The 57671-nt window shown below is 43.4% G+C and carries 44 protein-coding genes and 1 pseudogene (2 of these 45 only partly in view); 40 read left to right on the top strand and 5 right to left on the bottom strand.

Translation table 11 applies throughout. The features are described from left to right. From QFZ80_RS21565 to cobA, 16 genes are all read left to right on the top strand, one after another. Window positions 1-349: the final stretch of a response regulator transcription factor gene (locus tag QFZ80_RS21565; RefSeq protein WP_307554303.1), read on the top strand. The gene continues 776 nt to the left of window position 1, outside the view; 349 of the gene's 1125 nt are visible here — the last part of the coding sequence; the start codon falls outside the window, past its left edge; its stop codon occupies window positions 347-349. A gap of 160 nt (window positions 350-509) precedes the next feature. Next, complete coding sequence (locus QFZ80_RS21560) at window positions 510-2216, top strand: extracellular solute-binding protein (RefSeq protein WP_307554305.1); 1707 nt, start codon at window positions 510-512, stop codon at window positions 2214-2216. Window positions 2217-2290: 74 nt separating this feature from the next. Then, window positions 2291-3181, top strand: coding sequence for an ABC transporter permease (locus tag QFZ80_RS21555; RefSeq protein WP_307560916.1), 891 nt, complete (start codon window positions 2291-2293; stop codon window positions 3179-3181). A 17-nt stretch (window positions 3182-3198) separates the two neighbouring features. Next, window positions 3199-4083, top strand: coding sequence for a carbohydrate ABC transporter permease (locus QFZ80_RS21550; protein WP_307554309.1), 885 nt, complete (start codon window positions 3199-3201; stop codon window positions 4081-4083). 428 nt (window positions 4084-4511) lie between these two features. After that, window positions 4512-5069 carry an Hcp family type VI secretion system effector gene (locus QFZ80_RS21545; protein ID WP_307554311.1) on the top strand — a complete coding sequence of 186 codons (558 nt, stop codon included), beginning with the start codon at window positions 4512-4514 and terminating at the stop codon, window positions 5067-5069. A 91-nt stretch (window positions 5070-5160) separates the two neighbouring features. Further along, entirely contained in the window at window positions 5161-5817 is a 657-nt protein-coding gene (locus QFZ80_RS21540; RefSeq protein WP_307554313.1) for a YheC/YheD family protein, read from the top strand. Between the two features lie 183 nt (window positions 5818-6000). After that, window positions 6001-9165 carry an alpha-mannosidase gene (locus tag QFZ80_RS21535; RefSeq protein WP_307560914.1) on the top strand — a complete coding sequence of 1055 codons (3165 nt, stop codon included), beginning with the start codon at window positions 6001-6003 and terminating at the stop codon, window positions 9163-9165. 193 nt (window positions 9166-9358) lie between these two features. Continuing rightward, window positions 9359-10252, top strand: coding sequence for a carbohydrate ABC transporter permease (locus tag QFZ80_RS21530; RefSeq protein ID WP_307556060.1), 894 nt, complete (start codon window positions 9359-9361; stop codon window positions 10250-10252). A 21-nt stretch (window positions 10253-10273) separates the two neighbouring features. Continuing rightward, the gene (locus QFZ80_RS21525; protein WP_373460425.1) at window positions 10274-11137 is read left to right on the top strand and encodes a carbohydrate ABC transporter permease; all 864 of its coding nucleotides are present in this window, start codon (window positions 10274-10276) and stop codon (window positions 11135-11137) included. Between the two features lie 155 nt (window positions 11138-11292). Next, window positions 11293-12696 carry an ABC transporter substrate-binding protein gene (locus tag QFZ80_RS21520; protein ID WP_307554318.1) on the top strand — a complete coding sequence of 468 codons (1404 nt, stop codon included), beginning with the start codon at window positions 11293-11295 and terminating at the stop codon, window positions 12694-12696. Window positions 12697-12762: 66 nt separating this feature from the next. Continuing rightward, window positions 12763-14538 (top strand): sensor histidine kinase, encoded by a 1776-nt coding sequence (locus QFZ80_RS21515; RefSeq protein ID WP_307554320.1) that lies wholly within the window; start codon window positions 12763-12765, stop codon window positions 14536-14538. Then, entirely contained in the window at window positions 14522-16147 is a 1626-nt protein-coding gene (locus QFZ80_RS21510; RefSeq protein WP_307554321.1) for a response regulator, read from the top strand. The genes QFZ80_RS21515 and QFZ80_RS21510 overlap by 17 nt, the downstream gene beginning before the upstream one ends. Before the next feature lie 226 nt (window positions 16148-16373). Beyond that, window positions 16374-17975 carry a spore germination protein gene (locus QFZ80_RS21505; protein WP_483874728.1) on the top strand — a complete coding sequence of 534 codons (1602 nt, stop codon included), beginning with the start codon at window positions 16374-16376 and terminating at the stop codon, window positions 17973-17975. Between the two features lie 75 nt (window positions 17976-18050). Continuing rightward, entirely contained in the window at window positions 18051-19241 is a 1191-nt protein-coding gene (locus tag QFZ80_RS21500) for a Ger(x)C family spore germination protein (RefSeq protein ID WP_307554324.1), read from the top strand. A 15-nt stretch (window positions 19242-19256) separates the two neighbouring features. Beyond that, window positions 19257-20351 carry a GerAB/ArcD/ProY family transporter gene (locus QFZ80_RS21495; RefSeq protein WP_307554326.1) on the top strand — a complete coding sequence of 365 codons (1095 nt, stop codon included), beginning with the start codon at window positions 19257-19259 and terminating at the stop codon, window positions 20349-20351. Window positions 20352-20834: 483 nt separating this feature from the next. Next, the gene (gene cobA, locus QFZ80_RS21490; RefSeq protein WP_307560912.1) at window positions 20835-21602 is read left to right on the top strand and encodes a uroporphyrinogen-III C-methyltransferase; all 768 of its coding nucleotides are present in this window, start codon (window positions 20835-20837) and stop codon (window positions 21600-21602) included. Between the two features lie 532 nt (window positions 21603-22134). On the opposite strand, the gene QFZ80_RS21485 is transcribed toward cobA, so the two are convergent. The 3 genes and pseudogenes from QFZ80_RS21485 to QFZ80_RS21475 form a co-directional block, all read right to left on the bottom strand. Further along, window positions 22135-22974 (bottom strand): aldo/keto reductase, encoded by an 840-nt coding sequence (locus tag QFZ80_RS21485; protein ID WP_307554330.1) that lies wholly within the window; start codon window positions 22972-22974, stop codon window positions 22135-22137. 73 nt (window positions 22975-23047) lie between these two features. Next, window positions 23048-24005 (bottom strand): annotated as a pseudogene (locus QFZ80_RS21480) (TIGR03571 family LLM class oxidoreductase). A gap of 8 nt (window positions 24006-24013) precedes the next feature. Beyond that, window positions 24014-25225, bottom strand: coding sequence for an MFS transporter (locus QFZ80_RS21475; protein WP_307554332.1), 1212 nt, complete (start codon window positions 25223-25225; stop codon window positions 24014-24016). A gap of 844 nt (window positions 25226-26069) precedes the next feature. Here QFZ80_RS21475 and QFZ80_RS21470 point away from each other — a divergent pair. The 15 genes from QFZ80_RS21470 to QFZ80_RS21400 all read left to right on the top strand — a co-directional run bounded on the left by QFZ80_RS21470 (window position 26070) and on the right by QFZ80_RS21400 (window position 46033). Next, the gene (locus QFZ80_RS21470; protein ID WP_307560910.1) at window positions 26070-29936 is read left to right on the top strand and encodes a galactose-binding domain-containing protein; all 3867 of its coding nucleotides are present in this window, start codon (window positions 26070-26072) and stop codon (window positions 29934-29936) included. Between the two features lie 17 nt (window positions 29937-29953). Then, on the top strand, window positions 29954-31240 hold the full coding sequence (locus tag QFZ80_RS21465; protein WP_307560908.1) for an ABC transporter substrate-binding protein: 1287 nt from the start codon (window positions 29954-29956) through the stop codon (window positions 31238-31240). A gap of 13 nt (window positions 31241-31253) precedes the next feature. Further along, entirely contained in the window at window positions 31254-33062 is a 1809-nt protein-coding gene (locus QFZ80_RS21460) for a sensor histidine kinase (RefSeq protein WP_307554339.1), read from the top strand. Continuing rightward, the gene (locus tag QFZ80_RS21455; protein ID WP_307554341.1) at window positions 33059-33505 is read left to right on the top strand and encodes a response regulator; all 447 of its coding nucleotides are present in this window, start codon (window positions 33059-33061) and stop codon (window positions 33503-33505) included. Before QFZ80_RS21460 ends, QFZ80_RS21455 begins: the two co-directional genes overlap by 4 nt. Window positions 33506-33510: 5 nt before the next feature. Beyond that, window positions 33511-34407 carry a GGDEF domain-containing protein gene (locus tag QFZ80_RS21450; protein WP_307554343.1) on the top strand — a complete coding sequence of 299 codons (897 nt, stop codon included), beginning with the start codon at window positions 33511-33513 and terminating at the stop codon, window positions 34405-34407. A gap of 521 nt (window positions 34408-34928) precedes the next feature. Beyond that, window positions 34929-36893, top strand: a complete 1965-nt coding sequence (locus tag QFZ80_RS21445; RefSeq protein ID WP_307554345.1) for an ABC transporter substrate-binding protein — start codon at window positions 34929-34931, stop codon at window positions 36891-36893. An 88-nt stretch (window positions 36894-36981) separates the two neighbouring features. Beyond that, window positions 36982-37980: an ABC transporter permease gene (locus tag QFZ80_RS21440; RefSeq protein ID WP_307554347.1), complete on the top strand. Its 999-nt coding sequence runs from the start codon at window positions 36982-36984 to the stop codon at window positions 37978-37980. Between the two features lie 3 nt (window positions 37981-37983). Further along, the gene (locus tag QFZ80_RS21435; protein WP_307554349.1) at window positions 37984-39129 is read left to right on the top strand and encodes an ABC transporter permease; all 1146 of its coding nucleotides are present in this window, start codon (window positions 37984-37986) and stop codon (window positions 39127-39129) included. 29 nt (window positions 39130-39158) lie between these two features. Beyond that, the gene (locus QFZ80_RS21430) at window positions 39159-40202 is read left to right on the top strand and encodes an ABC transporter ATP-binding protein (protein ID WP_307554350.1); all 1044 of its coding nucleotides are present in this window, start codon (window positions 39159-39161) and stop codon (window positions 40200-40202) included. Between the two features lie 2 nt (window positions 40203-40204). Continuing rightward, window positions 40205-41221 (top strand): ABC transporter ATP-binding protein, encoded by a 1017-nt coding sequence (locus tag QFZ80_RS21425; RefSeq protein WP_307554352.1) that lies wholly within the window; start codon window positions 40205-40207, stop codon window positions 41219-41221. Continuing rightward, window positions 41214-41768: an HAD family hydrolase gene (locus tag QFZ80_RS21420; protein ID WP_307560906.1), complete on the top strand. Its 555-nt coding sequence runs from the start codon at window positions 41214-41216 to the stop codon at window positions 41766-41768. The genes QFZ80_RS21425 and QFZ80_RS21420 overlap by 8 nt, the downstream gene beginning before the upstream one ends. Before the next feature lie 34 nt (window positions 41769-41802). After that, a complete protein-coding gene (locus tag QFZ80_RS21415; protein WP_307554356.1) occupies window positions 41803-42831 on the top strand; it encodes a LacI family DNA-binding transcriptional regulator in 1029 nt (342 codons plus the stop codon). A 34-nt stretch (window positions 42832-42865) separates the two neighbouring features. Further along, a complete protein-coding gene (locus QFZ80_RS21410; protein ID WP_307554360.1) occupies window positions 42866-43924 on the top strand; it encodes a Gfo/Idh/MocA family protein in 1059 nt (352 codons plus the stop codon). A 34-nt stretch (window positions 43925-43958) separates the two neighbouring features. Continuing rightward, window positions 43959-44678, top strand: coding sequence for a ThuA domain-containing protein (locus QFZ80_RS21405; protein ID WP_307560904.1), 720 nt, complete (start codon window positions 43959-43961; stop codon window positions 44676-44678). A gap of 149 nt (window positions 44679-44827) precedes the next feature. Further along, a complete protein-coding gene (locus tag QFZ80_RS21400) occupies window positions 44828-46033 on the top strand; it encodes an ATP-binding protein (RefSeq protein ID WP_307554364.1) in 1206 nt (401 codons plus the stop codon). 155 nt (window positions 46034-46188) lie between these two features. Here the strand turns inward: QFZ80_RS21400 and QFZ80_RS21395 are convergent, their stop codons facing one another. Further along, the gene (locus tag QFZ80_RS21395) at window positions 46189-47199 is read right to left on the bottom strand and encodes a BadF/BadG/BcrA/BcrD ATPase family protein (protein WP_307560902.1); all 1011 of its coding nucleotides are present in this window, start codon (window positions 47197-47199) and stop codon (window positions 46189-46191) included. 2 nt (window positions 47200-47201) lie between these two features. Beyond that, the gene (locus QFZ80_RS21390; protein ID WP_307560900.1) at window positions 47202-48497 is read right to left on the bottom strand and encodes a 6-phospho-beta-glucosidase; all 1296 of its coding nucleotides are present in this window, start codon (window positions 48495-48497) and stop codon (window positions 47202-47204) included. Window positions 48498-48741: 244 nt separating this feature from the next. Here QFZ80_RS21390 and QFZ80_RS21385 point away from each other — a divergent pair, with 244 nt between their 5' ends. The 9 genes from QFZ80_RS21385 to QFZ80_RS21345 form a co-directional block, all read left to right on the top strand. Then, entirely contained in the window at window positions 48742-49608 is an 867-nt protein-coding gene (locus QFZ80_RS21385; protein WP_307554369.1) for a MurR/RpiR family transcriptional regulator, read from the top strand. A 179-nt stretch (window positions 49609-49787) separates the two neighbouring features. Continuing rightward, complete coding sequence (gene murQ, locus QFZ80_RS21380) at window positions 49788-50702, top strand: N-acetylmuramic acid 6-phosphate etherase (protein ID WP_307554371.1); 915 nt, start codon at window positions 49788-49790, stop codon at window positions 50700-50702. Between the two features lie 68 nt (window positions 50703-50770). Beyond that, complete coding sequence (locus QFZ80_RS21375; protein WP_307554373.1) at window positions 50771-52213, top strand: ABC transporter substrate-binding protein; 1443 nt, start codon at window positions 50771-50773, stop codon at window positions 52211-52213. Between the two features lie 100 nt (window positions 52214-52313). Continuing rightward, window positions 52314-53219, top strand: coding sequence for a carbohydrate ABC transporter permease (locus QFZ80_RS21370; protein ID WP_307554375.1), 906 nt, complete (start codon window positions 52314-52316; stop codon window positions 53217-53219). A 16-nt stretch (window positions 53220-53235) separates the two neighbouring features. Then, window positions 53236-54096 (top strand): carbohydrate ABC transporter permease, encoded by an 861-nt coding sequence (locus QFZ80_RS21365; protein ID WP_307554377.1) that lies wholly within the window; start codon window positions 53236-53238, stop codon window positions 54094-54096. A gap of 34 nt (window positions 54097-54130) precedes the next feature. Then, complete coding sequence (locus QFZ80_RS21360) at window positions 54131-55099, top strand: GNAT family N-acetyltransferase (RefSeq protein WP_307560898.1); 969 nt, start codon at window positions 54131-54133, stop codon at window positions 55097-55099. After that, a complete protein-coding gene (locus QFZ80_RS21355) occupies window positions 55100-55807 on the top strand; it encodes a PIG-L deacetylase family protein (RefSeq protein WP_307560896.1) in 708 nt (235 codons plus the stop codon). Between the two features lie 177 nt (window positions 55808-55984). Then, a complete protein-coding gene (locus QFZ80_RS21350; protein WP_307560894.1) occupies window positions 55985-57124 on the top strand; it encodes an exo-beta-N-acetylmuramidase NamZ family protein in 1140 nt (379 codons plus the stop codon). Between the two features lie 75 nt (window positions 57125-57199). Beyond that, window positions 57200-57671, top strand: partial view of a helix-turn-helix domain-containing protein gene (locus QFZ80_RS21345; protein WP_373460132.1) — the start only. The gene runs 1709 nt beyond the window's last position; only the first 472 of its 2181 coding nucleotides appear in the window; the start codon lies at window positions 57200-57202; its stop codon lies off the right edge, out of view.

Here is a 57671-nt window from a genome sequence, read left to right as displayed (position 1 = left end):
AGAGGTTGTAGACTGTGTGATGAAAGCTGTTTACATTGCAAATGAAGAGATGAAAGAGCAAATTACAGCCTCGAGTATTGCGAAGCGGGTTAATATGAGTAGAAGCTACTTCAGTCAGTGCTTTAAAGAAATTGTAGGCATTAATTTTAGTGAGCATTTACGTCACAAACGCATAGAGAAAGCAAAGGAGTATCTGCTTTATACGAACAAAACGATTCTCTGGATTGCAGAGAACGTTGGATATATGGATGAAAAGTATTTTAGCCGTACCTTTCGGGAGCAAACAGGCCAGTTGCCAAGCGAGTATCGGCTGAAGAGTGTAACGGGTAGAGAAATGTCCGAAAACTAGAGGGTCAAATGCCGCAAATTCATAAGAAAAAGGGGATGATCTGCGAATTCTCGGTCATTTACCCCTCTATATGTGTAACCGTTTTCCATCCTTGTAGCGAGATGTTTCGTGATACTTTTAGGATGTAGATAAATTCTAAAAGCGAAAGAAGGGGCTTTATATGAGAAGATCTAAAAAAAGCATGCTGCTGTTACTTGCTGGGATGCTAGTCGTATTGTCCGCATGCTCAGAGACGGCAAAGCAATCACCTACAGCTTCCACGGAACCTGCGAAGACGGGAGCAACTCAAACAGCAGCTGAGGCGGGTCCATTCACCAAATCGGCCAAACCGATTACGATTAAAATTGGTAAAGATGTAGACGCATCCGATAAGAGCTTACCAGCAGGAGACTCTCCGGAAAGCAACCAATATACCCGTTATATCAAAGAAAACTTGAATATCGATACCAAAATTGTTTGGCAAGCTGCCAGCGGTAAGGATTACGACCAAAAAGTAAATTTATCTATAGCCAGTAACGATTTGCCGGATGCGTTAGTTGTGAAGGATACGCAGTTCAGACAAATGGTTAAAAGCGGTCAACTCGCTGATTTGACTGAAGTTTATAATAAATATGCCTCACCTGCGATCAAACATATCATTGAAACAACGCAAGGGCTTGCGCTTAAGTCGGTTACCGTCGATGGGAAGATGTATGCCCTTCCTAACGTCACGACAGAATCAGATATGGTTCACATGATGTGGATTCGCAAGGATTGGTTGGATAAATTAGGCCTTCAACCACCTAAAACGATCGACGATCTGGAGAAAGTGGCAAAAGCTTTTGTCGAACAAGACCCTGACGGGAATGGAAAAGCCGATACCATTGGGATATCAGGACCGCAATTAGGCGGTTTACTCAATGCAGATTTTATTAATCCCAATAATAATAACTATGGTTTCGACCCTGTCTTTTCTTCTTATCATTCCTACCCAGGATTTTGGTTAAAAGGTGCTGATGGTAAAACAACCTATGGCTCCCTTCAGCCAGAGACGAAGCAAGCTCTTTCGAAGCTGCGTGATCTCTATGCCAAAGGCTTGATTGATAAGGAAATGACCATTCGGAAGGATGCGCAGGAGCTGATCAAGAATGGAACTTCAGGCATTTATTTTGGTCTATGGTGGGCTGGCGGTTATGGTCCATTAGCGGATGCGATCAAGAATAATCCGAAGGCAAACTGGCAAGCTTATACGGCACCTCTGGATGTGAATGGTGAATTTACACCGCATATGGGGAATCCGTCCAATCAATATCTGGTTGTTCGGAAAGGTTACGAACATCCAGAAGCCGCCATTCAAATGGAAAATCTTTTGCTGCGTGATGAATCCAAATTCGATGTCAAAGTGGCAATTGGAAACTATCCGCTACGTGTTGTATTTGCCCCAATGGATGAGATGGATGTCACGTATAAGATGATGAAAGAGGTTCTTGCAGGCACCAAAAAGCCGGAAGATCTAGATATGCCAGGATATAAATTACTAAAAGCCGATGCTGAAAAAGTAAAAAAAGTGAAACTCGAGCCTTATGATAAGTATGATATTCAATACTGGGATCCTAACGCGGATTTAGGGGCATGGAAACGTATGTATTCCACACTTGTAGGGATATCACCGCTGCAGAAGCCGTTTAAGAAAACGTATAGTGTTACCTACTCACAGACTAAAACCATGGAAAGCAGATGGGCTTCACTCGATAAATTAGAAAAGGAAACATTCCTCAAAATTATCATGGGAGCTGCGCCGCTGGATACCTTTGATAAGTTCGTAACAGACTGGAAAAAGCAAGGCGGAGATCAAATTCTGGCTGAAATCGATGAGAGTATCAAATAGTAAGAAAGCATGGAGGCGTCAGAGAATTCTGGCGCCTTTCCCTTACAATAGAGAGAATGGAAGTGATCGGTAGGATGGTTACGAAGGGGTTTGCCAAACATTACTATCTCATGCTTCTTCCAGGATTTATATGGTTGACGCTGTTTAGTATCGTTCCTATGTTCGGGATAGTCATTGCTTTTCAAGATTTCAATCCAGGTCTAGGCATGTTCCGTTCCGAATGGATCGGCTTGGAAAATTTCAAATATATGTTCACGCTTAACGATAGTAAAACGGTATTTTTCAATACGTTATTTATTGCCGTCATGAAGATTATCGCGAATATGATTGTACCTCTTATCTTCGCATTATTGCTGAATGAATTACGCATTGCGTTTTTGAAAAGATGGGTACAGACGATTGTTTATTTACCGCATTTTTTATCATGGGTCATTCTTTCGGGTATCTTGTTGGATGTGTTGTCCTATAAAGGACCTGTTAACGGGATCTTGGGTATATTCGGTATAAGTCCTACTTTGTTCTTTGCCAGGGCGGATTTGTTTCCTTTTATCATTGTAGGTAGTGACGTCTGGAAGGAATTTGGATTTAACACGATTATTTTTTTGGCGGCTTTAACGGGAATCAATCCTTCTTTATACGAAGCGGCTGCGATTGACGGCGCCACTCGCTGGCAGCGATTAATTCATGTCACACTTCCTGGAATTATGACAACGGTTATTTTGCTTTCAGTGCTCAGCCTAGGCAATGTCTTAAATGCTGGATTTGACCAAATTTTCAACCTCTATAATCCACTTGTCTATTCAAGCGGAGATATTATTGACACATGGGTCTATCGGACAGGTTTATTGAATCTCCAGTATGGATTGGCGACGGCAATGGGACTTTTAAAATCGGTCATCAGTTTTCTTCTCATTACAACTTCCTATTTCCTAGCTGCTAAGTTTGCAAATTATCGTATTTTTTAATATAAAGGAGCATGAAAATGGTCAAAGAAACAACAATCGGCTCCAGAGCATTTGATCTTTTCCTAATCGTGCTGCTGGTTGGCATAGCGCTATTATGTGTTCTTCCTTTATGGTATACCCTTGCTGTCTCATTAAGTGATAATGCAGCAGCATCCTCGGGGCAAGTTGGCTTATGGCCGGTGGGGTTTAATTTGAACTCTTATCATGAAATTATGGGTGACAGTAAGTTTTTCAATTCGTTTTGGATTTCGATACAGCGAGTCGTGTTGGGATCGAGTCTTAACTTCGTGATTATTATTCTGATGGGTTACCCCTTATCCAAAAATGCGAAGGACTTACCGTTTAGAAATGTACTGATGTGGATTTTGGTGTTTACGATGTTATTCAACGGAGGATTAATCCCTTGGTATCAAACGGTTAAATCTTTAGGCTTGATCAATAATATTTGGGCGCTTGTCCTAGGGAACAGTGTGCCGATTTTCAGTGTGATTCTGGTCATTAACTATTTCCGTAATTTGCCTAAGGAATTGGAGGAGGCTGCTCTTGTAGATGGGGCGGGGCCTTGGTATATGCTTGTGAAAATTTTCATTCCACTGGCAGTTCCCGTGTTGGCAACCGTAACCTTGTTCAGCATCGTCTATCACTGGAATGAGTTCTTTAACGGTCTCGTGTTGATGTCGAATGCGGATCATTACCCGCTGCAAACCTACATTCAGCAACTGGTCGTTATTGTGGATGCTAATACCATGACCGCGGAACAAATACAGAAGATGAGTGAACTTTCTAATCAAACCTTGAACGCGGCTAAAATCTTTATTGCTATGATTCCTGTTCTCATTATTTATCCGTTTCTGCAGAGATTTTTTATCCATGGGATTACGTTAGGGTCTGTTAAAGAATAAGGGAACGAAACATAGTCCATAAGAATGCACCCGTATACAAAACAACGAGGACAGTTGGGCAGGTATAATCTTGCAGCCCAGCTGTCTTTTAATTTTAGGTGAAAGAAGGCTGTCCTCAAGTAGAATTATCTACACTTGGGACAGCCTTCTTGTTTTCTACCCTCACCGATCAGGATCTGCCTTGGACTGCTTTTGTTTTGGATGGAATTACTTGGCATTAATATCGATAATGTGAGTGTTGCCAAGCTGATTACTGCGCATACGATGGCCATACCGTGCAGCCGATGTGTGGTGATTTCATGGCTAAAGATGGCTCCAAGTAAACTGGAGGAAAGGCTGACTAAAGCCTCATTTACAAAAGGAAAATTATCGGATATATTTAGGTGAATTGATACATATTGTATCGGACGAGATGAGGAGTGATATGCTTGAGAAGGTTAAGAAATTCAATAGTCTTCTTCACCATGTGCTTGTTTGTTCTTGCTTTCGGTGTTGTCCCCGCGGCTGCGGAAAGTAGTGATTTCGATGTTTATCTGAAATTAGACGGAATTTCGGGTGAATCTGTTACGAAAGGATATGAAAAGTGGATCCAGCTTCAATATGTTTCATTGGAATTCGAAAATAGTTCTACATTAAACAGCAGTTCAACTACCGGATCTGGTGCAGGAAAAGCGGTTCGGGAAGCGATTGCTATTAATAAAACTTTTGACCTTTCATCTATTCCGATGTTTATGGATATGGTCATGGGAAAAACCATTGAGAAAGGCCAAATTGTATTCGTTAAGACGGGCGAACAAAGGTTACCGATCGTAACCATCGATTTAGAAAAGATTAGCGTTAGTACATATAACTTAAATCATTTAGATGAATACATTGAGTTGAATTATGGAGCGATTAACTTTAAATACACAGCCGTAGGACCAGATGGGAAGACTACGAATACCAATACGGGCGGCTGGGATTTTATGAAAAATGTGAAAAAATAAGTTGTTCACTTAATTGATTGTCCCTATCCCTTCTGACGGAAGAGGAATACTCTAGCATAGAGGAAGCCTTGTACGGAAGGAGGAATCTCTGATGCGTTTGGTTGCTAATAAATGGTCGAAGTTCTCCGTTTTGTTGGGGCATGCCGGCGTTGCCAAGCATATTCCGAACATGCGCCGCTTCAGCGCTTTGAACCTGCAGGCCATGCTGAGACAATATGTTTTTGTTGTGGCAAAGCCGATCATTGGAACCGGGGGAAGCAGTGTAGTCAAAATAACAAAAACGGGTAAAGGGTATTTGCTGCACCACTGCGGGACGAAAAGAACATTTCGCACTTGGACTGAGTTATTTTCAGCGTTAAACCAAATTCGTAATAACCGCCCGTTCATGCTGCAGCAGGGCATTGACTTAGCTACAATTGATGGAAGGCCTCTAGATTATCGCGTCAAACTGAAAAAAGCAGGCCGGTCTTGGGTCATCCGAGCTGTTGTCGGCCGATTGGCTCGCCCAGGGCTGTTCGTCACAAACATCTGCCGTGGCGGCACTTTACTTAAAGGTGCTCATGCGCTGCGGCGGACTTTCCCTGCTTCGCTAGTCAAATCCAAAATTGACACGATGTGCGGAGTGGCCCGAACATGCACGATGCTGCTTGAATCCCGCTATCCAGGCATTGGTATGCTCGGTTACGATTTTGGCATCGACAAGCATGGAAACGTATGGATTTTAGAAGTGAATACAAAACCTCATTAGAGCTTAAAAACAAAAGGGCTGCCTGATGGCAGTCTTTTGTTTTTCCCTATTTCGTCTATCGTGGGTCCAATAAGAATATATGTAATGATTTTACCCCCTCAGTATCATCAGATTACCTATCACATAAGGAGTTTTGCATCCATTACAATAGACATACTAGTAAGAATAAGGAGGAGAAATTCGATGTTTTGGACCGTGGAGAAATTACAAGCACGTTTAAATGAGTTGGAGTCGTACCGCTATCGTGATGAACGGCGCATAGATAAGTTTCGAATCAAACGGGATGAGGATGGCGCAATTGGAGCGTATCCGTCGGAAGAAGGCGAGTGGACGGATATACGTATAGGTGACCGATGGAATGGCCGCGATGTATACTACTGGCTGGCTGCAGATGTGATGATTCCCGCTGAGTGGGAAGGAAGAAAAGTACTTGGCCGGTTCTGCCTCGGACAAACTGGAGGTGGAACGAACAGCGGATTCGAATCGCTGCTATTTCTGAACGGAGAGCCGTATCAAGGAGTAGACTCGAATCATGAGGAAGTTTTTATGCCTGAAGCTGTGATCGGTCAAACCGCTCAGCTACGCTTCCGCTTGTGGTCAGGGCTAGGGGGATATGAGAGCCACCGCGTGATGGAAAGCAGAATGGAGTTAGCTTCTGTGTGCTGGCTGGATGAAGCATGCGACGATATGTATTATACAGCCAAAGCACTGCTGGAAACGGTCCGTATACTAGACGAAAATCGTCCGGAGCGGCATCAACTGCTTTCTATGCTGGATCAGGCTTTCTTAATACTCGACTGGTCGAGGCCTGGGAGTGAAGGCTTTTACAACTCCGTTGAAAAGGCACGTGAACAACTCCGGCAGACATTGTCGTCGATGTCCAAGCTTCACTCGGTTGTGGTACAGTGTATCGGACATACGCATATAGATGTGGCTTGGTTGTGGCAGCTGAAGCATACGAGGGAAAAGGCAGCGAGATCGTTTTCAACCGTACTGCGTTTGATGGAGCAGTATCCGGAGTATATCTTTTTGCAAACGCAGCCGCAGCTTTATGAATATATCAAGTCTGATTATCCGCAAATTTACGAGCGTATCAAGGAACGCATCAAGGAAGGTCGCTGGGAAGCCGGTGGAGCGATGTGGCTGGAGGCGGATTGCAATTTGGCCTCTGGGGAATCTCTGGTGCGGCAGCTGTTGTATGGAACCCGATTTTTTCGTGAGGAATTCGGTGTGGAATGCAAGTATTTATGGCTGCCTGATGTGTTTGGCTACAGCTGGGCGCTGCCGCAAATTTTACGCAAATCTGGCATCGAATCGTTTATGACAACCAAAATCAGCTGGAACCAATATAACCGGATGCCTCATGACACTTTTAAATGGCGGGGCATTGACGGGACGGAAGTACTGACCCATTTTATTACGACGCCGGATCCCGGATCGAGCGAAGGGGCCTTTTATTATACGTACAACGGGAAAGTGACGCCCTCATCGGTACAGGGGATTTGGGAAAGCTACCGCGATAAGACACTCAATACGAATTTGCTGCTTGCATATGGGTTCGGCGACGGCGGCGGAGGTGTCAATCGTGAAATGCTAGAGATGCGACGCAGGCTGGATGATATTCCAGGCATTCCTCATGTGAAGACGGGGCGTGCTGACGAGTATTTTAACGAATTGCAGATGAGCGTCAGCAACACCAATTCATATGTGCACACGTGGGACGGTGAATTGTATTTGGAGCTTCACCGCGGTACTTATACGAGTCAGGCTTACAACAAGCGGATGAATCGCAAGCTGGAGCTGCTGTATCGAGAAACCGAATGGGTGCAGGCCATGAGTTGTATATTGAATGCTACTGGTCATGCGGCGGTGGCCGAAACTTCCCTAGCCCTGCACGAAGGCTGGAAAATTATTTTGCGCAACCAATTCCACGACATTATCCCTGGATCGTCGATTCGCGAGGTGTATGAGGACAGCAAAGCCGAATACGAAGAGGCGTTAACTATAGGTCAAAAGGTGTGGGATCAGTCAGCTTTGCTTTTGACAGCGGGTAGGGAAAAGGGAAGCGAAGTGACGGTGTTTAACGGTTCTCCGTGGGAGAGAACAGATCTTGTTTGCATGGCCGAAGAACAAACGGAGGAAGCCGGAGTAGGGTGGTTTGATGCTTCGGATCGGCCACTGGAGGCTCAGCTTGTAGGTGGAAACTGGTGGGTAAACGTAGAGAAAATCTCTCCGATGGGATTCGCTGTCATCCATCGTAAGGAGCGGGTCGATCAGCATGTACAGGCTATAGCAGAGAATAAATTCATAAAGTTGGATCATGGATTTATAACGCCTTTTTATGAAATAGAATGGAATGACTTGGGTCAGATTGTCCGTCTTTACGATCGAATTGAGCGCCGGGAAATACTCGCCGCAGGCGAAACAGGGAATCGTTTCGAAGTGTTCGAAGATAAGCCGAAAGGCCGGCACGAAGCGTGGGACATTGACATCTTTTACACGGAGAAAAAGCAGGAAGTTGATATTCTGACCCGGGTCGAAGTGACGGACAGTGGTCCTTTGGCTGTGGTAGTCCGTTTCGAGTGGTCCTATATGGATTCAACCGTGGTGCAGGATATGGTGCTCTATGCGTACAGTCGCAGAATCGATTTCCAGACCCACGTTAATTGGAATGAACAGCGCAAACTGCTGAAAGTAGCCTTTCCGCTGCGAATCCGGGCAACGGAGGCGACTTACGATATTCAATTTGGCAACGTGAAGCGTCCGACCCATTGGAATACAAGCTGGGACTATGCCAGGTTTGAGACGGTTGGCCATCAGTGGGCTGATTTGTCCGAACGCGGATATGGCGTCAGTCTCTTGAACGATTGTAAATACGGTTATGATGTAAAAGACCATGTGATGCGTCTTACCCTGATCAAGTCCGCTATGGTTCCAGACCCGACGGCCGATCAAGGAGAGCATGAATTTACGTATTCGCTCTTCCCGCATGCTAGCGACTGGTATGACGGAGGAACGGTGCAGTCCGCTTGGTCGCTGAACAATCCACTATCATTTGTGCCCGGCAAGCCTGCCGAAGACTCATTCAGCTTGTTCCGTCTATCCAGCAAGCATGTTATGATTGATGCGGTAAAAAAAGCGGAGGATCATGACACGATTATTTTACGCATTCACGAGTTTGCCGGCATTAGCGGCCAAACGCAAATTTCGAGTGATGCGCGGGTCAAGTCCTGGCAGGAATGCGACCTGCTCGAAAGGCCTCTTGGTGATAGGCAGTACGAATCGTTGATTGATGTTCAGCTGAATCCATACGAAATCAGAACGTTTATCATTCAGCTGTTGAAATAGTTTGATATTCTTGGAAACAAGCCGCAGAGATAGCTTTGCGGCTTGTTCCCGTTTGCAGGAGATCATGGATACCCATATTGCATGATTTAAAAACAGTTGATTTGTCCTATGGATACAGTTGAATTGCCGCTCTCGTACCTTAACGAGGTTGTACTATGCTTGGAGTACAATAACCTAAAGGAGCAGATGTATGATGCGAAAAAGGCTTTCTCTTTTCAATTCCTATGTATTCATTTTTCCTAGTCTATTTTTGACTTTGGCGCTAGGGATCTATCCGATTGTATGGGCGCTTCGCTATATGTTTTATGATTATCAGGGGTTCGGCCAAAAAAAATTTATTGGACTCGATAATTTTTCGAGATTACTGCGCGATCAGGAATTTTGGCACTCTGTGTATAACACGTTCATTTATGCGAGCGGAAAAATTATCATTGTCCTGCCGATTTCACTTTTACTTGCCGTCATTTTAAATCGGGGGCTGAAAGGCAAAGTGTTTCTGCGTGCTATCTATTTTATGCCGACCATTATTAGTACATCGGTAATGTCGATCGTGTTTTTCACCATTTTTAATTCGTATAATGGATTGCTCAATCAATTTTTGATCAAGTACGGGGTGATCTCCAAAGCGGTTGATTGGCTGGGACCGAATTACGCTATGCTGACGGTGATTATTACGGCTATCTGGGGTGCGATCGGCAACTATATGCTGCTTTTTATCGCTGGGCTGCAAGGTATTCCCGATGATCTGTATGAGAGCGCATCGATCGATGGAGCGAATGCGGCGCAAAAATTTTGGAGCATTACGATTCCAATGCTGGGTCCTGTTCTGCAAATGATCGTCATGTTGGCCATTATCACTGCGCTGAAAGGTTATGAAAGCATTATGGTCCTGACCGAGGGTGGACCGTTCGGCAAAACAGATGTCATGTACCTTTACGTGTATAAATTGTTTTTCCCGGTATCCGCTTCTACTGCGACTGTCCAACAAATCGGCTACGGCAGCGCAGCGGGGTTTGTAACGGCTTTGATTGTCGGGCTGATTACGATTGTTTATTTCTATATGTCCAAACGGCTTAATCGGGATTAATAAAGGGGGACTGACTACATGATGCATACAAGTACGAAATCAGGCGTTATCCGAAGCGGACATTTCACCGGAAAAACCTTGAAATGGATATTTTTGCTGGCCATAGCCTTCTTTACGCTATTTCCAATCGTTATGGCGATTTTGGGTTCATTTAAAACGAATGCAGAGTTGACAACGGGAGCAACCTTGTTGCCCTCTGTCTGGAAGTTCTCCAATTATGCAACGGCTTGGAAGCAGGCGAATTTTGCCCGGTTTACGTGGAACAGTCTCTTTATCAGCACAATTGTGACGATCGGTACGCTGCTCATCGCCTCTATGTCCGCTTATGCTGTCGATCGGACGAGATTTCCTGGCAAACGATTGTACGTAATCCTGCAAGCCAGTACGATGTTCATTTCTATTGGTGCAGTAGTATTGAGGCCGCAGTTCGATCTCATGGTCAAACTTGGCCTGAATAAATCGCTCTGGGGTGTCATCATCATCTTGATTAGCGCGCATGCCACGGTTTACTTTATGCTGATCGGCTTTTTTAAGGCGATTCCCAAAGATCTGGACGAGGCCGCATACATCGATGGATGCAATTTCTATACGGTTTACTGGCGAATTATTCTTCCGCTGCTGAGTCCCGCTCTTGGTGTTACTGCCTTGTTCACGTTCCGTGGCGCTTGGAACGAATACATCTTGCCCTTGGTGTTCACTATGACGAATCCGAAACTGCAAACGCTGACGGTGGGTCTGGCCAATTTACGTTACGGGATCGGCGCAGCTGCGGAGTCGCACCTTATGATGGCGGGTGCGTGTCTTTCCTTCCTACCGATCCTTGTTGTGTACGTTTTGGCGAATAAGTCATTCATACAGGTGACGGCAGGAAGTGTAAAAGGATAACGGGAAAAAGCGGAAACCAGGAAAGTGTTTTTTTCCCCCATCAAAAGTTGATTTGTCCTTCACGGTTCCAAGTGTTGAGGAATTATGATGAAAGCAGTTACATTTTTGTTATAAAGCAAGTCTTAAGGTAAACTAAATTAGGAGGGTTTTACTACATGAAGAAAAAAATGGTGCTAAGCACACTGATTGGCGTTACGATGGTCGCTTCACTTGCGGCTTGCGGTGGACAAACGGATCAGCCGAAGAGTACAGCTACGGCTACTTCCACTTCCGCTGCAACAGGAGGAGCGAAGACGAAGCTGTCTTACTGGACTGTTGACCGTCATGATGCCGATTACATGAAAGATGTAATCAAAAAATTTAACGAAACGAATAAGGATAACATTGAAGTAGAAATGACGGTACTTGCCGATAATTATAATCAGTCGGTCGATATCGCCTTTGCGAGCAACCAAGCGCCCGATATCTTACGGACAAACGATTTTCTTGGCTTTGTGAAGAAAGGTTATTTGCAACCGATTAACGACATGATGACCGACGAGATGAAGAAGCGGTATGATAAATTGCTAGTGGAAGAACTGAATACGGTGGATGGTAACATTTATTCGCTGCCGCATACAGGGCAATATTGGAGATTGATTTATAACGTCGATCTCTTCCAAAAAGCCGGAATCAAAGAACCTCCAAAAACGGTAAAAGAATTAGTAGAGGATGCCAAGAAAATTACAGAAGCCGGCAAAGATATCGGAGCATTTGGCTTCGCTGAAAACTTTAAAAATCCCGGCTCCGCCTTTGGCAGGATTGCCAATCCGATCGGATCGCTCAGTGGAACTTCCGTGGTGGATGGCTACAATTATAAAACAGGCCAGTTCGATTTCTCGGTGTATAAGCCTATCACCGAGGCGCTTCGCCAGATGAAGCAGGACGGCAGCATGCTGCCGGGCGTTGAATCTCTTGACATCGATCCACTGCGTGCGCAGTTCGCCGCTGGGAAAATCGGCATGTATTTTAACCACTCCGGCGAGCCGGGTGTGTACCAAAATCAATTCCCGACTAAGGTTAACTGGAGCGCGGCATTGCCCCCTACCATTGATGGCAGTCAACAGGGAACTGTATCCGTCATTGCCGGCAACTACATTGGCATCAGCAAAAACACGAAAAATAAAGATAAAGCTTGGAAGTTCTTGGAGTATATCTATAATCTGAATTTCCAGAAGGAATACCATGAGAAAGGGTTTGGAATCTCGATTGTGCCAGATGTTAACGCCGCCGCGAAAAAACCATCCATTCCGGGGATCGAAGGCTTCTTGCCAAGCAAATTCGACGCGCTGTACGCTCCAACTCCTGTTTCCGTAACGGAGGCAAAGGTGGAAGGAAATAAGTTGGGTAACGCTGTCCTCAAATATATGATGGAAGGCGGAGATGTAGACAAAATGCTGAATGACTTGACAGCACGCTACAACTCGGGCCTGGAGAAAGCAAGAGCTGCTGGCGATACGAAGACGAAAGCGAATCCGAACTTCGATCCAAATAAACTGCAAGGCAGTCTTGCAAAGTAAGTTCAAATACGGAAGGCGCGCAGCCAAAGCAGCGCGTCTCTTCTCTTTAGAAAGGGTGGGGGCAGCTTGAAAAAATGGTATTACCGGCTTTCGCTCCGCCGCCGGTTGTGGATTTCGTTTCTGATTCTGACTGTTTTATCCATAGCGCTAACGGGTATGATGTCCTATTGGATTGCCTTTCGATCGACGGAGCAGGAGGCGTTTATTTCCAGTCAGAATACGCTGAACAAATCCGCGCGCGTGCTGGATGAAAAGCTTCGGCACATCATTGTGACAACCTCAACCATGATGCTCAGTGATTCGTTCAAGTTGGCTATGGATGACGTGTACTCGAATCGTTCGGGATCCTATTATACAAGGCTGTCTTCCATGCAAACGCCTCTTGGGCAAATGAAACTGATCGAGCCTTCTATCCAATCCGTCTTGATCTATACACCTGTAGGTGAACTGTATGCTACAACCGATCTTCGTAATAGCCAGACACGATTCAAGGAGACGATTTTTTCGCGATATCTGGATAGCCCCGAGCGTGTTATATGGGTGGAAGATCACGTGGATCAGCTTTTTTCAGGAAATCAGAGAGTCATTTCCTTGATTATGAAGCCGATCACAGAAGTTAATGTGCAAGATGTTTATGTTGTAGTCAATGTTAAGGAAGATGCGATTCACAAAGTCGTCACCGACGACTTATTCGATCGTGCCGATAACTATTTTCTTATATCGAGGAGCGGTGAAGCCGTGCTGCCGCTTAGTATCCAGACATCTTCATTTCAAAGAGACCCAGCTTTCATGAAGCTGCTGCAGGGACAAGACCGAGGATTTTTTAAATACAACATGGGGGGGGACCCTTATTTAGTTAATTATTCAAGGCTAACCATGGTGGACAATTGGACGATGGTCAGCACTCAGACACAGTCGGATTTGCTTCGTCAGGTGAACCGCATCAAAACGACCACATTATGGATCATGTTGTGCTGCGTTATATTGGCGTTCGTCTTGTCCAATGTCATTTCGAGCTTATTACTGAAGCCTTTGCACAAACTGCAGGGGCTGATGAAGAGGGTTGAGCAAAATAACCTTGATGTACGGTTTACCAGCAAATACGAGGATGAGGTTACACAGGTCGGATTAAAGTTTAACCGTATGCTGGAAGAAATCTCTTCGCTCATTGAGGACGTCAAGGAAGCAGAGTATGAGAAACGTAAAATGGAGGTCAAAGCGCTGCAGGCGCAGATCGATCCGCATTTTTTGTATAACACATTAAATACGATCATATGGAAGTCGGAAGCGTCTCAAAACCAAGATGTCACGGAGATGATCACCTCGCTGTCGCTACTGTTCCAGCTAGGTCTTAACGGTGGAAACGAGATGACGACACTGGCCAAGGAAATTGATCATGTTAGGCAGTATTTAAATCTTCAGCAAAAATGCTATGAAGGTCTGTTTGATTACACGATTGAGCTTGAGGATGATTCGCTGCTGGAGAAACCGATATTGAAAATTATCTTGCAGCCCTTGGTGGAAAACTCCATTCTGCACGGCTTTCAAGAAATGGAGGGAATGGGAATAATCCGAATTTCCATTACATGTCTGAACGATAGTCTGCGGTTACGTGTTGAGGATAATGGTGCTGGCATGGACGTTCAAACCGTCAAGGCTGACATGCGGATTGAACAATCCTTCAAAAAAAGCTATGCCCTCCGTAACGTTTATGGACGATTGCGGCTGCATTACGGTAATGAAGCGGATATCGACTTGAACAGCGAACCGAATATATCTACCTCGGTCACACTAACAATACCACTAGCAGGTGAGGGATATAACGATGACGACAGAACTTAGGATGTGCGTAATTGATGATATCAAGACCGTTGTGCAAGGGATCTCGAACCAAATAAATTGGGAGACTCATGGCATTCGCATTGTAGGAACAGCTAGCAACGGTGAGAAAGGGATTGAACTCATCCGCGAAACGGAGCCCCACATCGTACTGACCGATATTCGGATGCCGAAAATAAACGGTTTGGAGATGACCAAGCAGGTATTGGAAATGTTTCCACGTACGAAAATTGTTTTTTTAAGCGGCTATACCGAATTTGAGTATGCGCAGCAGGCTGTTCAGCTTGGTGCATTCGATTATATTGTCAAACCGTATACGCCGCAAAAAATTATAGAAGTAGTCTTAAAAGCAAAAAAGTCGATTGAAGAGGAAATGGGGGAAACGCAGCGCTATCATGAGATGGAAAGAAAGCTGCGGGAAAGCTTGCCGTATTTAAGGCAGGAATATTTTCAACTACTGCTGCAATTCCGAACGACCCCCGAACAAGCGGCCAGACGGTGGGATTTCTTGAACATCGGATTGGAACGGGAGCGCTTTGTTGTAATGCTTACGGAAATCGATCAATTCGCTGAACAAACCGCGACTCTGCCTGTGCAAGAGGTAGAGCTGATACGGTTTACCGTGCAAAACATTTTGGAAGAAAGTTTAAGGCGATTCACCAAAGGATTTGTGTTCCGTGACAACACGAATCGGTTTGTAATCATATTCAATCCGCCGGATACCCTTAGCGTGGAAGCCATTTCGGAGCAGTGCCGTGAAAATGTTGAAAAGTATTCCAGATATACCATATCCCTAGGTCTTGGGGAAGAAGTAAAGGCGATACATCAAATTTCGTACTCTTACTCGCAGGCGCTTGCTGCCCTTTCTTATAGTTTTTATACGGGCGGCAACACGGTGTACAGTTATCGAAATGTGAGTCCGGTCCACCAGACAGCACCGCGCTACTCTCCAGAAAAAGAAAAAGAACTTTTTTATTGCCTGCGGTCTGGAAACTTGCATAAAGCAAATGCCATTGTGGATGAGCTATTCGAGGAAACAATTACTGTATCCGTGCCTCCAGCTCCCGAGGCGGTTAAGGGGTTCTGTGATGAGCTGGCTTTTCTGATCAATCGAGTTTTCTCGGAGAAACTGACTCTTGAAGAAATGAAACAGATCGAACGTCATTTTTTGTACATCAAAAATCTTTCATCCTATAAGTTGAAGGAGCTCCAAGGAAACATCAAGGAACTGTGCAGGTTGGGTTGTGAGTTGATTCAGAAACGTCATGTGGAAGATACGAACCAGGTCGTGGAACAAGTTATTGAGCACATTCGTCAAAATGTAGCCTCTAATATGACGGTTAATGATTATGCCAAGCTGGTTTATTTGAGCGGCAGTTATTTTGCCAATTTGTTCAAGAAGGTAACGGGTATGACCGTTGTACAGTTTGTGACAACAGAGCGGATGGAGCAGGCCAAGATTATGCTGGTTGAAGGAAAACAAGTTCAAGAAATCGCCCAAGCACTCGGATACGAAGACAGGCCGCATTTCAGTGAACTGTTTAAAAAACATACAGGCATGACACCATCTGAATTCAAACAGCTGTACAGCGCTAAAGGAGCGGGATCATAACGATCTGTGAGAATTAGATATGGGAGAATAATTTTAGTGTATGGACAAAAATGAATAACATACGTAGCGGGAGATTCTAAGGCACCTGGGTATATTCACTCGTAAACCTAATTAGTTCAGCAGCGGCTGAAATGATTAGGTTTGTTTGCGTTTAAGAAGCATTCAAGAGTATAACTCTTGAAAGGCAAGGCGAAAATGAAAGTTATTACATGTTAGAACTAGGTGGATGCTATCGATGAACAAATTTCTGCAGCGTTTTGCCCGGAAATATAATGAGGGCGCGCAACAAGACTCTCAAGCAAACATCAAACAAACCGATACACTTTCAAATAGCCTTCAGCAAAATATCAAGAAAATTTCTGAGTTAACTGGTAACAGTTCAGATATTTCCATTCGTACGTTTCAAGGGGCCAATAGTTTACCTATGGCTATTGTTTATATTAATGGTTTAACAGATACCACGATCATTAACGATAATATCATGAATCCGATCATGACCGATGCAGAAGTTAACATAGCTGGGCAAAGGACAGTATCCGATTCTTTGACGGTGATTAAAGATCAGATTCTTACTGTTAGTTCTACAAATACAGTGAGTAACATTGATGACTTCATGTCGGCTTTATACAGTGGAGATACCATTATTCTCGCAGAGGGCTGGAATCAAGGCATTACTGCAAGTTCTGCCAAATGGATGCAAAGAGGCGTAGAGGAGCCCTCGTCTCAATCTGTTATTCGCGGACCCAAAGATGGATTCACCGAGAATATAAGCACGAATATTGCGTTGCTCCGGCGTAGAATCAAAAGTCCGAATCTATGGAAGATCGATCGAAAAATAGGACGGGTGACACAAACGGACGTTAGTGTTATGTATCTTAAAGGGACGGCCAATGATTTAGTTGTGAACGAAGTGCTTCAAAGGCTGGATCGTATTGATATAGACAGCATATTGGAAAGTGGCTATTTGGAAGAATTTATTCAAGACCAAACCTTTACTCCATTTCCCACCCTCATAAACACGGAACGTCCTGACACAGTTGCGGCCTCCATCTTGGAGGGACAGGTTGCCGTTTTGATGGATGGAACACCATTTGCTCTTGTGCTGCCTATTACCTTTCTCAAGTTCTTTATTGCCAGCGAGGACTATTACCAGAGATTCGATATCTCTTCGTTTTTGCGTCTTTTGCGCTTCTTTGCGTTTACCATTTCGATGATTCTGCCTTCCTTATATATTGCAATTACGACTTTTCATCAAGAAATGATACCCACGACCCTTTTGATCAGTCTTGCTGCACAAAGGGAAGGAATTCCTTTTCCAGCATTCTTCGAAGCATTATTGATGGAAATCACATTTGAGGTGTTAAGGGAAGCGGGGGTTCGAATGCCTAGAGCCATCGGTTCCGCAATTTCCATCGTTGGAGCTCTTGTTCTGGGACAGGCCGCAGTTGAAGCAGGTCTTGTATCGGCAGCTATGGTGATCGTGGTAGCCTTTACGGCGATCTCCAGCTTCGTCGTACCGGCGTTTAACATCTCGATTGCTGCTCGATTGATTCGGTTCATATTAATGATTCTTGCCGCGGCACTAGGTTTGTTCGGGATTATGTCGGGGCTCTTTTTTCTCTTGATCCACATGTTGTCTCTACGCTCTTTCGGAGTTCCTTACATGACACCAATAGCACCTTTTGTGCCAAGTAACTTAAAAGATACTGTTGTAAGAGTGCCTTGGTGGATGATGGTCACCAGACCGCGTCTTTTCGCTAAGAATAATTATGTGCGCCAAAACGTAAACGCACATCCTAAACCTTCCGACAAGGAAAAGGAAAAGTAATCGTCTAGCATTCATACAACAGGAAAATGGACATCAAAAGGGGATTAGGACATGAAACGAGGGATAAACCTACTGTTGATCATCAATATGTTATTAGTTAATAGTGGTTGTTCGAACCATATCGAACTAAACAAATTGGGGATCATCAGCGCAATCGCCTTTGATTTAGATGAAAGCAATCAATGGGTATTGACCTTTCAAATCATCATACCGAAGTCAACCCAGAGTAAATCCGGTGGTGGCGGTTCCCAAGCTCCGGTTATCGTCTTTTCATCGAAAGGAAAGACCCTACTGGAGGCGATTCAAAAGAGTGATTTAGAGACACCTCGCCAGCTCTTTTTTTCTCATACTCGTGTTATTATTATTAGTCAACGTGTTGCTAAATATGGAGTCAACCAAATATTGGACGCTTACTTGAGAAGTTACGAATCAAGGGAAACTACGGATGTTCTCATTACAAACGGAGACGCGAAGAAAGTGTTAGAAATCCTTACGCCATTAGAAAACATTCCCGGAAACGCGATTTCCAATTTGATCAGTGGAGAGGGAAACAAACAAACCAACTTAGTTCAGTCCAAGTTAATTAATTTAATTTCCACAATGACCAATCCTTCCGCTAGCGCTACATTACCGGAAATCAAAATCATGGGTGAGCAAGAGGCACAAACCTCTTTAGAAGCACTGAAAGAAACTCGTAAATCCGCCGTATTAAAATTGGATAGAGTCGGGGTATTTAAGCAGGATAAATTAGCAGGCTGGTTAAGTCGGAAAGAAAGTCTCGGCATTCCCTGGATAACGAATCAATTACAAAGAACAACCATCGTATTTTCTTGTGAAGGGGAGAGCCGAAGCGAACAGCTATCCTCCTTTTTAGTAGAAAAATCCCACGCAAAATTAAAACCAAACATTTCGAATGGTAATTTGTTCATGTCTGTAGAAATTGAAGCCAAGGGAAACTTGATTGAAACGGCATGTAATCTGGATCTGAAACAGTCGAAAACCTTGAGAAAACTGGAAAAACATATCCAGGAGCAAATAATAATTGATGCAGAAAATTCCTTTCAAGCTCTGAAAAAAATGAAAACAGACACATTGGGCTTCGGGGACGCATTCCACAAATCTTACCCACAGGACTGGAAAAAGCTAAGCAAGAACTGGGAGAATGAGTTCGCAGAAATCAGAATGGACGTTAAAGTTCATGTAACGATCCGACGAACTGGAATGATTGATGATTCTTTTTCCAAAATATCCGGTAAAAAAGAATGAGAAAAGGGGCTTCGTATGGAGCGGATCAGCAAATATCAATTGGGTGCGATGATTATCCTATTTCAAATAGGAAGTACACCTTTATTTGAATTAGGAATCAAAGCTGGTCAAGACGCCTGGTTGGTGGTCATTACTAGCATGCTGCTAGGATTCATGCTGCTTTTTCTTTTTTTGATAATCCAACGAAGGGAACCTGAAAAAAATTTGAGTCAGCTTTTGATTCAATATTTCGGTTCATTTGTGGGGAAGTTTGTCTTATTACTTTATGTCCTGATGTTTTCTTACGAAGCCATGCGAAATGTGCGAGACTTTGGGGATCTTACCCTCTTGACCATTCTTCCGCGAGGTCCAATTTCCCTTATCATGCTGATTATGATAACTTTGTCGATCTATGCAATATACAAGGGAATAGAGGTCTTCTTTCGGTTGGCTGAATTTATCGTAGTTGGGGTGCTGACTTTTTATTTAATTTTGCTTATCATGCAACTTGTATCGGGTGTTGTTCATTTTGATTATCTTCTTCCGATTTTGGAAAATGGCATTCAACCAGTTTTAAAAGAAAGTATATCTAGCACTGTCTGGTTTCCATTTGGCCAAATGATGATTTTTCTCATGTTCTGGCGTTATTTAAACGAGAAGAAAGAGTTGGCTAAAACGTCGGTTCGATCTTTTTTTGTATCCGGGCTGGTTATCCTTTTCTCGAACATAATGAATCTGATCGTTCTGGGTCCGCAACTACTTAACATTAGTACTGTACCTTTATTACAAGCTGTTCAGTTGATTCAGATCGCCGAAGTATTCGAGCGTTTTGACGCACTTGTTATCTTGCTTTTTTATGCGGGGATATTTATCAAAGCGACATTATGGTTTTTGGCTGCCGTACTTGGGCTATCTCAGCTGTTTCAAACAGACTATCGAAGGTTTGCGCTTCCTGTTGGAGTCATTATTTATATAACTTCCCTTCTCCCGTCAAGCTGGCAGTTGCATCTGGAGATTGGGAAAATCGTCGGGGAGCAGTTTATGTTAAATAAGATATTCATTGGAGTCATACCGGCCATTCTTTTTCTTGTTATGTTGATTAAAGGACAGGGGAAACAAATTAAAGGATAGGATAGAATGGAATATGGCTCAATAATGCAATAAAGAGGTTGTTCCCATTAGTCTTCAGAGACTGAGGGGACAACCTCTTTGTTTTGGGAGATGTATCGTTAAATGTATGTAATTAAATATAACGTGATTATTCGGATGATTACATGAAACGTCCATAAAATTGGAATATAACCCGAACGATCGGACGGAAAAACAAATAAATAGTTCGATTAATATACGTATTCTTGTGTTAAACCTAAGGGGATTACAAATTATTGTTGATAAATACGAAGTCTTGATGTACATTAGTAATTAATATTCGTATGTAAGATAATATGACGTGTATTATTCAGGAAGGCCGAATAATTGATTATTCTAACAATTACATAACATTAAATGTAATGTGAGAGTGAATCACGATGAAGAAAAAATTGTTTTAGTAGGAAATGGAATGGCTGGAGTCAGCTGCATTGGAATAACTTTTGTTATTGAGGTGACAAATAAATGGAAAATAATAAAGGCAAAGTATTTTTTGTTGGAGCTGGGCCGGGAGATCCCGATTTAATTACTGTCAAAGGTTTAAAATGTATTCAATCTTCTGATGTGATCGTGTATGATCGCCTTGCCAATCCGGAACTATTAAATCATGCCCGTAAAGATGCGGAGTTCATTTATTGTGGAAAGCAGCCGAACCATCACCCGATTCAGCAAGAGCAAATCAATGAAATCATTGTCTTAAAAGCTCTTGAAGGAAAGATAGTTACTCGTCTAAAAGGTGGAGATCCTTGTGTTTTCGGACGTGTCGGAGAAGAAGCGGAGAAATTAGTTGAGCACGGAATAGCATTTGAAATCATACCTGGGATTACTGCGGGAATCGCTGCGCCCGCTTATGCAGGCATACCTGTTACACATCGTAAAGTGGCTTCAACGTTTGCCATGGTAACCGGGCATTTGTGTCAAGACGACACCATATCACCTGAAAAGTGGAAGGCGCTTGCTACCGGCATTGATACTATTGCATTTTATATGGGAATGGGAAATATCACTTATTTGTGTAACCAGCTTATTCACTATGGAAGGAACCCTGAGACGCCGGTTGCAGTTGTATCTTGGGGGACAACTGAGGATCAAAGGACAATAATAAGTTCGTTAAATAATTTGGAGAAAACGCTACAGGAACAAGATATGCCCAACCCGGCTATCTTACTGGTTGGTGACGTCGTTCATTTAAGAGAAAGGCTGTCTTGGTTCGCCGAAAATAGTAGAGATTGAATAAGCATAAAGGCATGCTAATCGTATTATCCCCTTACAGTATACAGTGAGAAAAGAGTTCATTATTTCATGATTTCATGGACTAAACACTGTTTACCGGAGGGGGTTTTTTATGCTTTTTTGTATAAATATTTTTATGAATAATTATCAAATATCTAATTGGATTTATAGAACATCTAAATACAATAGGGCTTGTAACAAAAACAGCGAAATAACGCATCGTCGTTCCTCTTGATCATGAATTCGGGTGTTTTTCGTCCAAATAACGCATCGACGTTCCCTCGGGCAAATTCTGGTTATTTTCGTGCATTAAAAGGTATTGTGGCTGTCCCCAAAGCCATATTTGGGAAATTCAGCTCCCAATTTGTGAATTTCGCAGTCTGATTGTTAATTTCATTGGAATAATCCAATGGAAATACGAATTTCGTTCTGAATACCGATTTTCGAATGTGCCAGAAGGTCAATAGGCCTTAAGAGGCTGTCCCTAAGTATGACTTTTGGGACAGCCTCGTTTGTTAAATCTAATCTTAACTTAAAAATCAAAATTATCAGGATCTGGACCCACACGGCGATGCTGATCAAGTGCAGAAATAGCGGCCATATCGGTATCATTTAAGGAGAAATCAAAGATTTCTGCATTGGACTGAATGCGTTTAGCTTGAATAGATTTCGGAATCGTTGCCCAGCCGCTTTGCAGCTGCCAACGCAGTACGATTTGGGCAACTGATTTTCCCGCGCGATCTGCGATGGCTTGGATGACGGGTTCATGCAGGATCTCTCCCTGCATCAGAGGTGCCCAAGCGACGGCTTGTATCCCATTTTTATCTAAAAAAGATTTAAGTTCATTCTGAACAAGTCGCGGATGACGCTCTACTTGATTAATAGCCGGTTTCACAGTTGCATCTTTAAGCAGGTTTTCAAGGTGGTGGATGTTAAAGTTGCTTACGCCGATAGCTCCAACACGCCCTTCCTGATACAGAAACTCGAGCGCTCTCCAGCTTTCTAGATATTTATTTTCAACAGGCCAGTGTATCAGGTATAAATCAAGGGATTCTAAACCTAGGTTTTTTAAGCTTTTCTCATAAGCTGCTATAGCGCTATCGTAACCTTGGTCTGCATTCCATAATTTCGAGGTGATAAACAAGTCTTGACGTTGAAGGCCGGTGCGATTCAAGCCACGCCTGATACCTTCTCCAACCCCTTCTTCGTTCTGATAAATAGCTGCCGTATCAATATGACGGTAACCAACGACAATGGCTTCTTCAACCGCTGCAATGACGGTATCGCCATCCTCTACCTGAAAGACGCCTAGACCTAGCCAAGGAAAAGCTTTATCATGGTTTAATTGAATTGTATCTTGTAAGTGTTTCATTTGATTATCCTCCTAATATGGGGTGAAAAACAATGCCCACCCGGTTTCTGTTTATTTGATTAGACTTATGATTTCAAAGACTGTTTGGATGCGGTGGGAAGTGCGAAGCACGTATTCTCCAAGCTCATGTATGACCTCGCCAGCTGGTCGATCGCTGTCAAAGAGAGCGAAGAAGAGATGATTAACACCAATCGTTTTGTAAACTTCAATTAATTCGATTAGTTTATTCCTACCTATTCGAAAACCAAGCCGAATGGGTGTTGCTTCTTCATCTGGATCTTCCGCTAAATCGAGATGCATAGGCATAGAGAATGGACGAAACTCCGTATGGTTTTGGCGAGCAGCAGACTCACGCCACACCGTTATGGCTTCTAGCTGCCGCATAGGCCCTTGTGGATAGTACATCCATCCATCGCCGTTCTGTCCAAGCCAATCGAGCACTTGCTGTGCAAAGCCAGTTATCATGGTGGGAATTCTATTCTTCAGTTTTGGCACGAGTGTCGCTTGCTCAATATGACCATAACTGGAGTCAATTCTAGGATAGTGTTCATAAAGTGCCTTTTCTAGTAGGCTTCACGGAACTGGCTGCCGCGGCTAGCATGATCTACGACAAGCCCTTTGAAATCTGCTCGTCTATCTCCGGATGAAATTCCCATGATGAGCCTTTCGGGAAAGAGGGCTTCGATGGTAGCAACCTCTTTCGCCATCCTGAGTGGATGGCGAAGCGGAAGTACCAGCGCAGATGTTCCGACCGCAATTTGTTTTGTCTGACTAAGCAGGTGTGTACCGAAAATTAGACTATCATAAATTTGACCGACAGCCGGATCCCCAAACTAGGGATCTTCCAAAATAACGTCTCGGAGCCAGAGAGTTGTAAATCCATATCCTTCAGCAGCTTGAGCAAGCTCGACCTAATTAGCCATCGTAGGTGTTTTCGATTGAAAGTTTTCTAATGGAATATGGAGACCAAGCGTTAACCCGCCTTCTTTGTACATCCTTTGATAAGTTCGATGATGCTCAAACATATAAATGCCTCCTATTATGATTTCCGTTCCAGCTTAGCAGAAATACCAGTGAGCAGGATGGCAACGAGAACCATTAAAGCACCAATCCATGGGGTATGAACAAGTCCCATGGAGTCAATAACAACCCCACCGACGATTGAGCCAATAGCAATACCGACGTTGAACGCTGCAATATTGATCGCGGATGCAACATCGACCGCTGATGGCACATACTTTTCAGCCAGCTGGACGACATATAGTTGAAGACCAGGCACATTCATGAAAGCAAGCAAGCCCATTAAGATAACACCAATCACGCCAGCCACTTTAAATGGAGCAAGGAATGTTAAAAGGATTAGAACAGCTGCTTGAATAATAAACATCCAAAATAGTGCGCGTAAAGGATTCTTATTGGCTAATTTGCCACCAGCTGAGTTACCGAATGCAACAGCCACACCATAAATGATCAAGATAATATTAATCATGCCAGGACTTATGCCAGTCACATCGTGTAGGAGTGGAGTTAAATAAGTGAAAGCAACAAACGTCCCGCCATAACCGAATGCCGTGATCAGAAAGCCCAGGACCAAACGGCCATTGGTGAGCAAACGGAACATATCTGAAAATTTAGCTGGTGGAGATTGCTTAAGATTTTTAGGAATGAGTGCGGCACTGGAAATGATCGCAATGACACCCAACAAGGCAACGCCCCAGAAAGTCGCTCTCCAGCCGAAAGCTTGCCCGATAAATGTCCCCAAAGGAACACCGGTAACAATGGCGATGGTAAGACCAGTGAACATGAGTGCAATGGCACTGCCCTTTTTCTCTGGAGATACTAGCTGAACAGCAATGGTCGCTCCAATGGAGAAAAAGACACCATGAGAAAATGCGGTGATGAAACGTGCAATAAGCAATATTTCAAAAGACGGTGAAAGTGCAGCGATAACGTTACCGATGATGAAAACAACCATCAGCGTCATAAGCAAGGACTTCCGGCTCATCCGATTGGTAAGCGCGGTAAGGATCGGGGCTCCGACCGCGACACCAATCGCATAACCAGAAATTAGAAGGCCAGCAAGCGTAATGCCAATGTTTAAGTCATTCGCGATGGACGCGAGCAGGCCTACTGGAACAAACTCGGTTGTTCCGATTCCAAATGCGCTAATGGCAAGGGCAAGAAGCGCCCATGTTCCTGTTTTTTGCCTCACTTTATGTTGTGCTGCAGATTGTGATAATGAGTGGTTCATGTTTTGCCTCCTAATGACATGTATTTTGAACAGCTGTAAGCTTTACTTTCGCTTCACAAGTGCTATTATAAAACCATTAAGTTGTTTTTGGTAAGTACGTACTTTTAAGTACTATAGGGACTATTTAGGTATATAGGTACTAAAAAGTACCCTTAAATAAAAGGAGAGTTAGTAGCACTTATTTTGTCCTTATTCATCTTCTTAAGTAAACAGCCTTATCAATTTAAGTATTTCGTATCTGCGAACTAGACGGATTTTTTGTGTTCAGGAAAACAAATATGATTTTCAAAAAAGCATTTACTGACACAAACAGTATCGTTTTTCTAACAACCATTAAAATGGATTTTACTTAGTAAAAGTGGACATATTAAATTCATTACTGGTGGTAAAGAGTGCAAAGCACAAAAATGCCAACCAGTAATTACTGGCTGACTTCATAATACAAACGGATAGAATTTTAGTTGTTTTATGTTTTCTCCCCCCATCTTGCCGGTACTTCCACTAGAACCTTAACCTCCCAAGATGGCTATTGGAACAAATCGATAACGTGCTGAAATGCATTGAAGAAGGAATAGCCAGGCTTAAATGATAACTTAACAAAGGACTGTCCTTCTGTCATTAATGACCGATGGGACAGCCCTTTTTGTTCTTGTGCTGATTGCTAGAGGCTATCATTTAATTCAATCAAGAGTTCAAGGTCTGACGATCTCTAAAAATTTGACACGTGTAGAATATATGCGAAATTTGTAGTTTTATATTATTAATTCCTTCGTTTATGGTAAAATATTCTTAGGTAATTAGACCTAAATTCATAGGTCAAACCATATTGGAGGGAAATGATATCGTGTTTATTCAGAAAAATAGCGTTAGTCTTGTTATTTTGAGTTTCTTTTTGGTGTTGAGTTTGTTTCCATGGATGCTGCCGCAAATTGCGCATGCTTCAGATGGAACGCCATTTTCTACGATTCAAGTACCTGGAACGTTTGAGGCGGAGGATTTTAACACAGGTACGATGAATGATGTTTATTTCGCGCACCCGTCCTCACAAATGACTCGCGATACCACGTATCGGGATGTGCAAAATATCGATATTTTTAAAGAAGTGATTAATTCGGCAACTTATCGCTACGTGGTAAGTTCCAATGATCAGGTCAGCGGCTCGTCAACAGCGGGATATGTAAGTGAATATCTGAAATATACCGTGAATGTCAGCAGCGCGAATGCTGGCTGGCATGATATCAAATTCCGAGCAAAAATGGGTAGTTCCACAACGAAATCGTCGATAACCACTCTTGTAGACGGCATTCAGCTCGGTGCAACGGCTGCTATAACAGGCACAACTTTCCAGGACTATACGGTGCCAATGCCTGTTCATTTAAGCACAGGGACACATGTGCTGACGATTGAATTTGGCGGTCCGGATCCAGCGGCTTATTTGGACAGCATCACGTTTACAAAGCGAGGGGCTACACCAGCGTATCCTGCTCCAACGATCAAAACCGGCTTACTTACCTCGGAGGAGGTGGTTGTAGCCAATGTAACGGTGAGCGCGGATACAACGGGGACGAATGATGCGACAGCAACCATCCAGGCGGCTCTTGATCAAGCGCGGGAAATGGGCGGCGGTGTCGTATTTCTACCTGCGGGGACTTATCGATTGAACGGAGGCTTGACGATTCCTACCAATGTAACACTGCGCGGGGATTGGAAAAGTCCACTGGACGGCATACCGGCTGCGGGTACGATATTGGCTGCTTACAGTACGACTGCATCAGTGATTTCTTTGAACGCGCCGAATACGACCGTACGCAATCTCAGTATTTGGTATCCGAATCAAGGCAGCTACGCGGGGGGCGTGTTTACGCCTACCACATACCCGTACACGATTGATTCGAATTCTTTTGCGGCGAATGTAGCCAATGTAACGTTCTACAATTCGTTTAAAGGCATCCATTTTTCATCCGCTAGCGGCACCAATATAAGTAATGTTTACGGTACCTTTTTGTTTCAGGGCATTACGATGGATGGCAATTATGAATATTCCTACGTAACGAATGTGTTTATGGATACGGGAATATGGAAAAATGCGCCTTCGGCGATCACCAATAAACCGGACAGCACGCAGGCTGGTTACATTAAAAATTACACAAACTCATTTTTATATGGGATGAAACTATGGAAAAACGACGGGTTAACGATGTACGATATTAGCGTCAACGATGCGAAAATGGGAATTTTGATGGAACAAGGTCCGGCCACCTCTAACGGTTCCTATGGAGCTATGTCGAGAATTAACGCTTCCGTTCAGCAGGATTATTTGCGACCGGAGGTTGGTGAATTTCTCAATCTTGATCAGGTGTGGCAAGCACGCGGACAACATTATACGTTTGCTCCTGCGAAGAAGCCTTCAAGTGATACGAATTTTTATAATGTAAAAAATACGCCATACAATGCGACAGGGAAAGGGATCACTGATGACCGCACCGCGATTCAGACCGCGTTAACGGATGCAGGCAACGCCGGAGGCGGAACTGTTTTTCTGCCTCCAGGCTCATATAAGATTTCTACAACATTGAATGTTCCAAGCGGTGTTGAACTGCGAGGCAGCTACGATTACTTGCATGCGCATGAAAATCTAGATACAACGGTTTTGCTTGCCTATGATGGCAAGGATACTGCTTCACCGGATACGGCGACGGCCTTCATCACGTTGAATGCGAACTCGGGTGTCCGCGGGTTGACCGTCTTTCATCCTGAGCAAGGCTTTGTGAATGGCAGCGACGCTTCTATTCCATCCGATTTAAGAACGCTGTATCCGATTCATACGTATCCGTATGTCGTACGTAGTGCAGGCTCAGGTACCTGGATGAAATACGTCGAGCTTGAAAATAGCTACAATGGCGCTGATTTTGCCACGAATGCATCGAATGATTTTGTCGTTTGTGGCAATTGGATCAATGCGGCCAAAAAGGCAGTTTATGTGGGCGGCGGAACGCAGCGCGGCTGGGTGGAGCAAACGGTCGTCACCTTTGGTACACACTTTCAATCCAAACATAACAATAGTCCTCATACGTATGGCTTTACTCATGCCGTAAACTATACACTGGCTAATACGGATGCCCTGACTGTCGGCAATGGTAATGATCTGAAAACATTCGCTGTTGATTCCTTCGGTGTGAAATCAGGTATTCGTACGATTAAAGAAGGTGCGGGCGCTGGACCGCAAAATGCAACATTTTATTTGCCTTCCGTCGATACCTCTTCCGGTCCAAACGTATCCGTTGAAGGCGGCGGAACGATCCAGATGATTGGACTTCAAGCGGGAAGCAGCACAACGCAAAACTTTGCGCGAACGACTTCATCTTTTAGCGGTACCTTAAACATCTATGATTCTTTACTTTGGGGGAATATTGTCAAAAGCGTCAGTATCGGCGGAGGCAGCGTGAATGTCTACGACAAGGATCTGAGCACTTATTCCCTTCCAATTTCGCAGAATAAAACGGCAACAAGCAACAGCGCTTCGGGTGGGGATACAGCTAATCACGCCGTAGATGGCATGGGCACCTCCAAATGGGTTTCAACTGCGGCAGCACCTAATTGGCTGAAGGTCGATTTGGGGGCTTCTTATGATATTAGCCGCTGGGTTGTCAAACACGCAGGTTATAACGGCGAATCTACCGCTTTTAATACAAAAGACTATAAGTTGCAAATCAGCAGTGACGGCACGAACTTTAACGACGTTGATGCTGTAACGGGGAATACCGCCAATCTCACAGATCGGAATGTATCCGCAAACGGCAGATATGTCCGTCTCTATGTAACGGCAGGTCAGCAGGATGGAGCTAGCACTACTCGAATTGTCGATTTCGAAGTCCATGGTTTGACGAACATTGCCTTGAATCGAACAGCCACAGCAAATGCTAATAATTTGCCGAGTGAAGCGCCGCAGTATGCAGTCGATGGTTCAACAAGTACCAAATGGGTATCCGTCGCGGCATCACCCAACTGGCTGAAAATCGATTTAGGTAAGTCTTATCATTTGAAGCGTTGGGTCGTTAAACACGCGGGAGCGGGCGGAGAATCAGCGATATATAATACACGGGATTTTAAGCTGCAGGTGAGCAACGACGGCATCAATTTCACGGATGTCGACACGGTAACAGGAAATTCGACAAATATGACAGATCGAAACATCAATACCAATGCCAGATATGTTAGACTATATATAACGCAAGGCACACAAATCGGTTATGACGGTTATGCAAGAATTGATGAATTCGAAGTATATGGTACAGCAAGCGGAAATACAGCGTTTAACAAGACAGCGACGGCAAATGCCTATAATTTGCCTAGTGAAGCGCCGCAATATGCTGTTGACGGTTCGACGGGTACGAAATGGGCATCCATCGCGCAATCCCCGAATTGGTTGAAGATAGACCTTGGCTATATGACGAACATTAGCCGTTGGGTCGTGAAGCACGCGGCTGTAAATGGAGAATCTGCCAATTTCAATACCAAGGATTACAAATTGCAAGTGAGTAATGATGGTACTAATTTCACCGATGCCGATACGGTGACGGGAAACACAGCCAATTCTACGGATCGCAATGTGAACGCAACAGGAAGATACGTCAGATTGTACATTACACAAGGGACACAGACGGGATTTGACGGTTACGCCAGAATTTATGAGCTCGAAGTTTATAACTAATCAGGAGGAATGAACGGATGCGCAAATGGATCATTGGTCTGACGGCATTGTCCTTTATAATCACTACGGCAGGGTGCAGCAAAGCGGCAAAGCAACCAGTTCCATCGAATGGAAAAGCTCAGATACAGGAAGAACAAACCGATGAGGCATTTACGCTTCGTGTATCCTATTGGGCTCAAGATAAAAACGGATACTTTGATTCGGTTGAGAAGAAGTTTAAAGCGAAATATCCGAACGCTACGATCCGGTGGGACAAATTGGATGAGAAAAATTTTGCCGAGGTCACGGAAAACCAGTTAAAATCAGGCCAAGCCGCCGATATCCTATTTAATCAGAAGATCAAAGAATACGCCAAAGCGGGTTACTTGTTGGATTTATCGGATCAGTCATGGACCCAGCGAATGATAGATTCCGCGAAGCAAACGGTCGCTTACAAAGGGAAAACCTTTGGAGCGGCTCTTGATGTGAGCACCTTTGGCGTGTACTATAATAAAACTATTTTTGATCGTCTGCAGTTGGAGCCGCCCAAATCGTGGGATGAATTTATGGCTTTAAACGCCAAAATCAAGCAAGCTGGGTTATCGCCGATCATAGGCGGATTTCAAGATGTATGGACGATTCAGGGCGTTTATTTGCCCATAGCCGCAACGTCAGAGTTTCTCCAAAACCCTAATTTTGAGTTGGATTTATATGCGGGCAAAGTGAAAATTGACGGTCCTGAGGTCAACAACGCGATGAAGAAATTTGCCGATCTCGCCCACAAAGGTTTCTTTAATCCGGATGCTTTACAAATAGGCTATGAGGAGTCGACTCAGCAATTTATTGACGGAAAAGGCGCTATGCAGTTGATGGGCAGTTGGACGCCTGGGGTTGTAGATAGTAAGACGGCTGATTTCAAAATGGGTTTTTTCGCCCTGCCGGATCAGAATGGAAAAACAGTTATGGCAGCAGCGCCGGACAAGCAGGTTTCGATTAATGCAAAGACATTACACCCCGTAAAAGCTAAATATTTATTGTCACTTCTGCTCGATAAAGAGATGCTGGCGATTTATAGCAAAAACGTTGCATTATCTGCATTTAAAGATGTGATTGCCGAGTACACCAATCCGGCAATGAAAGATGTTCAGAAAGCACTGCAGCTTCATCCAACATCGATTAACCCGGGGCATTTGTTTACCAATTCAGCGAATGATGCCATAAATGCAGCGTTAAATCATATTTTGTCAGGGAAAGAGCTTCAAAATGAATTGAAAGAAGCCGATGTGAATTATATAAAGGATAAGGCGACCCTTATTCTGGATTGATGGTGAAGAACCAATGAACCTCTTATTGCGATTGCTTCGATTTCAAAGCTTAAAAGCACGATTGCGGTTTTTGGGAATTTCCTTAGTGCTTATGGTTGGACTGCTTACAATTTCATCTTATTCCTTTTTACAGTATCGCCAAACGGAAAACAATCAGATTAATTCGATGCGAAAAGATAGTGCGATTCAGCAAACAGGCATAGATAGTTGGGTAGCTACAAGAGCTTCTGAAATCCGCAATCTAGCTAATTTACAATCGACCATAGAGCTTGATATTGACGATATTCAAAATAACCTTACATTTTTTGCGTCACATCAACAGGAGTTTGAAGCGGTCTCTTTTGCGAATAAAGAAGGCATTGTGGAATTTAGCACCATGAACCAAATTGGCGCTTATTTTACCGAACGAACCTATTTGGAAGAAGCCGCCAAAGGCCGTGAATATATATCTGATGTGCTGCTCGGTAAAGTTACTAATCAACCGATGATTCTATTTTCCGCTCCTGTTATGGATAAAAAGAAGCAATTTGATGGTGTTATCTATGGAACGGTTTCGTTAAAGACAATCGATAAGCTCATGGAGCAATTTCGTTATGGAGACAGCGGTGAATCCTATTTGATTGATCGCAACGGCTATCTAATCACGGAATCGCGATTCGAGGGAAATTGGAAACGGTTGGAGTTTCAATTGAACAGCGATATTCTCGAACGAGCGAAGCAAGGTATACAAGCAACCACGACTTATGAGAGTTACCGAGGCAAGGAAGTTTTCGGGACTTACCAGTTGGTGAATGACGGAAAATGGATAGCTGTTAACGAAATTGAGCGGGACGAAGTGTATCGAACCTTTAACAGACAATTACTTGTTATGATTTTAATCATTTGTATCGTGCTTACATTCGGGTTTATCGTGATGCTGCGAATATCGTATCACATTGAATATCCCGTTCAGCATTTATTGAAAGGGGTTCAGCGACTGAAGCAAGGCGATTATCATTATAAAATCGATTACAGCAGTATGAAATCAGCTCCCGTCGAGCTGCTGCAGCTATGTGAGGCATTTAACCAAATGTCGCATAATATTCAAGACAATGAGCTTGAGCTTAAGCGGCAAAAGGAAGACTTGGCTGGTTCCAATGCGGAATTAGAGCAATTTGCTTATGTAGCCTCGCACGATTTGCAGGAGCCTTTACGAATGGTAGCCAGTTATGTGCAGCTATTAGCGAAGCGATACCAAGGTAAATTAGATCAGGACGCGGATGATTTTATTCATTACGCAGTTGATGGTGCGCAGCGCATGCAGAATTTGATCAACGATTTATTGGCTTTTTCCAGGGTGGGTACGAAGGGGAAGGAGCTAAAGTCTGTTGATTTTGAAGTGGTGCTGCATCATGTATTTACGAATCTAAAGCATGCGATTCAAGAATGTGATGCGTTGGTCACGCATGATCCTTTGCCTACATTGCTGGCTGATCCTACACAAATGGTGCAATTATTGCAAAATTTAATTGGTAATGCCATTAAGTTTCGCGATGCCAACCGCGCACCCATCATTCATGTCGGGATTGAACAGCAGGGAAATGAGTGGTTATTTTCAGTTCGCGATAATGGCATTGGTTTTGATCCGAAGTATCGGGACCGAATTTTCCTCATTTTTCAAAGGCTCCATAATAAAACAAAATACCAGGGTACTGGTATAGGGTTATCTATTTGTAAAAAAATTATAGAACGTCATGGTGGGAAAATATGGGTTGATTCCGAAGCTGGTTATTCGACAACCTTCTACTTCACGCTGCCAGACAGAGGAGAACAGATGATATGATTGATAATAAGCTCAGTCAGAATGTAGAAATTCTATTAGTAGAAGATAATCCCGGAGATATTCGTTTGATTGTCGAAGTGCTGAAGGAAGGGAAAATAAACAATAATTTGAGCGTGGTTGAAGATGGTGAAGAGGCTTTGGCTTATCTCAAACGCGAAGGCAGCTACCAGGAAGCAATTGTGCCGGACATTATATTATTAGATTTAAATCTTCCCAAAATCAATGGCACTGAAGTTCTTGCCGAAATCAAAAAAGATCCGCTGCTGAAGTATATTCCAGTCATTATTTTAACGACTTCTGAAGCAGAGCAAGACATTTTAAGAGCTTATGATCTGCATGCGAATTGTTATATCACCAAACCTGTCAACCTAGAGCAGTTTTTAACAGTCGTAAGATCGATTGAAAATTTTTGGCTTACGCTTGTTAAGCTGCCTAGGAGGTAGAACTTTTGATCAAGGTTTTATTAATTGAAGATAATCCGGGAGATGCTCGATTGATTCGAGAAGTTTTATCGGATACAGATAATCAGAATATTGCATTGAAATGGGTCGATCAGTTGGAAACGGGCATTGAACTGATAACCAAGGATGCATTTGACGTTGTTTTACTTGATCTTTCACTTCCGGACAGTCATGGCATGGAAACAATCATCAGCTTTCGGGAGCAAGCGCCTGCTATCCCAATCGTTGTACTGACCGGGCTTGATGATGAGAAGGTTGCAATAAATGCCGTACAGCATGGAGCTCAGGATTATTTGATTAAAGGACAAGTCAACAGTTCGGTCATTATGCGTTCCATGCGTTATGCAATTGAACGTCATCGACTTCAGGACGAGCTGTATAACTTATCGATTATTGATGAGCTGACGAGTCTCTACAATCGTCGAGGTTTTTTTAACCAGGCGCAGCAGTTTATACATGCGAATGGTCAGGAAGGCAATGGCTTTTATTTGATTGTTGCCGATCTGGACGGCATGAAACAAATTAACGATTCCCATGGTCATCATATGGGGGACTTGGCCTTAATGGATACGGCAAATATATTGAAAGAAGTTTTCTTTGATTCTGATATTATTGCCCGTATGGGTGGAGATGAGTTCACCGTTATTTTACCGGATACGCATGGACTTTCACCCAGCTTAGATACATTTGAACAGGAAATCATCTTGAAAATCCAGCAAAGGTTACATAGCTTTAATTTAGGCGCTGGTCGAATCTATCATCTTTCGATTAGTCTCGGATTATTTCATTACAATCCAGCTATGCCCGTAACCTTAGGCGAATTAATTATCCAAGCGGATCATCGCATGTATACCCATAAAAAAGGAAAAGTCAAAGTCCTATGAAATAAGAAGGATTCATTAGAAAGGCTCTGTGGGCAGGTGAACCCCCAGGGTCTTTTTTGAATTTATATGTTTTGGGTTTGGGTTGCTCCTGAATAAGCGCGTTCGAGCTTATTCAGCACGGACGCGCGGTTACTTGTTTTAGCTTTGGACAGTGGCATTCCTGCTTTGTACTCCCCCTAATTTCTTCCAAAAAAAATGTTGCAATAGACGTAAATCCGATGTACGATATTACAAAATGATAAAGCGCTTACACCTATGCTGCCCCTGTATTAAACCGGTTTAATTGAGGGAGTGCTAAGTCCTCTTAACTCGCAAAGTATTAAGCGCTTACAATTATTTTTTTTGTAAATTCAATTAAACCGGTTTAACTCCATATATACTTAACTTGATTTACGACCTACGTACTACTCATCTGTATTAAACCGGTTTAATGCGTGATCAACCTAGGAGGTGAAGGGAAACAATTTTCAGAGCTTGATGAAGAAGATTGAAGTACCAGTATAATCATGGAGGGGATTGGTTTGAACAAGAACAAGTTGTTTTTTGTAGGGATGATGTTGATCTTTGCCGTTGTATTTGCAGCATGTGAGAGTGAAGGTGATCCAAAGCCAAGTTCAGATGTTCAGGCAACGAAAGCGCCTGTTGCCTCTGCACCAGTGAAGGCTGACGGCTACAAAGAGGCCCCGATGTTAACTAAGCTCGTCGGTGCAGGCACGTTGAAACCTGTGATTGAACGTATGCCGATTAAGGAAGATATTATGGTGGAAAAAGTAACCGAAGAGATCGGCAAATATGGCGGCGACTGGAAAATGCCTTGGTCCGGGCCTAATGATCGTTGGGCAGTCGGTCAACCGACAGAGGAGGCGCTTTTCCGTTTTAACAAGGATGGAAGCGCTGTTGAACCTAATGTGGCCAAAGGTTTTGAAGTGAATAAAGATTCAACCGAATTCACCATTTATTTAAGGAAGGGCATGAAGTGGTCAGACGGCATGCCATTCACAGCTGATGATGTCCTGTTCTACTGGGAGCACATGCTGACGAAAGAAACCTTCGGCAAAAAAATATATGACGCTTATTACTCCGTCGATCCTGTGACAGGGGAAAAAGCTTTAGCTAAAGTTACGAAAATTGACGATTATAGCTTTAAGGTTGTACATAAGTATCCAAGTGTGCTGTTCCTGGAGCGTGTTGCCATTGACAACAAATGGTTCTTTGCACCGGCACATTTCCAAAAAACGATACTGCCTGAATTTGTAGGCCAAGAGAAAGCTCTAGAGATCGCAAAAAAATGGGGCTTTGAGGATGTTAAGTCATTCTTGGTAGCAACGGGCTATTATTATTGGGTAAACCCACAAATCCCGACTTTAAGAGCTTGGGTCGCTAAAAATGATCCGAATAGTGATCAATTTATTATGGAACGCAATCCCTACTTTTGGAAAGTGGATAGCGAAGGCAACCAACTCCCCTATATGGACCGCATTGTCGCTACTAAAGTTCAAGACCCCGCTCAAAGAGTTCTTGGTACACTAGCGGGAGATTATAATCTTCTTACCTTTGATTTTAAAGATTTCACCGTATTGAAAGAAAATGAGAAGAAAGCAGGGTTCCGGGTATTGCCGTGGACCACGCCAACTTGGTCAAGTGCGGGCATTCAACTCAATCAGACCACTCCAGACCCTAACCTGCGCAAGCTGTTTCAGGATATTCGATTTAGAGAAGCGCTGTCCGTTGCCGTTGATCGTAAAGAAATTTCCGAGATCGTTACGAATGGTTTAGGTGCTCCTGTGCAAGCATCGGTTCCGGAGGGCTTAGTTGGTTTCCAAAAAGGTTGGTCAGACCAGTGGAGCAAATTCGATGTGAATCGTGCCAATCAATTATTGGATGAGTTAGGTTTGACCAAACGGGATAAAAATAATTTCCGTTTGAATGCAGACGGCTCAGATTTAACGATTACGGTTATTGAAGGAAGTACTAACACGGCAACTTTTCTAGAATTAGTTAAAAAGTATTATCAAGCCGTCGGGATTAAGATGGACGTTAAAGTTGTGGATGCAGGAACTCAGCAGGAACTCAAGTACTCGAATAAGATCCCAGCGACCACTGAAAATATTTCGTTAGTCAATGTAGCTTTCCGGCCTGATACGCTTGTTCCTCTGAGAGTGCTGACCCCATGGTTCGGACATTACGGATTGTTTACATCATCCAATGGCAAAGAAGGGGTCAAACCAGAAGGGGATGTAGCGTTAATTCTGGACTACTGGAACAAAGTGAAATCATCTACAAGTAAAGAGGATATCAATAAATGGGGCAATGAGATCATTAAGCTTCATCAAAAAAATCAATGGATGATTGGTTATGCCGGTCCAACACCAACGTTGGTTGTCGCCTCAAATAAAATGGGTAACGTACCGAAAGATTTGGTTCATGCCGATGAATTCCGCAGTTTAGGGCATGGTCATCCTTCGCAATTTTATATCAAGCCATAAGTTAAACCTGTCAACCAATAAGGGGGAGCTTAACTTCCCCCTTATCTTCAACAGCATCTTCGAATTAAGCGGAGAGGATTGGATAGAGATGCTCCAATATATTTTAAGAAGAATCATTTTGGTAATCCCTGTCGTTATTTTTATTTCAATGATCGTCTTCTATATCATTCAACTGCCGCCAGGTGACTATGTATCGACTTATGCGGCTAAGATGTCTGTGGCAGGCGATGTCATGACGCAACAAGATATGGATGAAATGAGAGCAAGCTTAAGATTGGATCAACCATGGTTTATGCAATACCTAGCGTGGATGAAAAATATTGTTATTAATTTCGATTTCGGGTATTCGTTCAGCTATAACAGGCCTGTTATGGACGTCATATCGCAATACATGGGGTTAACGATCATCGTCTCTTTGGTAACGATGGCCTTTACCTATGCGGTGGCGATCCCAATCGGCATTTACTGTGCGGTAAGACAATATTCAATTGGTGATTATATTTTTTCAGCCATAGGCTTTCTTGGCATGGCTACCCCTCACTTCTTAATGGCTATTATTTTAATGTACCTCTCTTATGTATATTTTGGTGATCCCTTGCTAGGGCTATTTTCAAGTGAATTCGTCAATGCGGGTTGGTCGATGGACAAGGTTCTTGATTTGCTGAAGCATATGATTATCCCAGTTCTTGTAATTGGCTTGGCGAACACAGCAGAGCTGATTCGAGTCATGAGAGGTCAAATGTTGGACGAATTAAATAAGCCGAATGTGGTGACAGCTAGATCAAAGGGCTTATCGGAAACGAAAATATTGCTTAAATATCCGACGCGCGCTGCTATGAATCCGATCGTTAGTACGATTGGATGGTCACTAACCTCGATTTTCACAGGTTCGACGATTACAGCGATTGTTTTGAATTTACCTATTCAAGGCCCCGTTATGTATAACGCATTATTAGCCCAGGATATGTATTTGGCAGGCACTTGGTTATTGTTTATGGCTGTATTAACCGTTATAGGGACATTGATTTCGGATATTTTATTGGCATGGCTCGATCCAAAAATTCGCACAGAGTTCAGAGGTACATAACCTATGAAAACAATTCCGATAACAGGGAAACAGAAATTAAATGTGATCAAGCCTCAAAAAAACAACGATGTCTATTACAGTTCACAATGGCGTCTTATGTATCACAGGTTAAAAAAGCATAAATTAGCCCGTATCAGCTTAGTGATTCTATCCTTGTTCTACATAGCAGCCATCTTTGCTCAGTTTATAGCGCCTTATGGTTTGGAGAGCTACGACAGTAAATATGTGAATGCGCCTCCAGCTAAAGTAAGCTTCATAGATGCCGAGGGCAAGTTTCAATTTAGACCGTTTGTCTATGACCTAAAGTCAGCCAGAGACCCGGTTACACTTCGTAAAGTCTTTGTTCCGGATGAGAAGGTTCGCCATTCGATCCGCTTTTTTGTCAAAGGTGAAAGCTATAAATTTCTTGGCTTGATTCCAACGAATAGACATCTATTTGGCGTCGATGAACCTGGTCGTATATTTATATTCGGTACAGATGGGATGGGCAGAGACTTATTATCGCGTATTGTCATGGGAAGTCAGATTTCATTAAGTATCCCTCTCATTGGCGTAACGATTAGCTTTGTCCTTGGTTTGTTTATCGGGGGTGTATCCGGATATTTCGGAGGATGGCTCGATTCGGTCATTCAGCGCTTCATTGAAATTATTCGTTCATTTCCGACGCTTCCCCTATGGATGGCATTATCGGCTGCAATTCCACCGCGTGTGCCCGTAGTAACGATGTATATCTACATTGTCATTATTTTCGCCTTTATTGGTTGGACGGAGTTGGCTAGGGTAGCAAGAGGAAAGTTTATTTCGTTGAAAAATGAGGAATATGTGCTAGCAGCCAAAATAGCCGGTGTTAGCGATGCTAAAATCATTATTAAACATCTTTTGCCTGGCTTTATCAGCTACTTGGTTGTGGCAACGACTCTTGCCATACCCGGCATGATTCTCGGCGAGACGGCCATGAGCTTTCTTGGACTTGGTATACGCTCTCCTGCTACCAGTTGGGGTGTTCTGCTTCAGGAAGCTCAACAGATCGAGAATGTCGCTTTGTACCCATGGAAGCTAATCCCCTTAGGATTTGTTATCGTTACCGTATTAACCTTTAACTTTCTAGGCGACGGATTGCGCGATGCTGCTGATCCATACAAGAAATAACCCATATTAGAGTAAGGCGAGGAGATATTATGACATCTCAAGCTTCCGTTTCACAATCCGAGCAGCCCCTTCTCTCCGTGCAAGACCTCAAAATTCGCATTCAAATGGATAATGGGGAAATGAAAGCGGTAGATGGCGTTGATTTTGAGATCAAAAAAGGGAAAACATTAGGTCTAGTTGGCGAATCCGGCTGTGGAAAAAGCCTGACCAGTCGAGCTATCATCAGTATTAATCCCAAAGAGTGTGAAACCTCAGGGAAGATTGTTTATCACTCCACCTCTGAGAAGGCGTTAAACCATTTGGATTTGTTATCTTTAGATACACACAGTAAACAAATTCGATCGATTCGCGGTCGCAAAATTGCTATGATATTTCAAGAACCCATGACGGCATTTTCACCAATGTATACGATCGGGAATCAGATCATGGAATCCATTTTGATCCATCGTACCAAAAATAAAAAAGAGGCCAAGAAGATAGCGCTAGAAATGCTCAGTAAAGTTGGGATTTCCGATCAAGAGAAGCGGTTTGACCAATTTCCGCATGAATTTTCCGGCGGCATGCGCCAGCGTGCGATGATCTCAATGGCCTTGTCCTGCAATCCGGAATTGTTAATTGCCGATGAGCCCACAACTGCGCTGGATGTAACCATTCAAGCACAAGTGTTAGAGCTTATGAAGGGACTCCAACAGGAATTTGGCATGGCCATTCTGCTGGTGACGCATGATCTTGGAATCATAGCAGAAATGTGCGACGAAGTGGCTGTCATGTATCTGGGGAAAATTGTTGAGCAATCGACAGTAGAAGAAATTTTCAATAATCCTAAACATCCGTATACGAAGGGTCTGCTCAAATCAATGCCAAGATTAGGCGGAAATAGACATACACGTCTAGAATCGATTGAAGGAACAGTTCCGATGGCATTCAATATGCCTCCAATGTGCGGCTTTTATGATCGTTGTAAGGATAGGGTTGAAGGTGTATGCAATAAACACGCCGTGCCGAAAACGCGAATATCCGATAGCCATATGGTTAGATGTTTTCTTTATAAGGATGAAGGCGAAGGAGAATAAGGATGTCTAAACCTATACTGAAAGTAAATAATCTAAATAAGGATTTTCAAGTAAAATCCAAGAATAAGCTGTTTAGCAAACCTTCATCCATTCGTGTTTTGAACAACGTCTCTTTTGAGCTGTTGGAGGGGGAGACGCTAAGCATTGTCGGCGAATCAGGCTGTGGAAAAACGACATTAGGCCGATGTATTGTCAGAGGGATGGATGCCACATCAGGGCAAGTGATGTATCAACCTGAAGGTGAAGAGCAAGTTGATTTTCTAGGGCTGCGAGGCAAAGAATTCAAGAAATATAGAAAAGACATTCAAATGATTTTTCAGGATCCCTATTCATCACTGAGTCCGAGAATGAGTGTATACGACATTATTGCTGAGCCGCTGCTCGCCAACTTTAAGCTTACGAAATCACAATTGGATGACAAAGTTACCCAAATCGCAGAGAAGACCGGATTAAATGTCAGTTATCTCAAACGGTACCCTCATGCCTTTTCCGGAGGGCAAAGACAGCGGATCGCCATTGCAAGATCACTTATTTCTCAACCGAGATTAATCGTATGTGATGAAGCTGTATCGGCGCTGGACGTCTCAATTAAAGCCCAAATTATTAACCTGCTGAAGGACCTGCAAGAGCAGCTGCAGATCACTTATATTTTCATCTCTCATGATTTATCCATCGTTCAAAACATATCCGACAGAGTAGCAGTTATGCACTTAGGGAAAATTGTAGAATTGGCGCCGGTCGATTCGCTGTTTGATCATCCCAAGCATCCCTATACGGAGGCGTTATTGTCGGCTGTACCTGAGCCGGACCCTAATTATAAGAAGGATCGCATTATTCTCGAAGGAGAAGTTCCTAATCCAGCTAATCCTCCAAGCGGATGTCACTTTCATCCAAGGTGTACGTATAAGACCGATAAATGTATACAGGAAGAACCAGACCTGCAGGCCGTCGGCGAAAATCATTATGCAGCCTGCCACTATGCGAGTCAATTAAACTTAAGAGGTGTAACACATGAGTGATACGACAACGATTGATCCTAATGCAAAGAAGCTTATTGTTTTTCTGGACTGCGGAGATACCATCATTGATGAAGGAACCGAAATTAGAGATGACCATGATATTGTCATTCAAGCTAATGTGATTCCAGGGGCCGATATTATGGTGAAGACGCTTGCCGAACGTGGATATATACTAGCCATCGTAGCCGACGGTAGGGCGCAATCGTTCAAAAATATTTTAACGCAAAATGGATTGTATGATTATTTTACAACGATGGTTTATTCAGAGACGGTTAAAGCTTCTAAGCCAAGTTCTCGTATGTTTAAAGCCGCTATTGGAGCGTTGGATCTCAGCGAGCAGGATTGCTCCCGTATAGTCATGGTCGGGAACAACTTGAGCCGCGATGTTAAAGGAGCCAATGCTATGGGGATTACGAGTGTCTTCTTGAGTTGGACGCCCAGGTACCCGAAATTGCACGCAGACGAAAGTGAAATACCCGACTATACGATCAACCATCCGCTGGAATTAATCGATTTAGTGGAAAAACTCAATGATGAATTAGGATAAATGGATGGTTTTCTGAAGGGATGTTTGATCATATATGGCTAAAATTGATGAAGTAGCAAAATTAGCGAAAGTCTCCAAAGGGACAGTGTCGAATGTTTTTAGCCAAAAAAGACCCACAAGCGACGAAGTCAAAGAGAGAGTAATGCAAGTCTCCAGACAATTAAATTATGTGCCTAATCATATTGCGCGAAGCTTGGCAACGAAGAGAACCATGGCGATCGGGTTGACCATCCCGCATGGCAGCTTCTTTTTTAGCGCATTTCATACGCAGTTCATCAATGGCGTTATTCTGGAAGCTTCCTTTTATGGATACAGGGTTCTGCTTGATATGATTCCTGTGCAAAAGGTGAAAACACCATTCCTATCGAGTTATCCGATTGATGGTGCTGTTGTGATGAGCCCAACGACCGATGATGATCGTATCAACCTGATGCATGGTGAACAAATCCCTTTTGTTACTGTCGGTAGAGTCATGAATTCCAATATTCATAAATCTTTCAGCGTGGATAACGACAACCACAAGATTATTGACAGCATATGCAAGTATTTGATTGGCAAGGGTCATAAAGACATTATGTTTTTAAATGCAAATGAACTTATGACCGTGTCCATCGATAGAAAAGCAGGCTTTATCAAAGCGATGAAAGATCATCAGCTTGAAGTAGAAGAACACATGATACATCATAAGCCTGCCCTTCATGCAAGTGAATACATGGACTATGGCTTTGCCGAGACGATTAATATCCTTGGTACACTGAAGAAGAATGTAACCGCGATTATTGCAGATGATGACCGCACGGCATTCAGTGTCCTTAATGCACTCAAGGATTTGAATCTCAGGGTACCAGAAGATGTTTCTCTATTTGTCATATGCGGAGATCTCTCTATGATGGTTCAATCGAATCCGTCATTGACGAGCATGGATTTGCAGCCTTCGGAATTAGGGGCTCAATCTGTCCGATTGTTAATGCACCAATTAGGTGTTCTGCAAGGGGATTACTCGGAAAATTTGATTATTGAAAGCAAAATTATAGAAAGAAATTCTTGTCTGACGATTGGATAAGTAATAGAAGAGACAGTATTGGGAGGGCAGCGGGATGAACAAAGGCATATGGAACGTAGGCATCATTGGTCTTGGAGGAATTGGCGATTATCATATGAACCATCTTTCGAGAATTGCGAATACGAGAGTTACAGCCATTTGTGATGTGAATGCGAAGGCCGTTCAAGAGGTCGGTGATCGATTGAACTTATCGGATGAGAAGCGCTATGGCGACTATAAAGCGATCATTGCTGATGCCGATGTTGACTTTATCATATCGGGTGTCTCGAATAAATTCCATTATGACATCTTAAAATATGCGATTGAATGCGGTAAACCGATATTTTCTGAAAAACCATTCACGCGAACGATGGAAGAGGCAGATGAATTATTAAGCCTGTATGAAAATAATCCGATCCCTTGTATGATTGGATTTTCCTACCGCTACAGACCTTGCTTTCAATACGTTAAACAGCTTGTAGAACAAGGAAGTTTAGGCCGAATTCGGCATATTGCCGCTCATTACTTACAAGAGGAAAACGCGCCTATGTTTAACAAGGAGTACACCTGGCGATTTAACAAAGAGATGGCAGGGTCAGGTATATTAGCGGATATAGGCTCTCATATGGTGGATGCGGCACGCTTTTTTGTAGGAGAATTTACGCAAGTGTCCGGTATGATGAGCACGTTTATCGATCACCGAACGGATCCGCGAACACTACAACCCGTTGAAGTTGACGTGGATGACTTTACCGGGTTCCAGTGTGTGCTTGAAGGCGGAGTAATGGGCACGTTTTATACCCATAAAAATGCAATTGGAACGAAAAATCAATTTCATGTTACGTTGTTTGGCGATCTAGGCACCGTCAGGATTTCAGTCGAGCAACCGAATGAAGTTCATTTGACGGTTAGAGAAGGCGAAAAGCTGGAGCTAACAGAAAAAGTCATTCATTTGGACGAGAAGACGATGAAGCCCATGCTGCAGGATTTTGTGGATTATTTGGAGCAGGCTAACTCTCCAATACTCCCTACAATCATAGACGGATACCGTAATCAACAAGTGCTGCAAGCGATCATAGATTCAGCCAAGGACGGAGTAACGAGAACCATATAACTGCATTCATTGTAAAAAAAGGAGCGAGTTGTATATGATTAAAGTAACGATATGGAATGAATTTCTCCAAGAGCAAAGAAAAGAAGAGGTAGCCCGGATATATCCCAAAGGGATGCATGTAGCCATTGCTGATGGTATTAGGCAGGATGGATTTGAGATTAGCTTTGCAACCTTTAATGAGCCTGAGCATGGACTGACCCAAGAAAAGCTGGATGCAACAGATGTTCTAATTTACTGGGGTCACGTCGATCACAAGGGCTTTCAGGATGATGTCGTCGATCGTATTTGTGACCGAGTACATAAGGGGATGGGGCTGGTCGTCCTGCATTCAGGCCACCATTCCAAGATGTTCCGCAAGCTGATGGGGACATCCTGCGATCTGCTTTGGAGAGAAGCGGATGAGAAGGAGAGGCTTTGGGTTGTTGATCCCTCACATCCAATCGTTGAGGGAATTGGCCCCTATATCGATTTGGCGGAAGAAGAGATGTACGGCGAGCATTTTGATATTCCCGTACCTGATGAATTAATCTTCGTTAGTTGGTTTGAGGGGGGCGAGGTGTTCCGCAGCGGCTGCACGTACCGTCGCGGTCAAGGCCGAATTTTTTATTTCCGTCCAGGGCACGAAACTTATCCTACCTATCACAACAAGGATGTTCAGCGCGTGATCGCCAATGCGGTAAAATGGACAGCCCCGGTTATAAGAGAAAAAACGTTCTACGGACATCATTCTCCACTGGAGGAAATTAAGAAGTGATTGATAACGACACCTTTGAGGTGTCGTTTTTTTGTCGAAAAAGATATGTATCAGGCAAGCACGAATCGACATACGGAATGAAAGATTTGGAATATGATAGATTTGTAGTTATTGGAGTGATTCATTAATCATTGAAGGGGTTGATCGTTTTGGGCAAAAGCAAAATAGAAATATCCTCAAAAGGTATCGAAAAAACTCTTCGTAAGTTTGATTATTTGCAAGCAATCTCTGAATATATTTGGAATGGATTCGATGCACGAGCTTCCGTTGTAGATGTTAAGCTTCATAAGAATGTTCTAGGCGGCATAGATCAAATTGTCATTGCTGATAATGGTTATGGCATAGATAGGAGAGAATTAGATCGGAAGTTTACGCCATTTTTCGAATCAGAGAAACAAGTTGATCCTGAAAAGCGGGCCAGAACGACTTCTGCCATGCATGGTAAGAATGGAATCGGTCGATTAACCTTCCATCACTTTGCTTCAGATGCAACATGGAAAACGACATATGTAGACGGCCTTCTTAAAAATACGTATACCATTCGTATTCATTCGAAAAATTTGGATACCTATGAGGTTACGAAAAACATACTAACAGATGAAGATTCAGGGACGATGGTCACTTTTCATAACATCATGAAAGACTTTGTATATGAGGATTTGTTGGCTTTTTTATGTAAGGAATTTGGGTGGTTCCTGGAACTGCATTCTGAAAAACATTTCGATGTTAGATTGGATGGAATATCCTTAGATTACTCATCTGTTATAGCCGAAAGAGAATGTTTTAAAATCGTTCATGAGCCTACACAAACGGAGTTTGAAGTCAAATATGTTCGTTGGAATGATCGAATCAATCATGAATATTCCAAACTTTACTTTATCGATTCGAATTTAACGGAGAAGCATAAGCAGCCGACAACGTTTAATAATAAAGGTGATTCCTTCTATCATAGTGTTTATATTCAAAGTAAAGGATTTGATCATTTTGATTTTGATAGTGAAGACAATGGTGGTCAATTGGAATTATCTTTTGGAGCAAGCAGAAAAAGTGAGGCATTTCAATTTTTACTTGAAGAAATCAACACGTTTATTAAGCAAAAAAGGAAGCCCTACTTGGGATTATTAGCAGATCATGTTATTGAAGACTTTGCGGAATCCAAGGCATTTCCTACTTTTAAAGACGAACCTGAGGACAATACGAGAAAAGAAGAGCTGGAATCTGTGATCAGGGAAATGTGTCTACTAGAACCAAGAGTGTTTGCACGATTAAATCCAGAACAGAAAAAATTGGTGGCACACCTTATTCATTTAGCGATGGGATCGAATGATCGGCAACGTTTGTTGGATGCTTTATGAGGTACATGTCCTAGTCCCAAAGGTGCAAGGCATGGTTCGGTATTAAAGCTGAAAAAGGATCTGTCCCTAAAGTAATTAACTTAGGGACTCAGAAAAAACAAAAAAATGAGATGGCAAGATTCTTGCCTTCTCATTTTTTGTTTACTCCAAATAGCTCATTGACGTTCGAGTTGTTCTACCGCCTCAATCACTTTCAGACGAGTATCTAAATTCACTGGATGACCATAGGCTAGTTCCAGTGCCCATAGGACTGCGCCAGTTGCAGGTGGGACTTTTAGAAGGATGTAATGGCAGCTGTGATTGGTCAAGTTTGCAATATGATTTTTGAAGTTTTGGAGCAGCAGAGGACTTTCAGCTTTGACCCAAACGGAGCCTGCCAGAATGATATCGACTTCATGGTCAAAATCCAGATTGTGCATACAGCCGACCGTGGAGTTGGCCAGTTGTTTGGCCGTATTATCAAGAATATTCATAGCTACGGAATCCCCGTTATCTGCCGCGGAGAACAGGATTTGCACCAGCTTGGTGGTGGGACTTGTTCGCTTCTGAATGCCGTTCAAGGCGTATTCAATGAACAGTTCTTTACCGGGTATTTGCAGCAGCTTTATGACGGGTTCAGTCATCCCGGTTTCCGGCCCCATACGGTAGTAAAAGTCATATACCGCCCGAAGTACTTTTCTGGCTAGAAAGAACCCCCCAGCTTCATCACCAGATAGCTCGCTGCCAACACCGCCTACTTGAAGGCGCTTTCCACTTGGAGAAATACCGCCAGTAGAGGAGCCCGAGCCATTAATGGAGCAAATGCCGAAGCCCTTTTCACTGCCAGCTTTAACACCCAGGAATGAGTCGTTGTCCATGGCATAGTGTGTAAAGCCGATACGCTCAATGACGTGGCATAAATTTTCCTTCTGGGATGGAATGTCCGCACCAGCTAATCCGAAGGCACCGGCTGCAATATGATCCATGGTTAACTGATTACGCGTCAGCAAATGCTGAATATTTTCATTCATGATTCTGAATGAGCTCAAGTATGCGTCGGGGAACTGCTCGTGACTGCATGTACCTGTGTGAATATGGTCTATAAAGTTCCCTTGGATATCAAATAGAAAGTAGTCCGTTTTACTATTTCCGCCGTCGACCCCGATAATGTAGTTTTTATCAATCATGACTACTTCTCTTTAGCGAAAAACTGCGGGAGGTAGTCGCTATGGGCTTCCTTCAACTCATTGAAGCAGTGATGTGCGGCATCGTAGTCACCGACCAATGGATTCATTAAAAGGGCACGCATGGCGGCATCTTCGCTGCCGTTCACTGCAGCTGCCACGGTTTCACGCTCATAGGCTTTGACCATACGCATATAATCAATGATATGTTGATTATTGAAATCTTTCACTTTGATCGGTGTGGCGCCATTTTTACCAATAACAGCACAAACTTCAACCGCATCGGAGTCTTCCATGAAATCTAATGCTCCGTTGTTAAGAAGGTTGACAACGTGTACCTCTTGTTTGTCGTTATAGATGGCATCGACTAAACTGATGGCCACTTCCGAATAATTGGCACCGCCGCGAGTAGAAAGCAGTTCCGGCTTTGAATGCAGCTCGGAATCCAAGTAGATGTTTAGCAGCTCCTCTTCGATCTGTATACATTTCTCGCCTCGTGTTAATTCGCTTTCTTTCAGCAATTTTAGCTTCTTCTCTTTGAAGTAATAATATTCCAAATAAGAAGAAGGTATGGCTCCCACCATCTGAACGACCTCTTTACTGAATCCGCTTGAAGGAATATTCTTCATCGCTTCACTGTTAAGTCCCATATCAAGTGCCGTTTTCACATAATCCTTACCATCTTGTTCAATAGATGTAATCCAGCTTAAATGGTTAAGTCCAACATAGGTGAAGTTAGCATGGTCTAATTGCAAGGTTTCACGAATGCTCTTGAACATGTTGAAAGGGACATTACACAGACCTAGCATTTTCACCTTGGAATGATTAAGCATAGCTTCTGTAATGATGCCAGCTGGATTGGAGAAATTGATGAGCCAAGCATCCGGACACAGTTCTTGCATACGGTTGGCAATATGAAGCATAACGGGAATGGTGCGCATGGCTTTGAAAAATCCACCGATTCCGCAGGTTTCTTGCCCGATTAAATCGTATTTGAGAGGAATGGTCTCGTCGAGTACGCGGGCAGGCAGCTTACCCACACGAATTTGTGATAACACAAAATCCGCATCCCGCAGCGCTTCATCCAAGTTTTCGGTTAAGATAACTCGACAAGGAATACTCGCTGCCTCTATCATGCGTTCACAGAGTTTGCCTACAATTTCGAGCTTTCTTGCATCAATATCCATGAGTACTAGTTCATCTATTGGTAATACGTCTTTTCGCTTAATCATTCCTTCAATCAATTCTGGGGTGTAGGTGCTTCCTGATCCAATAATCGCTATTTTCAATTTTTTAGTCATCCATGTATTCACCCTTCCTAATTCAGCTCAATCTCGCTGCTATTATAGCATCGCCTTCAGAAACGCTGCAATATAAATTGGAATTTAATTTTGCTTTTAGAGATTTATATTGAAAATAAATTTCTTACCTTACTACTCAAAATTGTATATTATTTTAGATATTAATCTTGTTTTTTTGAGCAAATATACGTATGATGAGATTAAAATTTTAGCTCAGAGAAAATAGGGTGAACAGGGAATATATATGTCAATTAATGATAATATTTTAATAAAGATTCGTGATATGAAAGACAGCCTAACTCCTGTTGAGAAGTTGGTAGCCGAGTACATTTTGGAGAACTTAGAGGAAATCCCGCATCTTTCGATTAAGAACCTTGCCGGGCTGACGAAGACCAGTGACGCATCCGTTCTTCGTTTCTGTAAAACGATGGGGTATAAAGGTTACCGGAACTTTATTGTAAGCATCTCAGCTTCAATTGGATCTATGGATGATGATGAGAAGAACCAGTACACCGATATACAACCAGGGGATGATCTATCCGTCATTATCTCTAATATTTCTCGCAATAATAGTAAATCTATTGAGGACACGCTCAGTGTTATTGATAAAAATGAAATAGCCCGTGCTGTAAAAGTCCTGCGTGAAAGCAACCGTATTGCATTTTTCGGAATCGGTGCTTCCGGTCTGGTCGGTATCGATGCGGAGCAGAAATTTTCACGGATTAACAAGATGTGCCATACCTACACGGACGGGCACAGCCAACTCACGGCAGCTACACTGCTGGACAAAAGTGATGTGGCCATCTTTATATCGAATTCCGGCAGTACGACGGAAATTCTCGATTCACTCGAAATAGCCAAAAAGAATGGCGCATGCATTATTGCCATTACCAAATATAATAAAAGCGAGTTAGCAGATAAGGCGAATATTGTCTTGAGCATCTCTACACCAGAGGTAACTATCAGAAGCGGTGCCATGGGATCGCGAATTGCCATGCTGACGGTAATTGATATTCTTTTTGCTGGTGTAGCCAGTGCGGAATACAAGAAAGTGAAGAAATATTTAGCTAAAACGCACGATATTATCGCCAGCAGTAAACATCGCAAATAAAAAGTCAAAGACAACGCCTTAGCCAGATAAAAGGTCGTTGTCTTTTTTTGTTGTAAAATAAAATAAAAAATCAAAAGTTTATTGTGAAAAGAAATAAAATTTCAAAAACTATTGACCATCATGAAATTTTTCGCTAGTATGAAATTAGAAATTGAAACAAACAGGATAGGAGGATGGCTATGGATGAGTATCTGTCGAGGTTGACTACGGAAGAGATTAACGAGAAAACACTGATTATGGATGAATGTACAACGGAACAAATGCTGCGTTTAATGAATGAGCAGGATGCTGAAGTTCCCGCTGCAGTGGGAGCAGAAATACCGCAAATTATGAAAGCGGTTGATATTTTACATCATGTTCTTAAAAACGGTGGCAGAATGTTCTACGTAGGGGCTGGATCTTCTGGCAGACTCGGTGTGCTCGACGCTTCTGAATGTCCTCCTACTTTTGGTATTGACCCCATGCTGGTGCAAGGTCATATCGCCGGCGGCGATGGGGCGCTAAGAATTGCAGTTGAAGGTTTTGAGGACAACGCGGAGGAGGGGATCGCACTCATAGAACGGTGCGGTGTGACAGATAAGGATGCCGTTATCGGAATTACGGCCAGTGGAAGCGCACAATTCGTCATTGCCAGTTTGAAAAGAGCAAAGGAAATTGGTGCAGCAACGATCGGCGTAGTGAATAACAAAAATTCGAAACTAGAGCCTGTCTGTGATGTATGTATTGCGCCAGTGGTTGGGCCGGAAGCGATAATGGGATCTACCCGATTGAAAGCGGGGACAGCACAGAAGCTGGTTCTTAACATGCTGACGACCTGTACGATGGTGAAGCTTGGAAAGACGTATAACAACCTTATGGTAGACATGAAGGCAAGCAATATCAAATTGTATGATCGTTCTGTTCGTATCATTAGAGCAGCAACAGGGGTAGATGAAAAGAGCGCTATTGCCCATCTGGAAAGCGCTTCCATGAATTGCAAATTAGCGATTATGATGATAAAAACCGGTTTGGATGCAGCGGAGGCAGAACGAGCATTGAATCAATGTGACGGCCGTTTGAAAACAGCCATACGTACTTTTAGCAAAGTTGTTTGAGATACTTAATATAAAAAGGAGAGACTTTGAGCAACGCTCAAAGATCCCTATAATGGAGGTCTATTTTCATGAAAAGAAAAATGCCCGTATTAGCATCTGTTGTAGCTTTAACCATGGCTTTAACAGCTTGTGGTGGTACTTCCGGCACGAAAGCAACAACTACACCAGCAGGCACGCCTGCTCCAGCGGCTACTGCCGGCGCCTCAACAGCTAAAGACACCATTACAGCTTTGCTGCCGCCAGTTTCACCAAACTACCAAAAGACTTTCGAACAAATGTCCAAAGACTTTACGGCATTGTATCCGAATCTGACTTTGAAAATCGAACCGGCAAGCTGGGAAGATATGAAGCAGAAATTGGATACGCAAGTGAATGCGGGCAGCCCGCCAGATATTGCTTTCGGAGGCTCTGATGGCATCCCTAAGTATCTGCAGCAAGGTTTGCTCATGGACATCACGGATTCAGCTACTCCTGAGATGATTAACGATTATGAGAAAGCTCCGCTTGAATACATGAAGAACGGCAAAGGACTTTACGGCTTCCCGGCGTACATGGAAGTTCATGCACTTGGCGGCAACAAAGCGTACCTGGAAAAGGCCGGCATCGATTGGAAGAAAGTACAAACGAGCGGCTGGACATATGATGAATTCCGTCAAGCAATCAAAAAAGGCCTCGTAACTGAAAACGGCAAAACACGCTATGGTTTCGTGTTCGCTGTTAAAGGCGTTGCAGCCGTTGACTACTTGGGTATCATGGCTAAAAATGCGGGCATGCCTCATGCGTTTAATAAAGATTTGAAATATGCGTACACTAGCAAAAATTACCTAGGTCTTCTGAAAGATCTTCGTGCGTTGATCGATGACGGCTCCATGCCGAAAGAGCTTAGCTCTGTAGATGCTGGTAAGCGTTGGAACATGTTCCTGACAGGCCAAACGATGATCACAGGTAAAGGTCTAGCCGTATTTGAGAATTCCGCTAAAACCAATAACGCAAAGCTTAAAGCAGCTGATGCAAGTGCTGTAAAAGATTCCATCCCGGTTGATTATGTGGTATTGCCGGCCCCTACTTTCCAAGGAGCAAAACCATCATTCGCTACTGTCGTTGACGGTTACATGACGTTCCGCGGTAAAAAGGAACCTACGGCTGAGCACAAAGCGAATGTCGTAAAAGCTGCTTACTTCTTAGCTAGCGGTAAAAATGCTGCAGCAACAAACAGTGATCTGTTCTCTGCTCACATTACGCAAAGCGGTAAAAAAGCGGCTGAAAGCATGAAAATTGACAGAAGCCCTGAGAACATCGCTGCTGTTGACTACATGCTGAAAAATGCAACACCGGCTCGTTCGGATATCCCGACAGAACTGGGTGCTAAAGCGATTAAATTGGAAACTGAAGTTATCGTGCCTAAGTTCCAAGGTTTGATCGCAGGTGAAATTACTCCTGAAGCGATGTATGAAGCTGTGAAAACCGCTGCGATTGCCGCATTTGGCGCAGACGGCGTTGTGAAAGATTAATCATAAGTTGTAAACCTCGGATAGTCGTGATGCTTGTTACACGGCTATCCGAACTATTTTAATCCGAGTTTTTTGAAACGGGGTTTGGGGGTTAGACAGTATGGCAACGAATATCGCTAAACCGATAAAAAGAAAAGGAATCAAAGGAGAAGGTGCCCCAGGATATGCATTCATTGCCGTCGCTTTAGTTGTTTTTGCGATGTTCACGGCGTATCCGGTCGTAAGTGCATTTATCATTAGTCTCCAAGAATATAAACCTCTTGGTTCCACGTATGTTGGGTTCGACAATTATGTCTCTACGGTGAAGGATGCTTTATTTTGGCAAGCAATGCGCAATACCGTCGTCTATACGCTTTTGACAGTACCTGTCAACTTGTTATTGTCCATGGTGATTGCGATTATGATTCTGCCGCTTAGGAAAAAAACGCAGGGCTTTTTCAAAGGAGTCTATTACTTACCTGTTGTTGCTTCAGGTGTTGCTTTATCCGTCGTATGGCTTTGGATCTTCGATCCAATGGAAGGCGGAATTTTAAATCAGTTCATTCATTTCTTTGGCATTACCAATCAGAACTGGCTCGGCTCAAGCAAAACGGCGATGTTTTCATTGGTTCTGATGTCCTGGTTGTCCAGTCATGGCACAAGCATTATCATCTACCTGGCCGGTCTACTCGGCATTGATGATACGTATTACGAGGCAGCTGAAATGGACGGAGCGAACTTTTTTCAAAAGCTGTGGCACATCGTTGTTCCTTCTTTGAAACCAGCTACGTTATTTCTTTTGGTGACGGGTGTTATCGGTTCTTTCCAAGTGTTCCAGAACGCTTACTTGATGACTGGCGGCGGTCCGAACAATGCCACTACGATGGTTGGTCTACTGATTTTCAATAATGCATTTACTTATTTTGAATTCGGTAAAGCTGCGGCGCAATCGCTGATTCTAGCTGTTATTATCGCGGGAATTTCGGTTATACAGTTCAAATATGCAGGAAAAGACGTCGAGTATTAAGAGAGGGGTATAAAAAATGGCTTTATACAGCAATCATGCAGGAAAACCTAGAGTAAAAACCATTCGAAATTCAATCATTTTTATATTCCTTCTACTTTTTGCTTTGGCGACGATATTTCCGATTTATTTCATGGTCATTTCATCCTTTGCTGATCCGGTTGAGGCCGGAGCGGTGAGCTATTCCATTTTACCTAGCAAATTTACATTCGCTTCCTTTAAATTTTTCTTTGATTACAGTGAGTATTCGTATCGTTGGATTTTGAACTCACTGATCGTCGCGACCACCGTGATGGTGTCCAATGTTATTTTTGCGAGCATGGCTGGTTATGCATTTTCTAAACTTCGTTTTAAAGGGAGAGGCGTGCTGTTTGCCGTACTGCTTGTCTCCATGATGATTCCTTACCAAGTTACGCAAGTACCTTTGTATATTCTGGTTGTTAACGTGTTCGAGCTGCAAAATACGTACAGCGCGTTAATTATGCCGGGTATTGTTACTGTATATAATATTTTTCTGGCTAAACAGTTTATGAGCAGCATCCCGAATGAGATTATGGAAAGCGCCAAGATCGAAGGGTGCAGTCAGTTCACGATCTATTGGAGAATCATTCTGCCTTTGTCCAAAACCGTGCTTGCCGTCATGGCGATTCTAACGTTTATGGACAGCTGGAACACATTCTTCTGGCCGCTTCTTGTCACCAATACGATGGATATGCAGACGATTCAAGTGGGATTGAAAAACTTCCGCTTCGCCAATACGACGTTTATCGCGCCGATGATGGCGGGTGCTACGATCTCTGCACTGCCGATGTTTATTCTTTTCTTCAGCTTGCAAAAGTACTTCTTAGAAGGTGTAACGGTTGGAGCGGTGAAGGGCTAGTACTAACCGCGCATGGGGGAGGTATTACTTCAGCATGATTGTGTCATGGGATCAACAATATCGTCAGGCGGTTATTGACTTATGGAATGAAGAAGCCGTGAAAGAAGGCTACAAGGAGCTTACCGAACAAACCTTTGAGCTTATCTTCACGGCCAACACTTATTTTGATAGTCAAAATGCTTTTGTGTTACTGGAACAAAATGAAGTCAAAGGCTTTGCCTGCGGCTGCACAGGGGATGATCTGCCGCTTGGGGAAGTGGCGGGATACATCACCTGCATTGTTTTAGCCGATGATTTCCAAACAGATGAGAATTATCAAGGCATGCTAGATGCTTTGGAGCGCCGCTTTCAGCAGTTGGGAAAAAAACAAGGTGATGTCTTATTTTTTAATCCGATGTTATTGCCGTGGTATATACCGGGGACACCGAAGCATGAGCATAACAATGCGCCTGGCGTGCCGATTGAAAGTAAATTGTATACGTTTTTGCTGCAGGCAGGGTATGTGGAACGCGCTAAAGAGTGCGCCATGTATTTGAAGCTGGACAGTTTCACCATACCAGGGGATATCAGAGCCAAGGAAAGCAAGGCGGCAGTCGATGGCTACACGGTGGAATTGTTCGACCCGAAAAAGCATGACGGCGTGGATGAAATGCTGAATGGATTTAATAATCTTTTATGGCAGAGGGAAATCGGGCAAAGCACGGCAGAGGGTGTGCCAGTGGTGATTGCTGCATATAAAGGCAAGGTAATCGGATTTGCAGGTCCGGTCATTCGTCAAGACAACGGCCGGGGCTATTTCGCCGGAATCGGTGTCATTCCCGAGCATGAGGGACACGGTCTGGGCAGCATCCTTTTCTTTAAGCTGTGTGAAGCTTTTCGTTCAATCGGGACCGAATACATGTCGCTTTATACGGGCAGTTCGAATCCGGCTATCCGCATCTATGAGAAGGCAGGCTTTACAACCGTCAAACAATTTTCTGTCATGAGAAGGGAGTTTGTGTGAATGAGCGAGCAAAAGTTAACGATTCTAGCCATCGGTGGCCATGTTGGTGACGCCGAATTAACGGCAGGGGGGGTACTTGCAAGTCACTCTTTGAAGGGGGACCGCATTGCAACCCTGGCGTTGACAGCAGGCGAACGCGGCGTCCCGGCAGGACAAGATATGGCTGAATATCGTGTGCAGAAAGTGAATGAGGCGAAAACCTTTGCCGAGATGCTGGGCGGGGAAGCGTTCGTATTCGACGATATTCCTGACGGCGAGCTGCAGGATAACCAAGAAATGCGTTTTCGCGTATGCGATATTATTCGTCAAGTTCGTCCCAACGTCATTATTACGCATTGGAAGAACAGCATGCACAAGGATCATATGACAACGCACCGCATCGTCAATGATGCCCGCTATTTTGCCGCCTTGCCGACGTTTGAGCGGGAGCTTCCAGCACATTTTGCACAGAGGTTGTATTATGCCGAGAACTGGGAGGACGCCGTCGACTATCGTCCGTATGTGTATGTCGACTACGATCAAGAAGCATTCGATCTATGGGTGAAGGCTGTTTCCACGCATTGGTTCGTAATCGGCAGCAAGTCGTTCAAGTATTTGGAATACTACAAACATTTGATGAGAGTCCGAGGCCTTGAAGCCAGAAAAGAATATGCACAAACCTTCATGATTCCAGAAGAAAATATGCGTGTTATCAAAACTGAATTATAAGAATAAAATCAACCTCTATACGCGGCTGCTCATTCATAAATGGCCTCGTTAGAGGTTTTCTCAACTTTGCTTTTGGGTGGGTAAACCGAAGGTAACCTTCAATTTTGGCCTAGTTTGCTACATTGCCCAAGGGAGATTTACATAACTCACTCGGCAAATAAAATTTGGGAGGCAGCTATGATCAGAAACGGTATCGATTGCATTGGGCAGTACACTCATCTATTTAAAGGGAAACGTTTGGGACTCATTACAGCACCTACCGGCTTAAACAATGACTTCGTATCCACGATTCAAATTTTGCATGAGAATTTCAATCTGACAGCTCTGTTTTCACCGGAACACGGTGTGCGTGGAGATCAAGCAGCAGGTGCCTTGGTAGAAACGTATCTGGACCCGATCACACAGGTGCCGGTATATAGCTTGTACCGTAAGGATTCCAAGCGCATGAGTCAGGAAATGCTGGATGAGGTAGATATGGTCGTCTATGATATTCAGGACGTGGGTACACGATACTACACTTTTATTTATACGATGCTATATGCGCTGGAAGATTGTGCGAAAGCAGGCAAGCCATTTGTCATTTTGGACCGGATCAACCCGCTGGATGGGGTGACGGTAGAAGGTAACATTTTAAAGCAGGATTATCAATCTTTTGTTGGTAATTATCCACTTTGTGTGCGTTACGGTCTGACTGTCGGTGAGGTGGCCACCATGGCTAACGATCAGATGAACTGGCATTGTGATCTGCATGTGATACGTGCCCAGGGGTGGGAGCGGAAGATGCAGTTCACTGATACCGGTCGACACTGGGTGATGCCCTCTTTGGGGATTCCTCGGTTTGACACGGCATTACTGTATCCCGGCACTTGTATATTTGAAGGCACCAACATGTCTGAAGGAAGAGGAACCACAGTTCCTTTTGAAATTGTAGGAGCTCCGTTCATCGACGCTCAACAACTGGCGGATGAGATGAACAGAAAGAATTTGCCTGGGGTCATTTTTCGTCCGGTCTATTTTAAACCGACCTTTTCCAAATTTCAGGGAGAGTCATGCAGCGGCGTTCAGCTTCATATACTGGATACCCGATCGATTCGTCCTTTGGAGACAGCTATCACACTGATGTATACCATTAAGCGTAACTATGAGCAATTTTCTTTCCTGCCACCTTTTAAAGAGGGATCCAGGCCTTTTATTGATTTATTGTGCGGGGATAAGGTGTACCGTGAAGATCCATTAGATGTTTCGGTGTTGTTGGAGCAATTTCGGGACGAAAGTCGGGAATTCGCACAGATGAAACAGCAGTATCATCTCTATTAAGGAAATTTGAGAACGCGACAAGCTAGTTATTCGTAATGCCATCACTGCGAACGTTACAGGGGGCGGGAGGCGATCGTGTTGAGCATTTCTAAGGTACATAAGTTCCGATTCGCCCTTTTTTGGCGGCTTTTTACCACCTATTTCATCGTTATCCTCATGCCGGTTATTGTTGCCAGTTTGATGGCACATGTTCTGGTGGTCCGTACGATCGAGAAGGATGCAGAGAAGCTCAACGATGTCATCATAAGCCATTTTTCCAAGCAAACGGACACCGCATTAGATTCGCTCAAGACAAATATGATTAACATGCTCAGCTCTTCCAATTTAACGAGTCTGCTCCGTACTGTGGACGATTCGCGTGAAAACCAACAGCGTGCGGAGCAGCTTTATTTTCTCAGAGAGCAGTTGATGAAGCTTCAATCCGATAAATTGGTTTCAAAGGTATTCTTATATTTTGTGAATCACGATCTGGTTGTCGATGTCGATATTTATACGGACAAAGGGTATTACTTTGATTTCACATATCCGCTTGACGAGAAGCAAAGAA

The organism is Paenibacillus sp. V4I7 (assembly GCF_030817275.1).
Taxonomy (GTDB): Bacteria; Bacillota; Bacilli; order Paenibacillales; family NBRC-103111; genus Paenibacillus_E.
This window is presented reverse-complemented; position numbering and strand designations above follow the sequence as displayed.

What these genes read in the sequence shown, in the direction of transcription:
- QFZ80_RS21505 (WP_483874728.1), top strand. Translation starts at nt 16,374, where the DNA reads ATGCTATCGATGAACAAATTTCTGCAGCGTTTTGCCCGGAAATATAAT.
- QFZ80_RS21555 (WP_307560916.1), top strand. Translation starts at nt 2,291, where the DNA reads ATGGTTACGAAGGGGTTTGCCAAACATTACTATCTCATGCTTCTTCCA.
- QFZ80_RS21390 (WP_307560900.1), bottom strand. Translation starts at nt 48,497, where the DNA reads ATGACTAAAAAATTGAAAATAGCGATTATTGGATCAGGAAGCACCTAC.
- QFZ80_RS21415 (WP_307554356.1), top strand. Translation starts at nt 41,803, where the DNA reads ATGGCTAAAATTGATGAAGTAGCAAAATTAGCGAAAGTCTCCAAAGGG.
- QFZ80_RS21495 (WP_307554326.1), top strand. Translation starts at nt 19,257, where the DNA reads ATGGAGCGGATCAGCAAATATCAATTGGGTGCGATGATTATCCTATTT.
- QFZ80_RS21560 (WP_307554305.1), top strand. Translation starts at nt 510, where the DNA reads ATGAGAAGATCTAAAAAAAGCATGCTGCTGTTACTTGCTGGGATGCTA.
- QFZ80_RS21535 (WP_307560914.1), top strand. Translation starts at nt 6,001, where the DNA reads ATGTTTTGGACCGTGGAGAAATTACAAGCACGTTTAAATGAGTTGGAG.
- QFZ80_RS21350 (WP_307560894.1), top strand. Translation starts at nt 55,985, where the DNA reads ATGATCAGAAACGGTATCGATTGCATTGGGCAGTACACTCATCTATTT.
- QFZ80_RS21435 (WP_307554349.1), top strand. Translation starts at nt 37,984, where the DNA reads ATGAAAACAATTCCGATAACAGGGAAACAGAAATTAAATGTGATCAAG.
- QFZ80_RS21465 (WP_307560908.1), top strand. Translation starts at nt 29,954, where the DNA reads ATGCGCAAATGGATCATTGGTCTGACGGCATTGTCCTTTATAATCACT.
- QFZ80_RS21430 (WP_307554350.1), top strand. Translation starts at nt 39,159, where the DNA reads ATGACATCTCAAGCTTCCGTTTCACAATCCGAGCAGCCCCTTCTCTCC.
- QFZ80_RS21360 (WP_307560898.1), top strand. Translation starts at nt 54,131, where the DNA reads ATGATTGTGTCATGGGATCAACAATATCGTCAGGCGGTTATTGACTTA.
- murQ (WP_307554371.1), top strand. Translation starts at nt 49,788, where the DNA reads ATGGATGAGTATCTGTCGAGGTTGACTACGGAAGAGATTAACGAGAAA.
- QFZ80_RS21540 (WP_307554313.1), top strand. Translation starts at nt 5,161, where the DNA reads ATGCGTTTGGTTGCTAATAAATGGTCGAAGTTCTCCGTTTTGTTGGGG.
- QFZ80_RS21420 (WP_307560906.1), top strand. Translation starts at nt 41,214, where the DNA reads ATGAGTGATACGACAACGATTGATCCTAATGCAAAGAAGCTTATTGTT.
- cobA (WP_307560912.1), top strand. Translation starts at nt 20,835, where the DNA reads ATGGAAAATAATAAAGGCAAAGTATTTTTTGTTGGAGCTGGGCCGGGA.
- QFZ80_RS21530 (WP_307556060.1), top strand. Translation starts at nt 9,359, where the DNA reads ATGCGAAAAAGGCTTTCTCTTTTCAATTCCTATGTATTCATTTTTCCT.
- QFZ80_RS21440 (WP_307554347.1), top strand. Translation starts at nt 36,982, where the DNA reads ATGCTCCAATATATTTTAAGAAGAATCATTTTGGTAATCCCTGTCGTT.
- QFZ80_RS21370 (WP_307554375.1), top strand. Translation starts at nt 52,314, where the DNA reads ATGGCAACGAATATCGCTAAACCGATAAAAAGAAAAGGAATCAAAGGA.
- QFZ80_RS21365 (WP_307554377.1), top strand. Translation starts at nt 53,236, where the DNA reads ATGGCTTTATACAGCAATCATGCAGGAAAACCTAGAGTAAAAACCATT.
- QFZ80_RS21355 (WP_307560896.1), top strand. Translation starts at nt 55,100, where the DNA reads ATGAGCGAGCAAAAGTTAACGATTCTAGCCATCGGTGGCCATGTTGGT.
- QFZ80_RS21485 (WP_307554330.1), bottom strand. Translation starts at nt 22,974, where the DNA reads ATGAAACACTTACAAGATACAATTCAATTAAACCATGATAAAGCTTTT.
- QFZ80_RS21385 (WP_307554369.1), top strand. Translation starts at nt 48,742, where the DNA reads ATGTCAATTAATGATAATATTTTAATAAAGATTCGTGATATGAAAGAC.
- QFZ80_RS21520 (WP_307554318.1), top strand. Translation starts at nt 11,293, where the DNA reads ATGAAGAAAAAAATGGTGCTAAGCACACTGATTGGCGTTACGATGGTC.
- QFZ80_RS21550 (WP_307554309.1), top strand. Translation starts at nt 3,199, where the DNA reads ATGGTCAAAGAAACAACAATCGGCTCCAGAGCATTTGATCTTTTCCTA.
- QFZ80_RS21410 (WP_307554360.1), top strand. Translation starts at nt 42,866, where the DNA reads ATGAACAAAGGCATATGGAACGTAGGCATCATTGGTCTTGGAGGAATT.
- QFZ80_RS21405 (WP_307560904.1), top strand. Translation starts at nt 43,959, where the DNA reads ATGATTAAAGTAACGATATGGAATGAATTTCTCCAAGAGCAAAGAAAA.
- QFZ80_RS21395 (WP_307560902.1), bottom strand. Translation starts at nt 47,199, where the DNA reads ATGATTGATAAAAACTACATTATCGGGGTCGACGGCGGAAATAGTAAA.
- QFZ80_RS21510 (WP_307554321.1), top strand. Translation starts at nt 14,522, where the DNA reads ATGACGACAGAACTTAGGATGTGCGTAATTGATGATATCAAGACCGTT.
- QFZ80_RS21455 (WP_307554341.1), top strand. Translation starts at nt 33,059, where the DNA reads ATGATTGATAATAAGCTCAGTCAGAATGTAGAAATTCTATTAGTAGAA.
- QFZ80_RS21460 (WP_307554339.1), top strand. Translation starts at nt 31,254, where the DNA reads ATGAACCTCTTATTGCGATTGCTTCGATTTCAAAGCTTAAAAGCACGA.
- QFZ80_RS21525 (WP_373460425.1), top strand. Translation starts at nt 10,274, where the DNA reads ATGCATACAAGTACGAAATCAGGCGTTATCCGAAGCGGACATTTCACC.
- QFZ80_RS21475 (WP_307554332.1), bottom strand. Translation starts at nt 25,225, where the DNA reads ATGAACCACTCATTATCACAATCTGCAGCACAACATAAAGTGAGGCAA.
- QFZ80_RS21425 (WP_307554352.1), top strand. Translation starts at nt 40,205, where the DNA reads ATGTCTAAACCTATACTGAAAGTAAATAATCTAAATAAGGATTTTCAA.
- QFZ80_RS21375 (WP_307554373.1), top strand. Translation starts at nt 50,771, where the DNA reads ATGAAAAGAAAAATGCCCGTATTAGCATCTGTTGTAGCTTTAACCATG.